The organism is Ruegeria sp. CG4 (genome assembly GCF_056537185.1).
The window spans coordinates 111004-158752 of record NZ_JBQFRB010000011.1 but is presented as its reverse complement, the minus strand read 5'-3'; the positions used below and the strand labels follow the sequence as shown (position 1 = coordinate 158752).

At 60.5% G+C, this 47749-nt stretch carries 51 protein-coding genes (1 of these 51 cut by a window edge); 28 read left to right on the top strand and 23 right to left on the bottom strand.

All coding sequences use genetic code 11. The features are described from left to right. Positions 1-192, top strand: a 192-nt coding sequence (locus tag ACR0J2_RS21815) for a hypothetical protein (RefSeq protein WP_480813832.1), incomplete at its 5' end; no start/stop codon positions are given. Positions 193-206: 14 nt separating this feature from the next. On the opposite strand, the gene ACR0J2_RS21810 is transcribed toward ACR0J2_RS21815, so the two are convergent. After that, the gene (locus tag ACR0J2_RS21810) at positions 207-1409 is read right to left on the bottom strand and encodes a Zn-dependent hydrolase (protein ID WP_480813831.1); all 1203 of its coding nucleotides are present in this window, start codon (positions 1407-1409) and stop codon (positions 207-209) included. Between the two features lie 155 nt (positions 1410-1564). Between ACR0J2_RS21810 and ACR0J2_RS21805 the strand changes: the two genes are divergently transcribed. Genes ACR0J2_RS21805 through ACR0J2_RS21790 form a run of 4 tightly spaced genes read left to right on the top strand, consistent with a single transcriptional unit; the run spans position 1565 to position 5065 of the window. Further along, complete coding sequence (locus tag ACR0J2_RS21805) at positions 1565-2215, top strand: histidine phosphatase family protein (RefSeq protein ID WP_321249747.1); 651 nt, start codon at positions 1565-1567, stop codon at positions 2213-2215. 19 nt (positions 2216-2234) lie between these two features. Beyond that, positions 2235-2849: a glutathione S-transferase family protein gene (locus ACR0J2_RS21800; RefSeq protein ID WP_480813830.1), complete on the top strand. Its 615-nt coding sequence runs from the start codon at positions 2235-2237 to the stop codon at positions 2847-2849. 14 nt (positions 2850-2863) lie between these two features. Further along, positions 2864-3919: a saccharopine dehydrogenase gene (locus ACR0J2_RS21795; RefSeq protein ID WP_480813829.1), complete on the top strand. Its 1056-nt coding sequence runs from the start codon at positions 2864-2866 to the stop codon at positions 3917-3919. 3 nt (positions 3920-3922) lie between these two features. Beyond that, a complete protein-coding gene (locus ACR0J2_RS21790) occupies positions 3923-5065 on the top strand; it encodes a saccharopine dehydrogenase family protein (protein ID WP_480813828.1) in 1143 nt (380 codons plus the stop codon). A gap of 68 nt (positions 5066-5133) precedes the next feature. On the opposite strand, the gene ACR0J2_RS21785 is transcribed toward ACR0J2_RS21790, so the two are convergent. The 4 genes from ACR0J2_RS21785 to ACR0J2_RS21770 form a co-directional block, all read right to left on the bottom strand. Beyond that, complete coding sequence (locus ACR0J2_RS21785; protein WP_170613123.1) at positions 5134-5334, bottom strand: DUF1127 domain-containing protein; 201 nt, start codon at positions 5332-5334, stop codon at positions 5134-5136. Positions 5335-5388: 54 nt separating this feature from the next. Beyond that, on the bottom strand, positions 5389-5622 hold the full coding sequence (locus ACR0J2_RS21780; RefSeq protein WP_170613121.1) for a YjiS-like domain-containing protein: 234 nt from the start codon (positions 5620-5622) through the stop codon (positions 5389-5391). 177 nt (positions 5623-5799) lie between these two features. Next, positions 5800-6117, bottom strand: a complete 318-nt coding sequence (locus tag ACR0J2_RS21775) for a DUF3775 domain-containing protein (RefSeq protein ID WP_170613119.1) — start codon at positions 6115-6117, stop codon at positions 5800-5802. A 99-nt stretch (positions 6118-6216) separates the two neighbouring features. Further along, positions 6217-6987, bottom strand: a complete 771-nt coding sequence (locus ACR0J2_RS21770) for a DUF1365 domain-containing protein (RefSeq protein WP_480813827.1) — start codon at positions 6985-6987, stop codon at positions 6217-6219. Positions 6988-7136: 149 nt separating this feature from the next. On the opposite strand from ACR0J2_RS21770, the gene ACR0J2_RS21765 reads away from it, so the two are divergent. Then, positions 7137-7793 carry a sigma-70 family RNA polymerase sigma factor gene (locus ACR0J2_RS21765; RefSeq protein ID WP_480813826.1) on the top strand — a complete coding sequence of 219 codons (657 nt, stop codon included), beginning with the start codon at positions 7137-7139 and terminating at the stop codon, positions 7791-7793. Positions 7794-7800: 7 nt separating this feature from the next. Beyond that, on the top strand, positions 7801-8451 hold the full coding sequence (locus ACR0J2_RS21760) for a ChrR family anti-sigma-E factor (RefSeq protein WP_480813825.1): 651 nt from the start codon (positions 7801-7803) through the stop codon (positions 8449-8451). Between the two features lie 9 nt (positions 8452-8460). On the opposite strand, the gene ACR0J2_RS21755 is transcribed toward ACR0J2_RS21760, so the two are convergent. The 6 genes from ACR0J2_RS21755 to ACR0J2_RS21730 form a co-directional block, all read right to left on the bottom strand. Continuing rightward, positions 8461-9690, bottom strand: a complete 1230-nt coding sequence (locus ACR0J2_RS21755; protein WP_480491123.1) for a DNA recombination protein RmuC — start codon at positions 9688-9690, stop codon at positions 8461-8463. Positions 9691-9742: 52 nt separating this feature from the next. After that, on the bottom strand, positions 9743-11608 hold the full coding sequence (gene mutL, locus ACR0J2_RS21750; RefSeq protein WP_480813824.1) for a DNA mismatch repair endonuclease MutL: 1866 nt from the start codon (positions 11606-11608) through the stop codon (positions 9743-9745). 280 nt (positions 11609-11888) lie between these two features. Further along, positions 11889-12818, bottom strand: a complete 930-nt coding sequence (locus ACR0J2_RS21745) for a metal ABC transporter permease (RefSeq protein WP_480813823.1) — start codon at positions 12816-12818, stop codon at positions 11889-11891. Next, positions 12815-14020 carry a metal ABC transporter permease gene (locus ACR0J2_RS21740; RefSeq protein WP_480813822.1) on the bottom strand — a complete coding sequence of 402 codons (1206 nt, stop codon included), beginning with the start codon at positions 14018-14020 and terminating at the stop codon, positions 12815-12817. Before ACR0J2_RS21740 ends, ACR0J2_RS21745 begins: the two co-directional genes overlap by 4 nt. A gap of 3 nt (positions 14021-14023) precedes the next feature. Further along, positions 14024-14827, bottom strand: coding sequence for a metal ABC transporter ATP-binding protein (locus tag ACR0J2_RS21735; RefSeq protein WP_480813821.1), 804 nt, complete (start codon positions 14825-14827; stop codon positions 14024-14026). A gap of 4 nt (positions 14828-14831) precedes the next feature. Next, entirely contained in the window at positions 14832-15785 is a 954-nt protein-coding gene (locus ACR0J2_RS21730) for a metal ABC transporter solute-binding protein, Zn/Mn family (RefSeq protein WP_480813820.1), read from the bottom strand. 199 nt (positions 15786-15984) lie between these two features. Here ACR0J2_RS21730 and deoC point away from each other — a divergent pair, with 199 nt between their 5' ends. From deoC to ACR0J2_RS21715, 3 genes are read left to right on the top strand one after another with little or no spacing between them, the layout of a single operon-like run. After that, the gene (gene deoC / locus ACR0J2_RS21725; protein WP_170680287.1) at positions 15985-16983 is read left to right on the top strand and encodes a deoxyribose-phosphate aldolase; all 999 of its coding nucleotides are present in this window, start codon (positions 15985-15987) and stop codon (positions 16981-16983) included. Between the two features lie 48 nt (positions 16984-17031). After that, the gene (locus ACR0J2_RS21720) at positions 17032-19365 is read left to right on the top strand and encodes an aldehyde dehydrogenase family protein (protein WP_480813819.1); all 2334 of its coding nucleotides are present in this window, start codon (positions 17032-17034) and stop codon (positions 19363-19365) included. A 25-nt stretch (positions 19366-19390) separates the two neighbouring features. Then, on the top strand, positions 19391-20200 hold the full coding sequence (locus tag ACR0J2_RS21715) for an SDR family oxidoreductase (protein ID WP_480813818.1): 810 nt from the start codon (positions 19391-19393) through the stop codon (positions 20198-20200). 21 nt (positions 20201-20221) lie between these two features. On the opposite strand, the gene ACR0J2_RS21710 is transcribed toward ACR0J2_RS21715, so the two are convergent. The 7 genes from ACR0J2_RS21710 to ACR0J2_RS21680 all read right to left on the bottom strand — a co-directional run bounded on the left by ACR0J2_RS21710 (position 20222) and on the right by ACR0J2_RS21680 (position 28694). Then, positions 20222-21532 carry a M16 family metallopeptidase gene (locus ACR0J2_RS21710; protein ID WP_480813817.1) on the bottom strand — a complete coding sequence of 437 codons (1311 nt, stop codon included), beginning with the start codon at positions 21530-21532 and terminating at the stop codon, positions 20222-20224. After that, entirely contained in the window at positions 21529-22869 is a 1341-nt protein-coding gene (locus ACR0J2_RS21705) for a M16 family metallopeptidase (RefSeq protein WP_480813816.1), read from the bottom strand. The genes ACR0J2_RS21710 and ACR0J2_RS21705 overlap by 4 nt, the downstream gene beginning before the upstream one ends. A gap of 81 nt (positions 22870-22950) precedes the next feature. Then, entirely contained in the window at positions 22951-23469 is a 519-nt protein-coding gene (locus ACR0J2_RS21700) for a DUF3035 domain-containing protein (RefSeq protein WP_170613092.1), read from the bottom strand. 50 nt (positions 23470-23519) lie between these two features. Beyond that, positions 23520-23996, bottom strand: a complete 477-nt coding sequence (lspA, locus tag ACR0J2_RS21695) for a signal peptidase II (RefSeq protein WP_170806991.1) — start codon at positions 23994-23996, stop codon at positions 23520-23522. Further along, on the bottom strand, positions 23996-25585 hold the full coding sequence (gene purH, locus ACR0J2_RS21690; protein ID WP_170806992.1) for a bifunctional phosphoribosylaminoimidazolecarboxamide formyltransferase/IMP cyclohydrolase: 1590 nt from the start codon (positions 25583-25585) through the stop codon (positions 23996-23998). The genes lspA and purH overlap by 1 nt, the downstream gene beginning before the upstream one ends. A 22-nt stretch (positions 25586-25607) precedes the next feature. After that, positions 25608-27347 (bottom strand): heparinase II/III family protein, encoded by a 1740-nt coding sequence (locus ACR0J2_RS21685; protein ID WP_480813815.1) that lies wholly within the window; start codon positions 27345-27347, stop codon positions 25608-25610. A 90-nt stretch (positions 27348-27437) separates the two neighbouring features. Further along, complete coding sequence (locus ACR0J2_RS21680) at positions 27438-28694, bottom strand: transcription antitermination factor NusB (protein ID WP_170806994.1); 1257 nt, start codon at positions 28692-28694, stop codon at positions 27438-27440. 89 nt (positions 28695-28783) lie between these two features. Here ACR0J2_RS21680 and ACR0J2_RS21675 point away from each other — a divergent pair, with 89 nt between their 5' ends. Further along, positions 28784-28966 carry a DUF1674 domain-containing protein gene (locus ACR0J2_RS21675; RefSeq protein ID WP_480813836.1) on the top strand — a complete coding sequence of 61 codons (183 nt, stop codon included), beginning with the start codon at positions 28784-28786 and terminating at the stop codon, positions 28964-28966. A 4-nt stretch (positions 28967-28970) separates the two neighbouring features. Here the strand turns inward: ACR0J2_RS21675 and ACR0J2_RS21670 are convergent, their stop codons facing one another. Continuing rightward, a complete protein-coding gene (locus ACR0J2_RS21670; protein WP_480813814.1) occupies positions 28971-29825 on the bottom strand; it encodes a LysR family transcriptional regulator in 855 nt (284 codons plus the stop codon). 98 nt (positions 29826-29923) lie between these two features. Here ACR0J2_RS21670 and tmpA point away from each other — a divergent pair, with 98 nt between their 5' ends. The 3 genes from tmpA to ACR0J2_RS21655 are packed head-to-tail and all read left to right on the top strand — an operon-like array spanning position 29924 to position 32312. Continuing rightward, positions 29924-31060 (top strand): 2-trimethylaminoethylphosphonate dioxygenase, encoded by a 1137-nt coding sequence (tmpA, locus tag ACR0J2_RS21665; RefSeq protein WP_480813813.1) that lies wholly within the window; start codon positions 29924-29926, stop codon positions 31058-31060. Beyond that, positions 31057-31647 carry a (R)-1-hydroxy-2-trimethylaminoethylphosphonate oxygenase gene (gene tmpB / locus ACR0J2_RS21660; RefSeq protein WP_480813812.1) on the top strand — a complete coding sequence of 197 codons (591 nt, stop codon included), beginning with the start codon at positions 31057-31059 and terminating at the stop codon, positions 31645-31647. The genes tmpA and tmpB overlap by 4 nt, the downstream gene beginning before the upstream one ends. Next, positions 31644-32312 (top strand): ureidoglycolate lyase, encoded by a 669-nt coding sequence (locus ACR0J2_RS21655; RefSeq protein WP_480813811.1) that lies wholly within the window; start codon positions 31644-31646, stop codon positions 32310-32312. Before tmpB ends, ACR0J2_RS21655 begins: the two co-directional genes overlap by 4 nt. Here the strand turns inward: ACR0J2_RS21655 and ACR0J2_RS21650 are convergent. Further along, positions 32299-32982 carry a DUF2306 domain-containing protein gene (locus ACR0J2_RS21650; RefSeq protein WP_480813810.1) on the bottom strand — a complete coding sequence of 228 codons (684 nt, stop codon included), beginning with the start codon at positions 32980-32982 and terminating at the stop codon, positions 32299-32301. The genes ACR0J2_RS21655 and ACR0J2_RS21650 overlap by 14 nt on opposite strands. Positions 32983-33020: 38 nt before the next feature. Next, a complete protein-coding gene (gene dapB / locus ACR0J2_RS21645; protein WP_170679858.1) occupies positions 33021-33830 on the bottom strand; it encodes a 4-hydroxy-tetrahydrodipicolinate reductase in 810 nt (269 codons plus the stop codon). 103 nt (positions 33831-33933) lie between these two features. Here dapB and rbfA point away from each other — a divergent pair, with 103 nt between their 5' ends. The 10 genes from rbfA to pnp all read left to right on the top strand — a co-directional run bounded on the left by rbfA (position 33934) and on the right by pnp (position 42306). Further along, positions 33934-34329, top strand: coding sequence for a 30S ribosome-binding factor RbfA (rbfA, locus tag ACR0J2_RS21640; protein ID WP_170613070.1), 396 nt, complete (start codon positions 33934-33936; stop codon positions 34327-34329). Beyond that, positions 34326-35069 carry a phosphodiester glycosidase family protein gene (locus ACR0J2_RS21635; protein ID WP_480813809.1) on the top strand — a complete coding sequence of 248 codons (744 nt, stop codon included), beginning with the start codon at positions 34326-34328 and terminating at the stop codon, positions 35067-35069. Before rbfA ends, ACR0J2_RS21635 begins: the two co-directional genes overlap by 4 nt. Positions 35070-35123: 54 nt before the next feature. Beyond that, positions 35124-36032 carry a tRNA pseudouridine(55) synthase TruB gene (truB, locus tag ACR0J2_RS21630; protein ID WP_170807001.1) on the top strand — a complete coding sequence of 303 codons (909 nt, stop codon included), beginning with the start codon at positions 35124-35126 and terminating at the stop codon, positions 36030-36032. Between the two features lie 46 nt (positions 36033-36078). Continuing rightward, positions 36079-36843, top strand: a complete 765-nt coding sequence (locus tag ACR0J2_RS21625; RefSeq protein WP_170679862.1) for a DNA repair protein RecN — start codon at positions 36079-36081, stop codon at positions 36841-36843. A gap of 43 nt (positions 36844-36886) precedes the next feature. After that, positions 36887-37390 (top strand): DUF1643 domain-containing protein, encoded by a 504-nt coding sequence (locus ACR0J2_RS21620; RefSeq protein ID WP_170613062.1) that lies wholly within the window; start codon positions 36887-36889, stop codon positions 37388-37390. 84 nt (positions 37391-37474) lie between these two features. Next, positions 37475-38497, top strand: coding sequence for a calcium-binding protein (locus tag ACR0J2_RS21615; RefSeq protein WP_480813808.1), 1023 nt, complete (start codon positions 37475-37477; stop codon positions 38495-38497). 144 nt (positions 38498-38641) lie between these two features. Then, the gene (gene rpsO / locus ACR0J2_RS21610) at positions 38642-38911 is read left to right on the top strand and encodes a 30S ribosomal protein S15 (RefSeq protein WP_170613058.1); all 270 of its coding nucleotides are present in this window, start codon (positions 38642-38644) and stop codon (positions 38909-38911) included. 163 nt (positions 38912-39074) lie between these two features. Then, on the top strand, positions 39075-39320 hold the full coding sequence (locus ACR0J2_RS21605; RefSeq protein ID WP_480813807.1) for a hypothetical protein: 246 nt from the start codon (positions 39075-39077) through the stop codon (positions 39318-39320). Positions 39321-39427: 107 nt separating this feature from the next. Then, positions 39428-39955: a hypothetical protein gene (locus tag ACR0J2_RS21600; protein ID WP_480813806.1), complete on the top strand. Its 528-nt coding sequence runs from the start codon at positions 39428-39430 to the stop codon at positions 39953-39955. A 200-nt stretch (positions 39956-40155) separates the two neighbouring features. Continuing rightward, complete coding sequence (pnp, locus tag ACR0J2_RS21595) at positions 40156-42306, top strand: polyribonucleotide nucleotidyltransferase (RefSeq protein ID WP_480813805.1); 2151 nt, start codon at positions 40156-40158, stop codon at positions 42304-42306. 52 nt (positions 42307-42358) lie between these two features. On the opposite strand, the gene ACR0J2_RS21590 is transcribed toward pnp, so the two are convergent. Then, positions 42359-43243: a LysR family transcriptional regulator gene (locus ACR0J2_RS21590; RefSeq protein WP_480813804.1), complete on the bottom strand. Its 885-nt coding sequence runs from the start codon at positions 43241-43243 to the stop codon at positions 42359-42361. Between the two features lie 133 nt (positions 43244-43376). On the opposite strand from ACR0J2_RS21590, the gene ACR0J2_RS21585 reads away from it, so the two are divergent. The 3 genes from ACR0J2_RS21585 (at position 43377) to ACR0J2_RS21575 (ending at position 46389) form a co-directional block, all read left to right on the top strand. Next, positions 43377-44684: an aminotransferase class I/II-fold pyridoxal phosphate-dependent enzyme gene (locus ACR0J2_RS21585; RefSeq protein ID WP_480813803.1), complete on the top strand. Its 1308-nt coding sequence runs from the start codon at positions 43377-43379 to the stop codon at positions 44682-44684. 222 nt (positions 44685-44906) lie between these two features. Further along, positions 44907-45596: an outer membrane protein gene (locus ACR0J2_RS21580; protein WP_480813802.1), complete on the top strand. Its 690-nt coding sequence runs from the start codon at positions 44907-44909 to the stop codon at positions 45594-45596. 58 nt (positions 45597-45654) lie between these two features. Next, a complete protein-coding gene (locus ACR0J2_RS21575) occupies positions 45655-46389 on the top strand; it encodes a glycosyltransferase family 25 protein (RefSeq protein ID WP_480813801.1) in 735 nt (244 codons plus the stop codon). An 81-nt stretch (positions 46390-46470) separates the two neighbouring features. Here the strand turns inward: ACR0J2_RS21575 and ACR0J2_RS21570 are convergent, their stop codons facing one another. Beyond that, positions 46471-47121 (bottom strand): peroxiredoxin, encoded by a 651-nt coding sequence (locus ACR0J2_RS21570; protein WP_170613045.1) that lies wholly within the window; start codon positions 47119-47121, stop codon positions 46471-46473. A 202-nt stretch (positions 47122-47323) separates the two neighbouring features. Between ACR0J2_RS21570 and ACR0J2_RS21565 the strand changes: the two genes are divergently transcribed. Next, positions 47324-47749: the 5' end (the start) of an aldehyde dehydrogenase family protein gene (locus ACR0J2_RS21565; RefSeq protein ID WP_170619085.1), read on the top strand. It continues 1014 nt past the right edge of the window; only the first 426 of its 1440 coding nucleotides appear in the window; the start codon lies at positions 47324-47326; the stop codon falls past the right edge of the window.

The window sequence follows — 47749 nt, the reverse complement described above, 5'->3', positions numbered from 1 at the left end:
CAACTTCTCCTTCAACTCGCAGCCACTCGTGCTCTTCAGAATAATACGTCGACATTCCTGTTCTCTCCTGACTTCAACGCTTGTAGTTTTGCAAAACAAACGGCAACGACACAATCTCAGATGGCTGAGGCGCAAACGTTGTTTTTGGCAGCAGTTGTATACCAGGATATACAACCAGCAATTCCCCTTTAGGAAACTTTTCTCCGTCAGGCAACGGATTTGCCCGAAGGCAGCGCGTTGACTGCATGTTCAAGAACATGCAGCCCCGCGATCAGATCATGTTCGGACGTATCTTCTGAGAAGTCATGACTAATCCCGTTGATCGACGGCACGAACAGCATAGCAACCGGCATCAGGCGGGACACATTGGTTGCATCATGCAACGCGCCGGACGGCATGGAGCGCCAGCGGGATGGGGCAATTCTTTCCGCCCCCTGTTCCAGCGCCGCGCGGAGTTCCCGATCCATCGCCACGGGCTCCAGCCCCAGCAACGGCCCGTAGGTCACCGACATGTTCATCCGATCGGCGACCTCTTGCGCGGTCGTGCGGATGATCTGCTCCAGCCGCTCCAGCCGGTCAGATGTACCGTCGCGCCATTGCATCGAAAAACGCGCAAGCCCCGGCACGATGGACGAGGCGTTGGGATGCAGATCGACATGGCCAATCGTCCAGACCGTTTCGGGCGCAACCACATTCCGGAACCGGTCGTTGATCAGCGAATTGAACAGGGACACTGCCTGAAACGCATCCCGACGCAGATGCATCGGTGTAGTGCCCGCATGATTCTGCTGTCCCTCAAAGGTGATTTTCATGTCGCGGATGCCAACGATGTCGGTCACGACACCGATCTGATCCCCGCTGGTGTCCAGCGCGGGCCCCTGTTCGATATGCATCTCGAGAAACCCGGTGAACCGACCGGGATCGACGAAGTCCTGAGCCAGACCACTCATCAAGGCACGGGCCTCGGAAAATGCCGTGCCTTCATGATCGGTGAGAGCATCCGCTGCGGACAAAGGCAGCGTTCCCGACCACACGGCAGACCCGGTGGTCACGCCAAACCGCCCTTCTTCATCCTGAAAGCTGACGACCGAAATCGCGCGATCCGTTGCGCGCGCCACTTCAAGTGCCGCGATGACGCCCAGCGCACCATCCAGCCAACCACCTTCTGGCTGGCTGTCGGAATGCGACCCCATCAGCAGCGACGGACCGGCGGCCAACCCAAACAGGTTTCCGACCGGATCGAAATGCGGGCGCAGTCCGGCGTCTTCCATCCGACCGGCCAGCCAGCGGCGCGCCGCGATATCCGCGTCGGAATAGGCGGGCCTTACCACGCCCTTCCCAACACCCGCCGCCCCAAATGAACGCAATTTGTGCAGATCGGCCAGAAACCGGTTTTCATCGACAGCCATGATTGCCCCCTTTGTGCCGATCAACCTTATGGGCTGCGCCTTGACCTGCAAGTCTTCCGCTGCATCGGATCCGCGATTTTTCACTCCGGGCGGGTGCAACACCTCTGGCCCCGGCAATGAAGCTGTCTTAAGACATGACGCCAAGAGGAACCACCATGTCACATATTACACTGGTTCGTCACGGACAGGCCAACACCTCTGCGCGTGATGAAAAAGACTATGACAAGCTCAGCGAGCTGGGCCATCAGCAGGCGCGGTGGCTTGGGGGGTACCTCAAGGATACGCATACGCATCACACGCGGGCGTATTGTGGCACCCTGACCCGGCATGTGGAGACCGCTGCCAGTATGGGTCTCCTCAACCCGGTGCGCGACGCGCGGCTGAACGAGATTGAATATTTCACAATCGCAAAGCTGTTCGAGGAACAGCATGGCGTGGCCGTTCCGACGGACCGGGAAGGTTTTGTCGAACACCTGCCCCGAACCTTTGCGGCCTGGGCAAGCGGCGATATCCGCAACACACCAGAGACCTTCGCTGAATTCGAAGCCCGGGTTTCGGCGGCATTGCGGGATATCGGAACCGAGGGCGGCCCGGCCATCGTTGTCACCTCGGGCGGACTGATTTCCATGGTCGTGCGGCAGGCGATGGGGCTGGACATACCTTCCATGGCTCGCGTGGCTCTTGCCATCATGAACACGTCCATGCATCGTCTGCATCCGATCGGCCCGCAGCTCAGTACGGTTCTGTTCAATGCCGTGCCACATCTGGAAGCGCCCGACCGGCAGTTTGCCCAGACCCATCTGTAAGGAAACCGGAGGCCATCTGATGCAACTCTACTACGCGCCCCGCACGATATCGGTCGCCGTCGCCATCGCGCTGGAAGAAGCGGGCCTGGAATACGAGGCCATACGACTGGATTTTGCAGAAGCCGAGCAGACCAAACCGGCCTACAAGCAGATCAACCCCAAAGAACGCGTGCCGGCATTGGCCGTTGACGGCGGCATTCTGACCGAAACAGGCGCGCTGCTGGACTACATCGCGGCCAAAGCGCCCGAAGCCGGGCTGGTGCCTGACGACCCGGTCATGGCGGCCCGTATGCGCGAGGTGATGTACTATCTGGCCTCAACCATGCATGTGAACCACGCGCACAAGCTGCGCGGGCCGCGTTGGGCAGACAAGAAAGCCAGCTGGAAGGATATGAAAGACAAGGTACCGCAGACGATGACCGCGTCCTGCGACTATATCTCGTCGAACGGTCTGCGCGGACCGTTTGTGCTGGGCGAGGCATTCTCGGTGGCTGATGCATATCTTTTTGTCGTCTGCAGCTGGCTTGAGGGCGACGGCGTGGACGTCTCGGCCTTTCCCAAGATTGTCGCCTTCCGCGAGGCGATGGAAGCACGCGCATCGGTTCAGGCGGTGCGCGCCGCCGGAATGCTCTGACAAAAGGACAACGAATGACACATCTCTGGGTCCGGGCAGAACAGCGCCCGAACGAAGAACGGGTCGGCCTGACCCCCGAAGGCGCCGCCGCGCTGCTTGCCGAAGGCATCCGCGTGACGGTCGAGGAAAGCCATGTCCGCGCCATCCCGATCGACGGCTACAAGGACGCCGGGTGTGAGATCGCAGCCGAGAATTCATGGCCCGACGCCCCGCGGGACGCGATCATCTTCGGCCTCAAGGAACTGCCCGAGGATGGCACGCCCCTGCCGCATCGACACATCATGTTCGGCCACGCCTTTAAGGGCCAGCATTCTGGTCGCGCGCTGCTGGAGCGGTTCAAGACCGGTGGCGGCACGCTTTATGACCTGGAATATCTGGTCGACGAAAACGACCGCCGGGTTGCGGCTTTCGGGTACTGGGCCGGGTACGCAGGCGCGGCGGTGACGCTGAAGACGTGGGCCGCACAGCAGCGCAATGAGGTATGTCCGCCCGTGGGTGTCTATCCCAGCAAAGATGCGCTGAACGCGGAGCTTCTGGCCGAACTGGACGCGACCGGCACCGACCGCCCCCGCGCCATTGTCATCGGTGCCTTGGGCCGTGTCGGAACGGGCGCGGCTGATCTGTGCGAAGCCATGGGCGTTACAGTCACCAAATGGGACATGGCCGAAACCGGCAGCGGCGGACCCTTTCCGGAAATTCTCGACCATGACCTGTTCCTGAACTGCATCTTCGCCCGCCCCGGTACGCCCGTCTTCGTCCCGCGTGAGGCATTGTCCGCAACTCGCAAGCTGACCGCCATCGGTGACGTGGCTTGCGACCCGGACAGCGACTACAACCCGGTTCCGGTCTATGACCGGGCCACCACCTGGGACGCCCCCGCCCTGCGCGTAGCAAGTGATCCGGTGATGGATGTAATGGCCATCGACAACCTGCCGTCGATGCTGCCGGTTGAAAGTTCCGAAGACTACGCGGCGCAACTGCTGCCCTCTCTGCTGACCCTGACCGATCTGGAAAGTGGTGTCTGGGGCCGGGCAGAAGCAACTTACAAAACACATATCGAAGGGATCTGAGCGATGACGATTCACTGGTGTGGCACCGGCCTATCGGCCATTCCCGGCCTGCGCCGCCTGTTCGAGGGCGGGCACAAGATCACTGTCTGGAACCGGACCATCGAAAAAGCCAAAGCCGAGGTCGGAGACCTGACGGATGACATCCGCGCCTTCGACATCGACGCAATTGGTGCGGTACTGGAAAAGGGCGACGTGATCGTCTCCATGCTGCCGGGCGACTGGCATGTGCCGCTGGCGGAGCTGGCGATTTCGAAAGGGGCAAATTTTGTCTCGTCGTCTTATATCGCGCCCGAAATGCGCGCGCTGGACGACAAGGCGCGCGAGGCCGGCGTGGCGCTGGTCAACGAGGTCGGACTGGACCCGGGTATCGACCACCTGATGGCACATGCACTGGTCGATGAGTACCGCGCCTCGGACGCGTTCGATCCGCAGAACCACCTGAGCTTCATCTCGTATTGCGGCGGTATCCCGAAGAACCCCAACCCGTTCCGGTACAAGTTCAGTTGGTCGCCGTTGGGTGTGCTCAAGGCGCTGCGCTCGCCCTCGAAATCGATCCGCGATTACGCCCCGCTGGATGTCGCACGCCCATGGGATGCGATCAGCAGCTATATCGCGCCGCTTCCAGCGCCGGAAAGCTTTGAGGTTTACCCGAACCGTGACTCGATCCCGTTCATGGCGCAGTATCACTTCGAGGATCACTGGCCGGTCAAAGAGTTTGTGCGCGGCACTCTGCGTCTGAAAGGCTGGGCGGATGCCTGGTCGGACGTGTTCCGCGAAATCGAAACCCTGACCGGACCGGACGGCGATGCGCGGCTGAAAGAGATGTCCGATCAGTTCTGGGAAGAAAACGCCTATGACGACGGCGAACCCGACCGCGTGGTTCTGTGCGTCGGCCTGAAGGCCGAAAAAGACGGGGCCGAGGTCTGGCACAAAACCTACGTCATGGACGCCTGGGGCGATGAACGCGGCACTGCCATGGCCCGTCTGGTATCGATTCCGGTCTCACTGGCCGTCGAAGCCGTCCTGAACCGCGCCATTCCCGCTGGCGTTCATGCGGCGCCCAGCGATCCCAAGCTGGTGGCGGCGTGGATGGGCGAAATCGACACGCTGGCGCAGCATTTGCAGATTGTGGATCACACAAGCTGAGCTTTTTCTCAGCGCGCAAGAAAACAGCCGCATCGGCGTGACGATGCGGCTGTTCCGGCATCCCGCTTTCAGATGTAAAGCTGGATCGTTTCATCAAGGTCAGACCGATTGATTCCAAGCTCGGACAGCTGGTTATCGGACAGACGGTTCAGTTCCTGAGCGGCCCGCACAATATCGGACCGAACAGCACGGATTTGCATGGCCCGGTCAAAAAGCAGCAATGCGCTGGCAATGGGGCGCTCCTGGTGTACTCCAATAGTATCTAACATCGTTTTGTTCCTTGAATTGCAGACAAAGATCGATCCGTGTCGGGACGAACCAGCTTAGCGACGCAGTTCCACCGGGGACTGACCATAGACGCTTTGATAGGCGGATCGTGCGATCCGATGGCGCGGAATGCCGATGTCGTCCAATTGTCGGTCAGTCATTTTTTCCAGCGTTTGCATCGACTCAGCGACCTGCCGGCGACGCGCAAACTCATCCCTGAGCGCGCGGCATTCTGAACTCAGACCGGCAAAGAAGCTACGCTGCGGTCTGGCTGTGTGTACATGTGCCATCGCCTTCTCCTTCTCATCCGAACAACGTTTCTGGTCACAGTTCTGATAAAGGAGCGGAGTGTTAACGATGCCAAAACACCGGATTAATCCGAATTAATGTTCGGCTTGCGGGTATTCGAAATCCAAAGTTAGGATCAGACGGCTCTGGCCCTGTTCGATGGTTCAGGCATATGGAGCCTACATCAGGTCATTCTCGACATCCTCGGCCGAAATCCCCAGCGCATCCAGCCCGTTTTCCAGGTGATCCGACAGGTGCGGCGTGCCGATCAGGTAGTCGGCACAGGGGGTCGAGGCCTCGGATTTTGCGGTTGCGATGGCTTCGGCCAGATCTTCGGCGAAAAAGCTCTCGCGGCCGATCCACATGATCGCCACCAGCTCGGCCTGCTCGTCTTCGCTCATGCGGTCGACGAAAGCGCGCAGCTCTGCTTCGGCACGCCCCAGTTCGCGCCCCATCATTGCCACCTGGGCAACCTTTCTGGCCGAAATTTCCAGCATGTCCCATCTCCTTATGTTCGCGGGTTTCAGGCTATCACAATCACGACGCAACGGCCGCGTCTTTGATCTTACGCAAACGTCGCCTGGTCTGAGGGAATCTTACATGCGGGGGCGCGACACCGGCTGATCTGGCACCGGTGCGGTTCGAAAGGGTCGGAACGTGGCCTTCTTGGTCCACAGCTTCAAAGCCTGCCACAGGATCAGGGCAAATCCCCGGCGCGCCCCAAAGGGGCGACGGACAAGCGCCGTCAGGATGGAGCGGTTGGTTAACGGTGCCCGCAACCCGGTCAGGGTTGCCACCAATCCGCCATCCTTCCGGGAATAGTCGATCATGACGCCAACTCGGTCCGGTCGGAAGTCAAACCGGAAGCTGTACGTCCCTTCGATCTTCTGAAACGGAGAAACATGCATCTTCTTATCCGTCACTATTCGATCTTCGGGCCGGATCGGCGACAGGTCGGGATTATGACAAAGATAGCTGTGCCGCGTGCCATAGGTATTGGTCACTTCGGCGATCACCGCAAACAGTTGCGCGTCCGTGTCAAGGCAAAGCCAGAAGCTGACCGGGTTGAACACGTGCCCTAGTACGCGCGGTTGCGTCAGCAGGAAGATTCGAGACGGCGAGGGCAAGCCCATCTCCTCAAGCCTGCTGCGCAGCCAGTTCACGCCCTGCCCTTCACCTGGGCTGCCACCATGATCGCGGTCGCGCCAGTTCATCAGGTTGGCACGCCGAAACGAGAACAGATATGGTGTTTTCGGCAGGTTTTCGGGGTCGAACAGAATGAAATCGACCGAATACCGAAACGCGTTCTCAATCGCACCTTTCCGGCTGTGATAGGTGTGTCCCGCGATATGGTCGATTTTGTTCATGCGGCTACGGGTTCCTGTCAGTCTGCCAATAATACAGTGTCTGCAAACTTAATGCGCTGATTTCAGTTTTGTTACGGCCAGATAGGCAAATCGGATCAAAAAATGCTGGGCTAAATGATCCGGCTTTGGCGCTGCCACGTAATGTGGTTATGTTTACCGAGATCGACACCGCGACGCTCGACGATCCTGCGCCCCCAAGTGGCGCGGGCCAGCCTTGGGTCGCAAAGAAACGCATCAAGGGTAAACAATTGAACGGAACGCAAAAGAAGTGCGGTGTCAGGTCCGAATGGGTTGATCACGTCAAGCGCATCCGTGACACGCAGGATCAGGCGGCTTTTGCCGAGCTGTTCCGGCATTTTGCACCACGTATCAAGGCGTTCCTGATCAAGTCCGGTGCCGATGGCGCCACCGCTGAAGAATGCGCGCAGGAGGTGATGGCAACGTTGTGGCACAAGGCGCATCTGTTCGATCCGACCCGCGCCACTGTGGCAACCTGGGTGTTCACGATTGCAAGGAACAAGCGGATCGACATCCTGCGAAAACAACGCCGCCCCGAACCCGAGGATCTGGGCTGGGGACCCGAAGCCGAACCAGATCAAACCGAGGTTGTTGCCCTGCAACAGGAAACCGACCAATTGCGGATTGCGATGAAGGCTCTGCCCGAAGCGCAGCGCCAACTGATCGAAAAAGCGTATTTCGGCGATCTGAGTCACCGCGAAATCGCGTCGGAAACCGGATTGCCGCTGGGAACAATCAAATCACGAATTAGACTGGCGCTGGATCGCCTGCGCCATGCGATGAACTGAGAAAACGATGACAGAAGCAATTAAACATCACCTGACCGACGACCTGCTGATGGCCTATGCAGCAGGTACGCTGCCCGAAGCATTCGATCTGATGGTCGCGACACATTTGTCACTGTGCGACCGCTGCCGGGCTGCGGCTGAAAGCTACAACATCATTGGTGGTGAGCTTTTGCAGGATCAGGCCGAGATGCCCGCAATGGGCGAGGATTCGCTGGCGGCGACCATGGCCTTGATTTCCCAGGGCGCGTCGACGCCCAAGCCCGCACGGCCAGCCTGTTCCGTTCTGCCCGCGCCCTTGCAGGATTACGTCGGTGGCGATGTGAACGCGATCCGCTGGAGGCCGATTGGCATGGGCGTCAAGCAAGCGATTCTGCCGACGACACGCGAGTCAACGGCCCGGTTGCTGTTTATCCCTGCAGGGTCTGCCGTACCGGATCACAGCCACCATGGAACAGAACTGACCATGGTGTTGCAGGGCGCGTTTTCGGATGAGGTCGACCACTTTGCGCGTGGTGATGTCGAAATCGCCGATCAGGACCTGCATCACATGCCGGTGGCCGACATCTCGGCCGACTGCATCTGTCTGGCGGTGACGGACGCGCCCCTGAAATTCACCAAACTGATGCCGCGCCTGTTCCAGCCATTCCTGCGGATCTGACCCGCGCGATCAGGCCTCGGTTTTGCCCAAGGGCACCACGTTGGCGTGATCGTCCGGGGACAGTTCCTCAAAATCGAAATTGTCCAGCCGTTGTGCCCGACGTCCCGCCTTTTCGGCGCTAATCTTGATGTCCGAGATATCTTTGGCGGCCTGCCCGAAATGCCGGTCCAGATTGGCCACGCGATCGCCCAGCCTTTCGACATCCTTGTGCAGCATGCCCAACTCCCGGCGGATCGCGCCAGCCTGTTCGCGCATCCGGGCGTCCTTGAGGATCGCGCGCATCGTGTTCAGCGTTGCCATGCAGGTCGTGGGTGAAACGATCCAGACACGTGCCGCGAACCCTTCGCGGACCACTTCGGGCAGGCGCGCGTGCAATTCGGCATAGATGGCTTCGGACGGAACAAACATAAGCGCACCGTCGGCTGTTTCACCGTCCAGAATGTACTTCTCGGAAATAGTCCTGATGTGCACCTTAACCGCCGCACCAAAGGCCTTCAGGCATCTGTCCACTTCGACTCGTGTCTGAGCAGCGGCCAGCGCTTCGAAATCTTCCAGCGGAAACTTTGCGTCGATCACGATGGGGCCGGGCGGGTTGGGCAGGTGGATCAGGCAATCCGCCCGTTTGCCATTCGAAAGGGTGGCCTGCAACGAATAGCTGTCGGTCGGCAGCGCCTTGGACACGATGTCGTTCAGCTGGATTTCCCCGAACATCCCGCGCCGCTGTTTGTTGGAAAGAATATCCTGCAAGGACAGCACATCCCCTGACAACTTGGTGATGTTGTCCTGCGCTTTGTCGATGGCGGCCAGCCTTTCCTGCAATTGGGTCAGCGAGGTCGCGGTCTGTTTCGACGACCCGTGCAGCGATTCCTTCATCCGTTCCTGCATCTCGGCCAGGGCGCGGGCCGATTTCATCGCGTTGTCCGCCAGCCGGTCGTTCATCTGCTGCTGGACCGAAGACAGGCGCGCCTCGACCGTCTGGATCACCTGAACCTGCGCATTGGCCTGCGTGTCCGACACGTGCTGCAGCCCGCCACGCAGCTGCTCCTGCCCTTGCCCCAACTGCTGCACATGCTGGCCCAGATGCGCCATCTGCCGCGCCAGCGGTTCCGCCATCCGGGCTGAGCGGTTGGCCGCCCGCAGCGACAGGAACAACAGCAGCAAGATCAGCGCAACCACTCCACCCACGATCAGAATCAATGGGTCGTTCAACGCGTATTGGGTACCTGCAATCTCGATCATGCTGCCTCGGATGTTCTTGTTTTATTCCCCTTAGCCTGTCTTGGGCGCAGGATCAACTGCGCCCGAACAGGCGTTCGATATCGCTCAGCTTCAATTCGACATAGGTGGGTCGACCGTGGTTGCACTGGCCGGAATGTGGAGTGGCCTCCATCTCGCGCAGCAGAGCATTCATTTCTTCGGCCCGCATCCGACGGCCTGACCGGACGGAACCATGGCAGGCCACCCGGCTGAGGATCGCCTCGATCCGCGCCTGTACCTTCTGGCTTTCGCCCTGATCGGTCAGCTCATCCAGGATATCCAGGATCATCGCCCTGGCATCGACCTCACCAAGAATGGCCGGGGTTTCGCGAACGGCGATTGCACCGCCTCCAAAGGGTTCGATGGTCAGGCCAAGGCGGGACAGATCTTCGGCCACCGCCATCAGACGCGAACAATCCCCTTCGGACATTTCAACGATTTCGGGGATCAGCAAGGCCTGCGCGGCAACGCCATTTGCGGCCATCTGGTTTTTCAGCTTTTCATAGACCAGCCGTTCATGCGCTGCGTGCTGATCAACGATCACCATGCCATCGGCGGTCTGGGCAATGATGTAATTCTCATGCACCTGCCCGCGCGCCGCACCCAGCGGCAGGTCCTGTGCAGGCGGTTCTTCCACCATCGCAATCGCAGACGCCAAAGGCGTCGCGTCAACGATGCTGCCGCTGTAGTCGTTTGCCAGTTCGGCAAAGCCCGGAGCCTGCGCCCGGTAGGCTGCCTGACGCGCGGCTGGTGAAGGCCGGTCCATCTGGTAGACCCGCGCCGGCGCCGGTTGCGCAGGTTCCGGCCGCATCGCACCCAAAGTGGCATTGGCCACGGTCGAGGACGCCCGGTGCCCGGCATCAGCCAGCGCATGACGCAAGGCGGACACGATCAACCCGCGCGCCAGACCCGGGTCGCGGAACCGCACTTCGGATTTGGCGGGATGGACGTTCACATCCACCAGCGCCGGATCACAATCGATGAACAGGGCTGCTGCCGGATGGCGGTCTCGGCTGAGGAAATCGAAATAGGCTGCCCGCAACGCGCCGGTCAGCATCTTGTCGCGAACGGGTCGCCCGTTCACGAACAGGTACTGCGCCACCGCTGCCCCCCGGGAATAGGTCGGCAACGCGGCGTAACCGTAAAGCCGGATGCCCTCGCGCGTGGCATCGATCTGCAACGCGTTCTCGGCAAACTCGCGCCCGATCACGCGGGCCAGACGGGCGTGCAGGGCGTCAAACAGATCGCCGTTCTCGCGGTCGGCGCGGAAGGTCACGCGCCCCTCTCCCCCGCCCGAGACGTCGCGCAGGACGAAAGTGATCGAGGGCTCGGCCATGGCCAGACGTTTGACCGTGTCGTTGATCGCCTGTGCCTCGGCCCGGTCGGTGCGCATGAACTTCAGGCGCGCGGGTGTGGCAAAGAACAAGTCGCGCAATTCGACCACGGTGCCTGCGCGCAGAGCCGCCGGCTTAACCGGCTCTATCTTCCCGCCCGACACATGGACCTGTGCCGCATCCGCCCCTGGCACGCGGCTTGTGATGGTCAGGCGGCCAACGGCACCTAACGACGGCAGCGCCTCACCCCGGAAGCCGAAGGTGTGGATGTTCAGCAGATCCGTCCCATCGATCTTTGACGTCGCATGGCGGGACAAGGCCAGCGGCAAATCCTCGGGCGCGATGCCACAGCCATCGTCTGTGACTCGAATCAGCGTCTTGCCGCCATCGGCGATATCTATGGCGATCCGCGTCGCCCCCGCATCAATGGCGTTTTCGACCAGTTCCTTAACCGCCGAGGCAGGGCGCTCCACCACTTCACCCGCAGCGATACGATTAATCGCCGCGTCGTCAAGTTGACGGATTTTGGGGCGATTTTCGCCGATATTGGGGTAAGCCTGCGCCATACCACCAGACCTAGCACAATCACGAGCGATTCTGCCACCGATTTGAAACCTGTATTTCGGGAGACGAGGGGGCGTTCGAACAATTGCATCGCGCCGGTCTGATAGCGGCGTCATGATCACAATTGCCCGAACGTTCTTTGGTGAGTGGTGGTCGTTCGAAGTTCAATTGACCCGTCCCTAGCACGGGACCTGATGAATTTCGCGTTAACTTTGAATGCGCATTCACTTGGGCAGGTTTTGGCCGAGACGTTACGTCAACGGTTGGCGGGAAAGCGCCGCTTCAGGCAGCCGCAGGCGCTCCGGCACGGGTCCGGCACGGGCCGAATACGGCGGCCAACGCCAGTATCAGACCCGACATGGTCGCAATCATCCCTGCCGCGCTGACCGCATCCGCACCGCCCAGCCACAGTGGCCCGTACCCGGCCAGTATGTAGCCGGAAATGGCGGACAGTACGGCGAAGAGAACACTCCATGCGATCTGGGTTTCCAGCCGGTTCGTCATCATCCGGGCCGCGGCAGGCGGGCAGATGAACATCGCGATCACGATGATTGACCCTACTGCGTCAAACGCCGCAACCGCTGCGACCGCCGCCACGATCACAAGCGCCATTCCCAGCGCACCCGTTCGGATGCCCATCGTGCGCGCGAACCCTTCGTCGAAGGTCGAGATCTTGAGCGGTCGCCAGAACAGCCAGGTGAACAGAACCACACCGGCCAGCGTCAGGGCGATGCGCGGCAGTTCCGGCGGCAGGCCCGCCAGCGCCGTAGCGTCCAGCAGCGAGGCCCAGCCCGTGGCGTCCAGCCAGATCAGGCTTTCCAGGTTGCCGTAAAGCGCATGCTCGACGTCCAGATGCACGGTCGAGGTGTCGGTCTGTTCCAGCAACAGCACACCGGCGGCGAACATGGTGGTGAAAACCACGCCCATCGCTGCGCCGGGTTCAATCTGACCTAGACGCCGTATTGCCTCGATCATCACCACGGCGACAACCGCAGCACCCGCTGCGCCCAGCATCATCGGCCAAGTCGAAATCGCTCCGGTCAGCAGAAAGGCAACAACGATGCCGGGCAGCACGACATGGCTGATGGCATCCCCTATCAGCGCCTGCTTGCGCAGCACAAGAAAGTTGCCGGGCAGGGCGCATGCAATCGCCGCAAACGTTCCGATCAGCAATGGCGTCAGGGACAGCGGGACGAATTCTTCACCGCTCATGGCATGACCTCCTGCGGGCCACCGATGCGGTGGTCGATTTCAGTGATCTGATCGCGGGTCAGAACAGATTCGATGTCGCGCAACCCGTCATAAAGTGCCGCCGTTGCCTCGTGCGCCTGATCGGCGCGCACAATCTCCCACCTTTTTTCATCGCGCAGGGCTTTGGCGGCGCGCGCCTTGCCCGCCTCAGTCGCCACGCCATCGGCCCGCACAAGGCCGGCCCGGCGCAGCAACCGCAAGGTCAACGGCTCGTATATCTTCTGCCCCTGCGCCATTGCCAGCAAACCCTGACGGATATGAACGCGACGCTGGAACCTCAGGTGGCGCAAAATCGCGGCCAGAACGCCGCGGACCGGCGCAAAAAGCAGCGACAGGGCAAAAAAGCCAAAGCTGACCAGCACGATGATTGGCCCCGTCGGCAGATTGGGGGCCGAGGCTGAAATCCCAGCCCCCAGATACCCAGCCATCCCACCGGTCAACCCGGCCAGCAGGACGACGCGGTCCGACCGGTCGGACCAGAACCGCGCAGTCACGGGCGGGATGATCAGCAGGGCGACGATCAGGATCAGCCCAACGATTTTCAGGCCCACAACCGTGACGGCCATGACCAGCCCCATCATGGCCAGATCGACCCGGTGCACCGGCACGCCTCGGGCGGCCGCGTATTCCGGGTCAAAGGCCACCATCATCATGGGGCGGCGTATGATCATCACCAGCAGCAGCGTAACCGCCCCGCCCATGGCGATGATCAGTGCGTCAGCCCAAAGCATCCCTGCGGTCGAGCCCAGCAGGAACCCCTCCAACCCGGCCTGACGGCCTACACCCATGGTCTGGATCACGGTCAGCAGCACGATCCCCATCCCGAAGAACACGGACAGGACGGCGCCAATGGCGGCATCCTCGGCCAGACGGGTGTGCCAGGTCAGCCAGTTCATGCACAGCAGACCCACCCAGGCAGACACAGCCGACCCCGCCAGCAGGCCAATCAGGTTGCGCCCGTCGCCGCCCAGCGCAACCAGCACCATGAAGGCCAGGCACACGCCCGGAAGGGTCGCGTGGCTGATCGCATCGCTTACCAACGCGCGTTTGCGCAGAAACAAGAAGGTTCCAGCCACACCAGCGGACACGCCCAGCAAGCTGGCACCGATGGCGACCAGCGTGGCGTTATAGCCAAGCTGCAGGGTCAGGGCGTCCCAAAGCATGATTTACCCCAGCGCACGCGAAATCTGGTCGATCTGGGCGGTTGCCAGACGACCTCCATAGGCGGATTGCAGGGTTTCGGCCGTAAAGGCCTGCGCCACGGGGCCTTCGGCAACCTTACGGGTGTTGATCAGGAAGACATGGTCGAAATAGTCGGTGACGGTGGCCAGATCATGATGCACGACCACGACAGTCTTGCCGGCTTCTTTCAGTGATTTCAGAACCGCGATGATGGCTTTTTCGGTAGCTGCGTCGACACCGGCAAAGGGTTCGTCCAGAAGATACAGATCGGCATCCTGCGCCAGCGCGCGGGCCAGAAACACACGTTGCTGCTGCCCGCCGGACAACTGGCCGATCTGACGATCGGCGAAATCGCGCATCCCGACGCGGTGCAGGCAGTCCATCGCCCGCGACATATGCCGCGCACGTACGCGGCCCAGCAGCCCAAGTTCGCGCGACAGCCCCATCAGCACCACATCAATCACGCGGGTCGGAAAATCCCAATCCACGCTGGCGCGCTGCGGTACATAAGCAATACGAGCGCGCTGTTTCTCAAGCGGCTGACCGTAGACCGTGACTTGCCCCGACAAAGGCGACACGATCCCCAGAGCTGCCTTGAGAAGGGTCGACTTACCAGCGCCGTTTGGCCCGATAATCGCCGTCATCGCCCCCGGTTGGACCGTCATGTCCACCGAAAACACCGCCGGTTTCTGACCATAGGAAACGGTCAGTCCGCGAATGGCCAGCGGGCTGTTTCCGGCGCTTTGGTCGGTCACTGAAACACCCTGATTTGCGGCCAGTTCAAGCATTGCCTCAGAACCCCGCCGACAATTTGCCGTTCATGCCGCGTGCAGGCACATCGGCCCCAAGCGCCCCGGCAATAACCGTAACGTTGTGATCCAGCATGCCGATATAGGTACCCTCATACGTGCCCGGTTCGCCCATGGCATCTGAATACAGCTCGCCACCAACGCCCACTTCATGTCCCTTGGAAGCGGCGCCTTCGATCAATGCACGCATCGAGCGGTCGGAGACCGAGCTTTCCACGAAAACTGCGTTCAACTGCTTCTCGACCAGCGCATCCACCAGCTCTCCGATCCGGTTCAGACCGGCCTCGGACTGGGTCGAGATGCCTTGTATTCCCATCACTTCATAGCCGTACTCAGCCCCGAAATAGCCAAAAGCATCATGCGCCGTGACCAGCACGCGGTTGTTTTCCGGGACAGACGCGAGGGCCTGACCGGCATAAGCTTCGAGCTGTTCGATTTCGGCCAGATGCGCCTGAGCGTTGGCGGCGAAGATGTCCGCCGCTTCGGGGCGCGCTTCGGTCAGCGCTTTCCGCACTTCGACCACAACATCGCGCCACAGGGCCGGGCTCATCCACACATGCGGGTCGTATTTGTCGGCATAATCGTCATGCGCACGCAGCTTGGCTTTGTCGACTCCTTCGGCAACGGCAACGACGGTGCGCTTGCGGCCAAGGTCATGAAAGAAATCTTCCATCTGCGCTTCAAGGTACAGACCGTGCCATAGAATAAGGTCGGCGCGGGTCATCGCAACGATGTCGCTGCGAGTCTGGCGATATGCATGCGGGTCGACGCCGGGGCCCATGAGGCCCTTAACCTCGACCTGATCACCCCCGACCTGACGGGCGGCATCGGCAATCATGCCGGTAGTGGCGACCACCTTCAGCGGCGCTTCGGCCAAGGCGGACAAAGGCAGAATGGCGACCACGGCCAGTACTGCAAGAAAGCTGCGACGAATCATATTCAGCCCCAAAATGGCATCCTCTTGAGAATGAATATGCGAACCATTCGCAACTAAGTCAATGCTATTGCGAATTACTCGCAAGAAAACGCCTGTTTTTGTCCAAATGGTCAAAAAATTTGTGCTGAGAGCAGCCGAACACCTTCCCTTTCACCTCGTCCCGTGCGATTTTGGCGCAAACCTCCCAAAGGACGTGATGATGGATACGCAGAGCTCAGAAAGCCCCGTGCGCACCGCGCATCTGCCGCAAGTTACAGAACCCAGAAACCCCGGCATGGAACTGGACATGGACTGGGTGCGCGCCGTTCAGGCCAACACCTCGGCGATCGAGCGCCGCGCGGCGACGCTGCCCGGCCGCCGTTCAGTCAAAAAGGAATATCAGGCGGCCTGGCTGCTCAAGGCGATTACCATGATCGACCTGACGACCCTGTCCGGCGACGACACCGTCGGCCGCGTGCGTCGCCTGTGCGCCAAAGCCCGGCAGCCTGTGGCGCCTTCGGTTCTGCAAGCGCTGGATATGCCGCCGATCACCACAGGGGCGGTTTGTGTCTATCACGACATGATCGAAACTGCCGTGGACGCGCTGAAAGGAACGGGCATTCCGGTTGCGGCTGTCTCGACTGGTTTTCCGGCGGGTTTGTCACCCTTCCACCTGCGCGTGGCCGAGATTGAAGAAAGCGTGAAGGCTGGTGCCGAAGAGATCGACATCGTGATCTCGCGCCGTCACGTGCTGTCGGGCGACTGGCAGGCGCTGTACGAGGAAATGAAGGCCTTCCGCGTGGCTTGTGGCGATGCACATGTCAAAGCAATCCTTGCAACCGGAGAACTGGGCAGCCTGCGCAATGTCGCGCGCGCCTCGCTGGTCTGCATGATGGCCGGGGCGGACTTCATCAAGACCTCGACCGGGAAAGAAAGCGTCAACGCCACTTTACCCGTGTCGCTGGTGATGATCCGCGCGATCCGTGACTACTATGACCGCACCGGCTATCGGGTTGGCTACAAGCCTGCGGGCGGAATTTCGAAGGCCAAAGATGCGCTGGTGTACCTGTCGCTGATCAAGGATGAGCTGGGGGACCGCTGGCTGGAACCCGATCTGTTTCGCTTTGGCGCGTCATCGTTGCTGGGCGATATCGAACGGCAGTTGGAACACTATGTCACCGGGGCCTACTCGGCTGGTTACAGACATTCTATGGGCTGAGCCCCGTTTTGAAGTCTGGACAGTGAGTATTTGGGAAAAGATGAAGTCATGACAGTCAAAGAGATATTCGAAACCATGGACTATGGCCCCGCCCCCGAAAGCGCTGCCGAGGCGCTGGCCTGGCTGGTCGATCAGGGCGACAAGTTCGGTCACTATATCGATGGCGCCTTCACCAAGCCCGGCAAGGGCTTTGACAGCCGCAATCCAGCCACCGGAGAAGTGCTGGCCAGGCTGACGCAGGCCAAACAGGCAGACGTGGACGCCGCTGTTGCTGCCGCACGCGCGGCGCAGCCGAAATGGGAGAAACTGGGTGGCGCTGGACGTGCGCGGTATCTCTATGCCATTGCACGGCTTTTGCAGAAACATTCGCGCCTGTTTGCGGTTCTGGAGAGCCTGGACAACGGAAAGCCGATCCGCGAGTCGCGCGATATCGATATCCCTCTGGCGCAGCGGCATTTCTATTACCACGCGGGCATGGCGCAGCTGATGGAGAGCGAATTGCCCGGTGCCGAGGCGTTGGGGGTTTGCGGCCAGATCATTCCGTGGAACTTTCCCCTGCTGATGCTGGCGTGGAAAATCGCTCCGGCGCTGGCGATGGGGAATACGGTGGTTCTGAAGCCAGCCGAATACACCTCGCTGACTGCGCTGCTATTTGCCGATATCTGCTCGCAGGCGGGCCTGCCTAAAGGGGTGGTCAACATTGTAACCGGTGATGGTGCAGTGGGCGAGATGATCGTGGCGTCGGAAGTTGACAAGATCGCCTTTACCGGCTCGACCGTCGTTGGCCGCCGGATCCGGGAAGCGACAGCTGGATCGGGCAAGGAACTGACGTTGGAACTGGGCGGAAAGTCCGCCTACATCGTGTTTGACGACGCCGATATCGACAGCGCCATCGAAGGTCTGGTTGACGCGATCTGGTTCAATCAGGGTCAGGTCTGCTGTGCGGGATCGCGCCTTTTGGTGCAGGAAGGCATTGCCGACCGCTTCCACGACAAGCTGCGCGCACGCATGGACGGTTTGCGCGTCGGCAATCCGCTGGACAAATGCATCGACGTGGGAGCCGTTGTGGACCCGGTTCAGTTGCAAACCATCAAGGGCATGGTCGAAAGCAACACGGCTGGTCATGTGCATCAGGCCGCTTGCGAGCTGCCCGCGAACGGCTGCTACTATCCTCCGACGCTGATCTCGGGGCTGGAGACGTCCGATCCGCTGATGCAGGAAGAGATCTTTGGTCCCGTGCTGGTGTCCTCGACCTTCCGCACGCCGGAAGAGGCGGTCGAACTGGCCAACAACACCCGCTACGGGCTGGCCGCGACTGTGTGGACCGAGAATGTGAACCTCGCGCTGGACATCGCTCCCAAGCTGGTCGCGGGTGTGGTCTGGGTGAATGCCACCAACCTGTTCGACGCCGCCGCAGGCTTTGGCGGCGTGCGCGAAAGCGGCTTTGGCCGTGAAGGCGGCTGGGAAGGTCTGGCGGCCTATACCAAACCCAAGGGCAAGGCCAAGCCACTGGCGAAGGTCGAAGCAACGACGGGCGAAGGCGCACCGGTCGACCCCATCGACCGCACCGCCAAGATGTATGTCGGCGGCAAGCAGGCGCGGCCCGATGGGGGTTATTCGAAACCGGTCTGGGGCAAATCCGGCCTGCTGGGTCATGTCGGCCTTGCCAACCGCAAAGACGTTCGCAATGCGGTTGAAGCTGCAGCGGGGGCCAAAGGCTGGTCAAAGACCACCGGCCATCTGCGCGCGCAAATCCTGTATTATATCGGTGAGAACCTCTCGGCCCGTGCTGATGAGTTCGCCGCTCGTATCGACGCCATGACCGGAAAGAAGGACGGCGCCAAAGAGGTTGAATCATCAATCCAGCGCCTGTTCACTGCCGCTGCCTGGGCCGACAAGTATGACGGTCAGGTGCACGGCGTTCCGATCCGCGGCGTGGCGATTGCCATGAAGGAACCCGTTGGCGTGATCGGTGCGCTCTGTGCGGATGAGACACCTTTGCTGGGTCTGGTCTCTGTAATGGCTCCGGCGATTGCGATGGGCAACCGCACGGTTCTGCTGGCCTCGGAGCCTTATCCTTTGGCGGCAACCGATTTCTACCAGATCCTCGAAACCTCGGACGTGCCCGCTGGTGTGGTCAACATCCTGACCGGCAGCCACGCGGAACTAGCGAAACCGCTGGCCTCGCATCTGAACGTCGATGCGGTCTGGTCGTTCTCTTCCACCGACCTGTCGAAAGAGATCGAGGTGGTCTCGGCCGGGAACCTGAAACGGACCTGGGTCAATAACGCGACGGCATTTGACTGGAGCATGGACCATTCCCGCCGCTTCCTGCAGGCTGCCACGGAAGTGAAGAACATCTGGGTGCCTTACGGCGAGTAGGGCTCCCGCATCTCGGGAGGCCTACATGGACTTTTCAGGAAAGACCGTCATCGTCATCGGCGGAACCAGCGGTATCAACCGGGGCATTGCCGAGGCCTTTGCGGCCTCGGGTGCCAAACTGGCCGTTGCCAGCCGGTCGCAGGAGAAGGTCGATGATACGGTTGCCGCACTGAAAGCTGCGGGCGCACAGGATGCCGTCGGTGCGGCGTTTGACGTGCGTGACCCTGAGGCTGTGGCTGAGGGCCTCAAGCAATTCCACGGGGCATTTGGAGATTTCGACGTTCTGGTGTCGGGCGCGGCGGGCAATTTCCCCGCCTTGGCGGCCGAGATGTCGGTCAATGCGTTCAAGACCGTGATCGATATTGATCTGATGGGCACGATCCACGTGATGAAGGGGGCCTATCCTTACCTCAAGCGCCCCGGGGCCAGCATCATCAACATCTCGGCCCCGCAATCCTATCTGCCTTACGAAGGTCAGGCGCATGTCTGCGCCGCCAAGGCGGGCGTCGATCAGATCACCCGCACATTGTCGATGGAATGGGGTGTCGAAGGCATCCGCGTGAACTCGGTCGTGCCCGGATTCATCGAAGGCACAGAAGGGGCCAGACGTCTGGCCCCCACCGAAAACGCCCACGAAGAGCTTCGCAAGGACGTGCCCTTGGGCCGCTGGGGACAGCCGAAGGATGTGGCCAATGCCTGTCTGTTCCTCGGCTCTGACCTGGCCAGCTATATCAGCGGCACGGTTCTGGCCGTTGACGGAGCACTTTACCAGCGTGGGTCGGGTAAGTTCGGACGGATGATGGGTGAGATGTTGCGGAGTATGAAAAAGGGTTGAGCTTCGCTCAGCCCCTGATCATCAGTTTGTCGTTTCCAGACCGACCGGCTTGCCCACGACGGTAAAGTGCAGGCCTTCCGGGTCCAGCAGTTCGGATGCCACTCGGTTCACATCCTCAAGCGTCACGGCATTCACCTTATCGTTGCGGGTGGCGATATAGTCGATGGGCAGGCCTTCCATCTGCATCCCGACCATGATCCCGGCAATCTGGCCGTTGCCGTCAAAGCGCAGCGGATAGGCACCGGTCAGGTAGGTCTTGGCATCACCCAGTTCCTTCTGAGTCACGCCTTCGGACGCGGCGTGCGCCCATTCATCGCGGATCACCTCGACCGCTTCTGCGATCCTGTCATTGGCCGATGACACCGACCCCAGATAGACGGAGGCCAGATCTTTGGGCACCAGATAGGTTCCGACACCGTAGGTCAGGCCCCGCTTTTCGCGTACTTCCTGCATCAGGCGGCTTTCGAACCCGCCGCCACCCAGAATGTGGTTCAGAATAAAGGCGGGAAAGAAATCCGGATCGTCACGGTCGATCCCCTTCTGGGCAAACAGGGCGACCGATTGCGGGGTGTCGAAATCCACGACGCTGATGCCGCCCGTGATTGAGACCTGCGCCTTGTCCGGGATCGGTTTGCCGGTTTCGGGCAGATCGGCCAGCAGCTTGTCCAGCAGCGCACCCAGTTCTTCTGCCGATATGTCGCCGACGGCCCCGACATACAGCCGGTCCCGGGCAAAGACGTTGTCGTAGGCCGCGACGATGTCGTCGCGCGTCAGGGCGGAAACGCTTTCGATCGTTCCTTTGCCCTCGGACCCGTAGGGATGGTCCCCATAGGCCATACGGGCAAAGCTGCGGCCAGCTATGTCGTTGGGATCGGTCTCATCCGACCGCAAACCGGACAGTACCTGAGCGCGAACCCGGTCAATCGCGTCCTGATCGAAGCGGGGCTCATGAATCGTGGTGCGCAGCAGATCGATCACTTCATCCCGATTTTCGGTCAGAAACCGTGCCGAAATCGAAACCGTGTCGTCGCTGGCGTTGTACGTGAACGAGGCCGCAAGCGATTCCAGTTCTCGCGCGTAGGACCGCGCATCCATGTCGCCCGCGCCTTCCTCAATCAGGCCGCTCATCAGATAGACCGCGCCACGCTTGTCCGGATCATCCAGCGAGGTACCGCCGCGAAACCGCAACTCCAACGCGGTGAAAGGGATCGACGGGTCCTCGACCAGCCAGGCCTTGATGCCGCCGGGCGAGGTGACTTCCTGGATCTCGATCTCGGCCCATGCGGGCATCGCAATGACCAAGGCGATCAGGGTTGCGAATATCCGTTTCATTGCGTCACCTCATCGTCACGCATCAGCCATCCGGTGACAGACGCTTCGGGCTGCAGCACTTCGCGGGCGGCCGCGATGATCTCTTCTCCGGTCACGGCCTGAAGAATGTCGGGCCAGGCCTGCACATCCTCGACCGTCAGACCGGTGGTCAGCGCGCGGCCATAGCGGTTGCCGATCCCGTCGACATTGTCGCGGGCATAGGTTTGGGCGGCACGCAGCTGCATCTTGATCCGGTCCAGATCCTCTGCGTTCACACCTTCGGCAATGAAGTCCGCAACCGCCTGATCCATCGCATCCTCAGCCTCTTGCAGCGAGACGCCCTCGGCCGGGACGACCACCATATCGAAGGTCGTGTCATCCAGCGATACGCCCCGATAGAACGCGCCTGCATAGACGGCCATCTGCTTCTCGAACTGCAGTTTTTCATTGAGGTACGAGGTGGTGCCGCCGCCCAGCAATTCGGCCAGCAAATACAGCGCTGCGGCCTTTTCCTGAGCACCTGCGTCACGTTCCGGCGCCAGATAACTGCGCTGCAGGTAGGGCTGCGCCACGCGCGGATCCTTGAAGGTCAGGCGTCGTTCGGCGGTTTGCGGCGGCTCCTGTGAGCGGACCCGTTCAGGCAGGTCCGGGTTGGCGGGGATCACGCCATAGTATTTTTCGGCCAGAACGCGGACCTCCTCCGGGTCGACGTCACCCGTGACCACCAAAATCGCGTTGTTGGGCGAATAGTGTATCCGATAGAAGGAAAGCGCATCGTCCAGATCCAACTCCTCCATCTCGTGCTTCCAGCCGATGATCGGCACACCATACCGGTGATTGAGATACTGCGCCGCGCTCATCTGCTCGCCGAAGAGGGCACGAGGGTTGTTTTCGGTGCGCTGGTTGCGTTCCTCCAGGATCACATCGCGTTCGGTTTCGATATCGGCTTCGGTCAGGCGGATGTTGCGCATCCGGTCCGATTCCATCTGCATCATCAGTTCCAGCCGGTCAGCGGCGACGCGCTGGAAATAGGCGGTGTAATCATACGACGTGAACGCGTTGTCATTGCCGCCATTGGCCGCCACGGTGGCCGAGAACTCTCCGGCCTCAAGCGTGTCGGTGGCCTTGAACAGAAGGTGTTCCAGGAAATGCGCCACGCCGGACGCGCCGATGGGCTCGTCCGCCGAACCGGCCCGATACCAGACCATATGCTGTACGACTGGGGCGCGATGATCCTCGACCACCACGACATCCATGCCGTTATCCAGTGTAAAAGTCGTGACTGCCTCCTGCCCGTCTTCGGCCAGAAGCGGGGTCGCGGTCATCAGGGCGGCAAACAACGCCAGTGCCCGAACCATGCGGCATCCTCCGTTTGGTTTATGCGTTTCAAACTACGGTGGCGCCGCGTGGGTTCAAGGGCGATGACGGAAAGTTAAGAATTATTCATCGGCAGGCGGGGCCGAGGGAGTCTCAATCCCTGCCGCGCGGGCTGCTTCGTTTTGCGCATTCGCGTTAATCGCCTGCCGCTCGTAAACCTGCTCATAGCGGTCAACCGGGAACAGTTTCAGACCTGTCCAGCGGCCACGGCGCTTGCGGAAATCCGCATCTTCCTGCGCGACGACCTGCCGCGTATTGGCCGGAACGCCATAACGGCTGGAGGCGGTGACCAGTGCCGCATCTGAAGACGGAATGCTGGTATTCGAGTTCAGTGCCGCCGCACTGCCCCCCAGCGCCACCACGGCATCCGCCTTGGGCGTCGGATCAACCAGATTGCCGCCGCCCGGTGTGGGGGCCGGCAGGAAGCTGTAATCTTTAGGCGCCGTCAGCGGCTTGACCGGCAGCACCGAAAACTCGTCGGGACCCGGTCCGGGTGGCTGAAGATCGCGCAGACCACGTTTGGAACAGCCCGCCACGGCAACGGCAAGTGTCAGTGCAAGTATGGCAAGCGGCATCCGCATTTGTGTCTCCAGCCTGTTTGAGGCGCTTTTATCGCATATCGTCCGGCGCGTCACGAGGGCTTTTTGCCGTCAAACAGAACAAGTCCCAGCGCTCCGGCAAAAATGAACACATCGGCCAGATTGAAGACAAACGGGTTATCGATGCCACAACAGGACATGTTCAGGAAGTCCAGGACATAGCCATAGAGAACCCGGTCCACCACATTTCCAAGCGCCCCGCCGATCAGCAAGCCGCCGCAAATCCGCATCAGCTTCGACGGCGTCGTCCGCATCAACCAGATCAGAACGGCGGTGCAGATCACGACCGATATGCCAATCAGAAACCAGCGGGCTGCGTCCGTGTTCCCCTGAAACAGGCCAAAGTTAATCCCGCGATTCTCGCCGTACTTGAACACAAGCAGCGGCGGCAACACGTCGACACCCCCGGGCCTTTCGGCCACGCGCATCACGTGAACGACCAGATATTTACTGATCTGGTCGATCAACAGCGCCGCCAGCGCGGCCCAGAGCAGCAGGCGATAACGCATCAGTGACGGAAATGGCGCATGCCGGTGAAGACCATTGCAAGGCCTGCCTCGTCCGCCGCAGCGATCACCTCGTCATCGCGCATCGAGCCGCCCGGCTGGATCACGCAGGTCGCGCCGGCTTCGGCGGCCTCCATCAGCCCGTCAGGGAAGGGGAAGAACGCATCGGACGCCACGGCCGAGCCAATGGTCAGCGGTTGCGGCAAGCCAAGCGCATCGGCCATGCGTTCGGCCTTCTTGGCGGCAATCATGGCAGAGTCCAAGCGGCTCATCTGGCCCGCGCCCACGCCCACGGTCGCACCGTCTTTGACGTAGACGATGGCGTTGGATTTGACGTGCTTGGCGACTTTCCAGGCAAACAGCAGGTCGCGCATCTGCTCTTCGGTCGGGGCCTTTTTGGTGACAACCTTCAGGTCATCCATTCCGATGAACCCATTGTCCTTGTCCTGCACCAGCAGGCCACCGGCCACCTGTCGCACGGTTTTGCCACCAGTGGTCACATCCGGCAGGCCTTCGGTGGTCAGCAGACGCAGGTTTTTCTTGGCCGCGAAGATCGCCCTGGCCTCGTCCGACGCGCCGGGGGCGATCACGACCTCGGTGAAAATCCCGGTGATTTCCTGCGCAGTCTCGGCGTCCAGCGGCTGGTTCAGTGCCACGATCCCACCAAAGGCCGAAGTCCGGTCGCAGTCGAAGGCTGACCTATACGCTTCCAGCAAGGTCGTGCCTGTGGCTACGCCGCAAGGGTTGGCATGCTTAATGATCGCACAGGCCGCACCTTTTGCCGGATCGAACTCGGCTACCAGTTCAAAAGCCGCGTCCGTGTCGTTGATGTTGTTGTAGCTCAGTTCCTTGCCCTGGTGCTGAACGGCAGTCGCCACACCCGGACGGTTGGTTCCATCAGTGTAGAAAGCCGCCTGCTGATGGCTGTTCTCACCATAGCGCAGGGTCTGTTTCAGCTCACCGGCAAAGGATCGGCGCTTGGGCGCTTCAAGCTGCAATGCGTCGGCCATCCAATTCGAAACTGCGGTGTCGTACGCTGCGGTCCGAGCGTAGGCCTTTTGCGCCAGCCACTGGCGGAACCCGTACGAAGTCTTGCCGTAATTCTCTTCCAACTGATCGAGCAGCGAGGAATAGTCCTCGACATCCACGACCACGTTCACGAAGGCGTGGTTCTTGGAGGCCGCGCGGATCATCGCAGGTCCGCCGATATCGATATTTTCGATACATTCGTCGTAACCAGCACCTTTGGCCACTGTCGCCTCGAACGGGTAGAGGTTCACCACCAGCAGGTCGATTGGACCGATGCCGTGTTCTTCCATCGCAGCAACGTGGGTGTCGTTGTCGCGTAGCGCGAGCAGCCCGCCATGCACCATCGGATGCAGGGTTTTCACACGGCCATCCATCATCTCGGGGAAGCCTGTGATCTCACTGACGTCCTTCACCTCAAGCCCTGCCTCGCGCAGCGCCTTGGCCGTGCCGCCGGTCGACAGCAGCTCGACCCCACGCTCGGCCAGCGCCTTTCCCAGCTCGATCAGCCCGGTCTTGTCGGAAACGGAAAGCAACGCGCGGCGCACGGGGTGAAGGTCGGTCATGGGTCCAAAGGTCCTTTTGGCGTCAGTCAAACTCGGGCTCGTCCCGGTGCAGATCGCGTACGGCATAGGCTGTATCCTGTGCCTTGCTCAGCGTCCACCGGATGCGGGTCGCATACTCCATTGCGCGCCCGGATAGAACGATCTGTTTTGTCGCGCGCGGCTTCAAACGCCCTTTCTCAAGGTAAACGCTTGGCTCGACTGACAATTTTCCCGCGCCATCATGGCGAAAAACCCAGATTTCACCGCTTTTGAGAGCCATCGACACCGCAGCACCCCCCAAATCCAGCGCCGCATCCACGTCGGGGTGCAGGTGAAACCGGATATCAAACGCGATACCCGACAGGCCCGAGGCATCCATTGCCTTGTCAAACTGCCGCTTCGCCTTGTCGGTTGCGGTCAGCAAAATGTCTTCACCCACAAGTTCGCGGCCGTCAAAACGCAGTTCAAAAGTACGGGCGTGGGTCAGACCAAACACTTTTGCGTACCCGTCATGACCAGCCATGAAGCGGGTTCCTTCAAAACCGGCCTCAACCTCGGTCAGGACCTGCGAGGGCGCATCGACCAGCGCTTCGTATTCCGTGCCCGGGGCCGGATCGGTCAGGCGGGCGCTGGAGTATCCGTCCAGGCACAGGGTGGAATGCGAAGGCGTCGCCCGCCCGGCCCGACGCCATTCGAGCCCGAAACTAGCGCCGGACCCGCAATTCACGACCAACGGCCTGCGTCCGGATGTCAACTCAAACGCCAGGGTGGAAGCGTGCGCGTTATAGGATGCAGCCCCTTTGGGCGGCGCGCTGGCATCGATGATCACGCTGGTTCGTGCGGCGTAGAGACGGGCATATCCCATTGACAGCCCGGTTGAATTGTCCGGCTTCACGCCACTTTGCGCCAGTGCCTGATCCAGCCGCCCTTCGAGGCCGCGCCCCCCACCATGAAACCGGGCCAGCGCGCCGTCCGAATGCCGCAGACTGCGCAGGGTCGGTGCAATGCGTCTGATCGCATTCAGCTGAGATCCCGGCGTCCCCCGGCCCAGTTCACTCAGCGCGGCGGATGTCCAGGACAGAAGCGTAAATACCTCAAGCAATTCTTCGGGGTTCCGGGTGCTGATCCCGCCCTGCTTATCCACCTGCCGCTCGCATTCCCGCGACAATGCGCTGAGGGCCGGATCGGCCAGACTCTCCAATCCCTCCAGCGCCAGACCGGCCTGTACCAGACCAGTCAACGCTTCGAACCGGGGCAAGCCAGGCGTCGCGGCGTGCCAGCGTTTGGACAGATACCACGTTTGCTGCGCCAAAGAGCGGAAGAACAGCCTGCTGTGCTGCTCGTCCACGCCGCGCAAAAGGAAAATGGCGTGGTTAATCCAGCGGATGACCCGGCGACCTGTCAGGTCGGGCGCCCAGCCGGGTCCCTGCCCCCGGCCATGTGTCGCGATCCAGCCCCAGACCCAACGCTGGGCTTTTTCCCGCGCGCGCATGTCTCCAACTGCGGCCAGATCGTCCAGCCAGGCAAATCCGTGACGCTCATTGTCAAAACCGGCACTGGGCGCTGCGACATCCCACAGCCCGGTATCCTGCGCCTCGACCAAGTAACCGGCGAACAGCAGGTTCCCGGCCACCAGCTGCCTGCCGCGCGCGAATGAGCCGACAGCGCGGGGTTCGGGCTGGCTGACAAATCCGGTGACGGCCTTCTGCCGCTGGCTGAGGCGCGCGTAGAAACGGTTCTGAAACCGCATCCACCGGTTGGCCATGGTGTCCGACTTCGACATGACGCTTGTTTCTCTGCCCCTTGCGCTCTGCTGGCGCCTGAGACCCAACGATAGACCGGGCGGCGCGTCAAGTCATCGAAAAGCGTGCCTTCAGGCGGATTTGTTCAGGCAGGCGATATAGAACCCGTCCATGCCGCCCCGATCCTCCCAAAAGTCTGGCCGCAGGCGCAACCCGCCTTCCTGGGTGATCCAGTCGGAATCGACACCTTCGATGCCCAGCGCGCCTCGGTCGATCTGCATATCGGGATATTGTTCCAGCGCCTCTTCGACCTGCACCTCGCCTTCATCCGGCAGCAGCGAGCAGGTGCAATAGACCAGCCGCCCGCCCGGTTTCAGAAGAGTCCAGGCATGGGCCAGCATCTGGGCCTGCAATTCGATCAGCCCGCCAAATTCCGAACCATCCTTGGCAAAGGGCAGGTCAGGGTGCCGACGAATGGTGCCCGTGGCGGAACAGGGGGCATCCAGCAGGATGGCATCATACTGACCCTGATGTTCCAACGCGTCGCCGGCGATGACCTTGGCTGACAAACCGGTGCGGGCAAGGTTCTCGCGCACCCGCTCCAGCCGCCCTTCCGAGATGTCCAGCGCAGTGACATCTGCCCCTGCCGCCGCCAGTTGCAACGTCTTGCCGCCGGGGGCGGCACAAAGGTCCAGAATTCGCTCACCCGCTTTTGGCGCCAGCACCCGCACGGGCAAGGCCGCCGCTGCATCCTGTACCCACCACGCGCCCCTGTCATAACCCGGCAGGGTCGATACCTGGCCTGCATCGTGAACGCGCATTGAACCCGTTGGCAAAGCCTCACCGGGTCCGGTCGCGCCGGGCTTCAGCGTGATGTCCAGTGGCGCGCCATTGAAATGAGCCCTCTCCATGCCCGCAACGGCATCGGGACCCCAGGCCATGATCAGCGGTTCCCGCAGCCAATCCGGCAGGCGCGGCACCCGCATTCTCGGCCAGGCATCCGGCCCTTCAGCGGCGACTTTACGCAGCACGGCGTTCACCAAGCCCTTTAGGCGTCCATGCTTGCGCGACCGGCCTACGATCTCGACCATGGAGTTGACGACGCCATGTGCCGCCTCACCGTGGCACAATTCGACCGCGCCAAGGCGCAAGGCGTTTTGGACAGTCAGCGCCGGTGTCCGGTTCAGGTGATTGTCCAGCAGGCGGTCCGCCCGTTCCAACCCGCGCAACGTTTGCAGCGCAAGACGCTGAGCCCTTGCACGGTCCTCGGGTTCAAGACGATCCAGCGCGCCTGCGGCCAGGCATTCCGACAGCAATCGCCCTTCTCCCAAAATCTGATCCAGCAGATAGATCGCGCTGCGCCGCGCCGCTGTTGCGCTGTCAGACATGGATTCGCCTTTCCTGTGACCCAAGCCCGCATTGCCAAGGGCGGACGCGGGCGTATATCAAGCCCATGCACGGAAAGGAACCCGATGTCATGACCGATCAGCGCAAAGACCTGCCGCCTGCTGCCCAGCGCGCGCTGGCCGAAGCCGAAGAACGCCGCAAGAAGGCCGAGACCGAAGCCAAGGGAACGCCAAAGGAACTGGGCGGGCGCGACGGCCCCGACCCCGCCCGCTATGGCGACTGGGAGAAAAAAGGCATCGCCATCGATTTCTGATCGTTCAGCCCCGCAAAGCCTGCAGAAAATCAGCGATCAGAGCCCGCTGTTTGTTCGATTTCGCGCGCTCTTCGGGCCATGTCAGCCAATAGCCATCCTTGGTCGGCAACTCGGGCAGATCCAGCCTGCACAATTGTCCCGCATGTAAATCCGAATGGGCCAGAGGCACCGAACCCAGCGCCACGCCGATCCCCTGCCGAGCTGCGGAAATCGCGTGTTCCATTGAATCGAGACTGATCTTTGACGGCGGCAATTCCGCATTGTCCGTCTTGCGCGCCCAGTCCCGCCATGCCGGTCGTTCCCCACGCAGATCAATCAGCGGCGCGCCCCATTCAACACCCGGCGCGGCCATCGGCACCAGCACCTCACGCGCGATCAGCGCCGCATCGCGCCCGGGCCAGGTTCCGCGGCCGTAGCGGATTTGCAGCCATGTCCGCTCCTCGTCCAGCGATGACCGGCGCGCAACCGAGTCGGTCATCACCCGCACCTTGGGCCGCACCTCCTGAAACCGCGCGACGGCCGGCAGAACCAGTGCGTGGATGTTCGAGGACAGGCCGGCGACACGCAGCTCTCGCGGGGATTTGCCGAACAGGTCCTCCGTATTTCGCTCCAGTGCCTGCAGGCTGTCTTGCACCAGCGGCAGGTAACTTTCGCCTTCAACAGTCAGGGACACGCCGCGCGCTTCGCGCACGAACAATGTTCGGCCCAGCCAGGATTCAAGGTTGCCGATCCGCTGGCTTACCGCCGCCTGCGTCAGGCCAAACTCACGCGCGGCGGCTGAAAACCCGCCAAGACGCCCGGCGGCCTCGAACACGCGCAGCCAATCCAGAGGGGGCAGACCGGCTTTCTTTCTATCCATTAGTTTTTCCGGGCCTCAGCAGTAAGAAGGATTAATTGTATTAATGCCACAAGCACCGTATCTCCTCAACCAAAGCCGCGCTGAACAGGAGATTCCCAATGCTGCGCACCGCCACTTTCACCCCTTCCGTCGTAACTGTCACTTTTGCCGACGCGTCCCAATCGCGCTTTCACGCCATCTGGCTGCGTGACAACGCGCTGGACCCCGACACCCGCGCGCCGGGCAACGGACAACGTCTGATCACCATCGGTGACATTCCCGCAAATGTTTCGGTCAGTGCGGCGGAAATTGTCGGCGGCGATCTGCAGGTCACGTTCCAGCCCGAAGACAAGACCGTTTACTTCCCGGCCGACTGGCTGGCCGACCACGGCTATGATCACGATCACGCCGGTGCTTTCGGGCGAGTCGCGCAGGGCATCACTACCTGGGAACGCGGCATGGAGGCGCCCTCTGGCGAGTGGACTGCGGTTCACGTCAACCCCGGTGCCAAACGGGACTGGCTGGCCGCAGTGGTCGAGTTCGGTTTTGCCAAACTGACCGGCGGTCCCGCCGAACCGGAATCGCTGCTGAAAGTGGCCGATCTGTTCGGTTACGTCCGCGAAACAAACTACGGCCCCTATTTCGAGGTCCGGACCGAGGTGAACCCCACCAACCTTGCCTATACCGGCCTTGGTCTGCAGGCCCATACCGACAATCCCTACCGTGATCCGGTTCCGACGCTGCAGATCCTCTATTGCCTGGAAAACAGTGCCGAAGGCGGTGACTCGATCGTGGTCGATGGCTTCCGGGCCGCTGAAAAGCTGCGGGACCTGAACCCTGAAGGTTTTGCCCTGCTGGCGGGCTATCCGGCAAGGTTCGAGTATAAGGGTTCCGACGGTGTCTGCCTGCGCTCGCGCCGCCCGATGATCGAGCTTTCACCTGACGGAGAACTGATCAGCATCCGCTTTAACAACCGCTCATCCGCGCCGTTTTTGGATGTGCCGTTCGACAAGATGGAAGCCTACTACGCCGCCTATCGGCAGTTCGGTGAAATCATCGACGACCCGGCCATGGGCGTGTCGTTCAAGCTGGAACCGGGCGAAAGCTTTATCGTCGACAACACCCGCGTGCTGCACGCCCGTCTGGGCTATTCCGGTGCCGGATCACGCTGGCTGCAGGGGTGTTATGCCGACAAGGACGGATTGCTGTCCACTCTAGCCGCGATGGAGATGGCACAACCGGAGGCGGCGGAATGAAACCCGATTTCTCGACCTTGAACCGCGACAATATCGTGGCTTTCATCGGTGATATTTTCGAGCGCCGTGGCGGAGAGGAGTATCTCGGCGAGCCCGTCACCATGGCTCAGCACATGTTGCAGGGGGCCACGATTGCCGAGCAGAACGGCCAGACCGAAGAGATCATCGTCGGAGCATTGCTGCACGATATCGGTCATTTCACGTCCGAATTCGGCACCTATCACCCCGACGACACCGAGGATCGCCACCACGAGGACGCTGGTGCCGAGGTGCTGGAGCAGTTTTTCCCGTCGGTCATCACCGACTGCTGCCGGTATCACGTCGCGGCCAAGCGCTATCTCTGCGCCACCAAGCCCGAATACTTCAACCGCCTGTCCGCCGCGTCGGTCCACACGCTGGAACTGCAGGGCGGACCCATGAGTGCCGATGAAGTGGCAGAGTTCGAGGCCAACCCGAACCTGAAAGAGATTATTCAGGTGCGGTATCTGGATGAGGCGGGCAAGCGTGCCGACATGCAAACTCCGGAATTCGCCCATTTCGCACCGATGGTGCAGCGTATGGTCGACAGACATCTGGGGGCATCATGAACGCGCCGGAATACATCTTCGAAGCGAGCTCCAAGCCGTCGCTGCCATGGCATAAGGTTCCGCTAATCCGGGCGACAGAGCAGTCGGTAAAAGGCTACGGCTGTCTGGTCGATGACCCTGATACGTTCGAAATCGAAATCGTCCGCTGGCCGCAACAGGGCTGGCGGCCGATCGATGACGGCACCGGTGACGAAGGTGGCTGGGTCGAGGGCACATTCCATGGGGAATGGAAGGGTGATGTGCTTTATGGTCGAAACGAGGCCGTCAATGGTCACTATGTGCTTGGCTGGTCGACCGATCCGCAGCAAGCGCAACCGGAACAGCAAACCGCGCCGCGCGATCAGGTGTTGTTGTGGCACATGAACTATCATCCGGATGGCGGGCAGATGTTCTGGCCGCTGGATAACAGACCGTTCATCGTGCCTGCCGCGCTGCCCGGCGATAACCTGACCCCCGACAAGGTGGTGGCGTTTTGGTGCGACGGCTCGCGCGGTCTCTATATCCATCCCGGCATCTGGCATGAGGGGATTTTTCCCGTTGAGGACGACCAGCGGTTCCTGGACCGTCAAGGCAAGGTCCACGCCCGGGTCAGCGCTGACATCGGGAAGGAATTCGGTGTCTACCTCGCCTGCCCGCTGCGTGCGGACAAGATCAGGGATCTGTGAGCAACGCCCGCTGATGGTCGTTAAATCGCCCTGAAATCCAAACCTGCACGGCAAGCAGATAGGGAAGAAAGAACGCGAAATTCTGCACCAGATCAAAAGGGCCCGAGAAATCGGGCTCTGACCCAAGCCCGCCGGTCAGCAGGTACCATAGGGTGTAGTGCACACGGTATAACCAAGACCCAAGCGCCAGCCAGAACAGTCGCAATCCCCACGCCCAGTGACCAGCGCGATCACCTGCCATTGCCTTTTGGGCCAGCATCAGAGCCGAAACAAACAGGCACAGGCCATAGAGGAAGAAGCCCACAGACATCACCGGGCCACCAATCGTCCCTCGCAACAGGATATAGGCCATTCCCGCCGCGCCTGTGATCAATGCCAGCGAAATCAGAACAGAACCCAATGCACGGTGAAATCGGTTGAATCCAAGCCGAAGCCTTTTGATCAGTTGCAGCGGCACCAATGCCACCAGCACCGTACCGGCCAGTATGTGCACCATCATCATCGTATTGCCGATGCTCTGACCGTCGGCAAACAAATAGCTGCGCTGGGCTGCATCGTCAGACAGCCCAATACCGATCACGCCAAACCCATGCACCAGAAAAGGCAGCAGTGTCAGATAGAACACCAATAGCAACAGGCCGCTTGCCACACGGGATTTCAGGATACGCATACCCGGACTTTAGCGCCGGCTTGCGACCTGTCTACGGGTCAGAGCCCCAGCACATCCACCATGTCATACTGACCGGGCGCCTTGCCCTGCCCCCACAGCGCCGCCTTCAGCGCACCGCGTGCAAAGATGGCGCGGTCCGAGGCCAGATGGCGCAATACGATGCGTTCGCCGGGGGCTGCGAACAGTACGTCATGCTCGCCGACAACGTCCCCGCCCCGAATGGCGTGGAACCCAATGTCACCGCGCTTGCGCGCGCCGGTAATGCCGTCGCGGCCCCGGTCGGACACATCGGCCAGATTGACGCCCCGTCCTTCGGCGGCCGCCTCGCCCAACATCAGCGCGGTACCTGAAGGTGCATCGACCTTGTGGTGATGATGGCCTTCGATGATCTCGATATCGAAATCCTCATCCAGCGCGGCGGCAACCTTTTTGGTCAGTTGTACCAGCAGGTTGACCCCCAGACTCATGTTACCGGCCCGCACGATAACGGCATGGCGCGCGGCCGGTTCCAGCGCCGCGATCTGTTCTTCGGTCATGCCGGTGGTGCCGATCACGTGCACGCAACGCGCTTGCGCGGCCAGGGCGGCAAATTCCAGCGTCGCCTCGGGTGCGGTGAAATCGATGACGGCCTGCGCCTGCGCGAAAGCCTCGAGCGGGTCATCGGTCACGGCCACGCCCAGCGCCTGCCCACCCATCGCCTCGCCGACATCCTGACCGATCCAGTCGTGGCCGTTACGCTCGACCACACCGACCAGACGGACCTGATCACTGTCCGTGACGGTCTTGATCAGCATCTGCCCCATACGGCCCGAAGCCCCTGTGATGACGATCCCCGGAATATGGGTCATGGCGCTGGTCCTTTCGCGTTGCCTGCCGGATGGTCGGCTCAAAGCCTCCTACCCCGTTCGCGCCCGCTTGGCAAAGCCCCGCTTTGCGCTTAGATCGGGGTTTATGGCAAAGAACAAATTTCACGATGGCCCCGGCCCGTCCCAACGACAGCTACGCGTCGGCGAACTGATCCGCCGCACCCTGTCCGAGGTTCTGGCGCGCGGAGATGTCCACGACCCCGACCTAAACCGCATGTCGATCACCGTAGGCGAGGTGCGCACCTCGCCCGATCTGAAGATTGCCACTGCCTACGTGCTGCCACTGGGCGGCAAGGGGCAGGAGGACGTGATCGCGTTGCTCGCCCGCAACAAGGGTGAGCTGCGGCGCATGGTCGGCAAGAAGGTCGGTCTGAAATTCTCGCCCGATCTGCGGTTCCGGCTGGACGACACGTTCGACCGGCTGGACGACACCCGCCGCATGTTCGATCAGGACGCGGTGCGCCGCGATCTGGACGAGTGATCCGCCCCGCCGTCTCGCTGATCGCGGCCTTCTGGGCCGCGCAAGCCTCTGCGGTGACCTGTGAGAAGCTGACCCATGAGAGCAAGCGGTACACCGTCTGCGAGGTGGATGCCGCGAACGAAGATCTGCGTCTGTTTCTGAACGATGAAAACGGCGAGCTGCTGGGGCACTTCTCTTCCGTCAATGATGCACTGAAACCGGGCGGCAAACGGCTTGCCTTCGCGATGAATGCGGGCATGTATCACGAAGACCGCTCACCTGTCGGTCACTATGTCGAAGACGGCCAGGAACAGATGCGCGTGATCGCCAATCCGGGCCCCGGCAATTTCGGTCTGTTGCCCAATGGCGTGTTCTGCATTCGCGAGGGGCGCGCCGACGTATTCGAGACACTGGATTTCGTCGATCAGGTTCCCGACTGCCGTTTTGCCACACAATCCGGCCCGATGCTGGTCATCAACGGAGAGCTGCATCCGCGCTTCCTGCCCGATTCGACCTCGCTCTATGTGCGCAACGGTGTGGGCACCAGTGCCGACGGCACCCGCGCTGTGTTTGCAATTTCGGATGATTACGTCACTTTCCACGAGTTCGGCGGCCTGTTCCGGGATCTTCTGGGTACGCCCAACGCGCTGTTCTTCGACGGCAATATCTCTCGGATGTATGACCGGGCGAACAAACGGTCCGATGTCGGGTTTTCGCTGGGGCCAATCGTCGGCGTGGTCGAGGATGCGCCAGCAAATTGACAGCAGTGAGGCGATCCGCTAACCCGCGCGCCTCAGCAATCTTCTAGGTGCAGTATGGGACGCAAACGCAAGGGCCGCGATATTTCCGGTTGGCTGGTGGTGGACAAGCCCGCGGGCATGACCTCGACCGCAGTGGTCAACAAGGTGCGTTGGGCGATGGATGCAAAAAAGGCGGGCCATGCAGGTACACTTGACCCTGAAGCGACCGGTGTTCTGGCCGTAGCTCTGGGCGAGGCGACCAAGACCGTTCCCTACATCACCGATGCTTTGAAAGCCTATACTTTCACCGTGCGTCTGGGTCAGGCCACCAACACCGACGATGCCGAAGGCGAGGTGATCGCTGAAAGTCCCGCGCGCCCCTCGGATGACGACATCAAACAGGCACTGGCCCCGTTTCTGGGTGACATCATGCAGGTGCCGCCCAAGTTCTCAGCCGTGAAGATCGACGGCCAGCGCGCCTACAAGCTGGCCCGCGACGGCGAGGATGTGGACCTGTCCGCCCGCCCGTTATGGGTCGAGGAACTGGTACTTGTCGACCGCCCCGACGAAGATCACGTCGTGCTGGAAATGACATGCGGCAAGGGCGGCTACGTCCGTTCGATCGCACGCGATCTGGGCGAGGCACTGGGCTGTCACGGCCACGTCAGAGAGCTACGCCGCATCTGGTCCGGCCCGTTCGAGGCCGAAGACGGACTGAGCATCGAACAGATCGATGAAATGGCCAAGACCGAGGCACTGGACGATTACCTGCACCCGCTGGAGACCGGCCTGTCCGACCTGCCCGAGCTGAAATGCACCCCCGAAGGTGCTACCCGCCTGCGCAATGGCAATCCGGGCATGGTTCTGGCATCGGACGTTGAATACGGCGATGAGGCTTGGGCCTCACTGGATGGCAAGGCTGTGGCCGTGGGCATCTACAAATCCGGCGAATTGCATCCCAGCCGCGTGTTCGTCGATAGCTGAGCGATGTTCCCCCAACTCGGTTTTGTCGCTACGGTCGGATTACCGATTGCAACGATGGGGGTTCACGTTGGAAAACGATGCGGTCTTCCAATACCTGAAGCTGTTTCTTGAAAACATCTCGATCTGGTCGCTGATCGCCCTGGGGCTGGTCATATGGATCATCCGCAAGCCCGAGCGCCTTAAGGCGATCCCACGCTACATTTCGTCCGCAAAGCTTGGCGAGTTCGAAGTTCAGCTTCGTGAAGTCAAACAAAAGCTCGACGAAACAGAGGCGCATGTCGCCGAGTTGGAAGAGGAAAACGCGCGTCTGAACACGTTGTATTCGGCCTTCGACATTCACGCGCCGGTGTCCGAACTGGAAGAAACCCGGCAGTCGCTGAAAGTCCTGGCGGGGAACCTGCCCGATACGGCGCCGATCCATGACGGGTTGAAACCCGGCGCGGACCCTGCAGATGTTTACGTGGCCGCCGAGATTTTGCGGACAAACAGGGACCTGACCTTCTATGACGTTTTGGTTGCCGTCATCGCCCGCATCGCGGCGCACCCAAAACTGGAAGGCCTGCGGTATCATACGGTCTGGACACTGGCTTCGGCGCTGCATCGGATGACATTGGCAGCCGTCAAGCACAGCGACGTGCCCAAAGTCACCAAGGACCAGTTGGGGGCGGCCAGGAACGCGCTCACGCTTCTGCGTGACAATCCGCATGTGCAGCTTGATTGTCCCACAAATCCGAAACAGGGCATACGCGGGCCAGCAGGATATGCCTTGAACTGGGTCGACAAAGGTTTGGACAAATACACCGACCGCTGAGCTTGCGCTTGCGAAAGCCGGCGCAATTGGTCACTAACCCATCATGATCACCCGTTCCCACACCAAAGGCGACGCGCCCTCGACCGCCGTGTATTCCGATTGCGAGAACTATCGCTATAGCCTGACACGCATCTGGGATCCGACGGGGCGCAAGGCGCTGTTCGTCATGCTGAACCCATCGACCGCGACCGAGGTACAGAACGACCCAACGGTGGAACGGTGCGAACGTCGGGCGCGGGCATTGGGGTTCGGCGCATTTCAGGTGACCAACATCTTTGCCTGGCGCGACACCGACCCGCGCAAGATGCGAGCCGCCCCCGATCCGGTCGGACCCGAGAATGACGCGGCCATTCTGGACGGTGTCCAATGGGCCGACCAGGTCATCGCCGCCTGGGGCACCCACGGCGCACATCTTGAGCGTGGCCCTGCCGTTGAAAACCTGCTGCGCGGAACCGGCCAGCCCCTGTTTCATCTTGGGCTGACAAAAGACGGGCATCCCAAGCATCCCCTCTACATCGCCTACTCTCAGCAGCCCCAAGCGTGGTGACAAAAGGTTAACCACACCCTCAGGCTTGCTTTGACCAAACTTCTGAATCCATGGGATATTTCACCAGGCTTTCGGAGGATTTTCATGTTTCTGATCGGTTTGCTTGGACTGGCGGCCGTGGGCGGTGCCGCCTACGCGGTCAGCGATATCTTTTCGTCCGAAGATGAAGAATCAGATAACGACGTCGCACTGGATCAGCCGGATGACGCTGGCCAGGGGGCGTTTCTGGAAATCGACGACAATGTCGATGACCCGGCCCCTCCCGAGGTTGAAGACCTGCCCACCGGAACTGAAGAACCCGAGTTCGAGGGCACTGAAGTCCCCGAAACGGGCGATGACACCGAGACGCAAACAGACGCGTCCGGGGATGATCCGATTGACGTTCAGGACAACAATTTGATCATCGAAGGCAGCCATGAGGACGACATGTTGTTCGGGGACACCGGCAACGACATCGTGTCCGGTGCAGAAGGCGATGACCTGATTCATGGCATGGATGGGGATGATCTTCTGAACGGCGATTGCGGGGATGACGAGCTTTATGGACATGGCGGTTCGGACGAGATGCACGGTGGGCAGGGTGACGACACGCTTATTGGTGGGCAAGGTGATGACATTCTGACCGGCGGGGAAGGCGATGATGTGCTGCAGGGCGGCTATGGCAATGACACGCTAAGCGGCGGGGCCGGTGAAGACGTCGTTTTCGGCGGCGATGGCAATGATCTTATTTCAGGCGACGATGGCGACGCGGAACAATCAGCAGACTTCCTGAACGGTGGCGCAGGGGAAGACACGATTCTGGCGGAAAGCGGCGATATCGTCACTGGCGGACAGGACGCGGATACATTTGTTCTGAGCCCCGAGGACGACGACGATCAGGTCACAGTGATGGATTTTCAGCCAGGGCAGGACAAGTTGCTGATTTCCTGGAATGACGCTGAAGAACCCGATATTCGCCTGGAAACCGACGCCGAAGACGAAAATCTGATCCGGGTGATGGTCAACGGGCAGGATGTGGCGCATCTGCTCGGTGCCCAAGGTATCACGGCAGATGATATCCAATTCATGACCGAAGCAGAACTGGAACAGCTGGGCCTTCCGGACTGAGCCAGGAGATTCCCTTTGCCATTTGCCGCAAATGCGCCTATACGCGCGCATCCGCATCGGAATCGGTGCGGTTTTCTCCATGGGCCTGCGCTGGACGACATCCCGGCCTGCGCCATTCACTCTAACCTTTCAAAGGAGACCCCGATGTCGATCACTGCCGCTGAAAAAACACGCGTCATGAAAGAATTCGCAACCAAAGAGGGCGACACCGGTTCGCCTGAAGTCCAGGTTGCCATCCTGACCTCGCGCATCAACACCCTGACCGAGCACTTCAAGACCCACAAGAAAGACAACCACGGTCGTCGTGGTCTGCTGAAGATGGTTGCTCAGCGCCGTAAGCTGCTGGACTACCTGAAAGGCAAGGAAGAAGCGCGTTACCAGGACCTGATCAAAAAGCTGGGCATCCGCCGCTAATCGCTTTTTGCATTTGTTTCAAACGCCCGCCATTCTGGCGGGCGTTTTTTGTTGTGGCCATCGAACCTCTTTTTTCAGAACTGTCGACCCACGCATTTGACATTGCCAGTGGGTTGAGGTGTGTCTGCCTGCACAACTTAAGGCTATGTCAAAAGCCTGTTTAATGCTCCTATTTCTGAACTCATTCGTGCTGTCGCTCCGCGTCACTCCCCGCATGGTTTTTCCCAGCCTTGCGATCAGCCTCGCCTCAATAGTTGTGTGGATGGTTCTGGATATTTTCACCCTCGGGCTGGCCGGTCATGTCAGCGAGCCGATTACAAGCGCCTTCATCAGCCTGTTCGGGATACGCGCTGCTCTGGCATTGAAGGGGGAAACGCGGCGCACGGATTACAGGGCTTTGGTTCTGTAGTCGGTAATGTACGGATTGTTGTTTGCGGCGGCACTGTGGTGCCTGACCTTCATTGTGAACCTGTCCGCTATCTTGTTTGCCATCTGGCAGGTGGGTGAACCCTTCTCTTGGAGCGCTCTGCAAAATGCAGCCGAAAGCACTCAGGTCGCGTTCGCGCTAATCGCAGTGGGCAGCAAATTAATCATTTTTTTCTCGTATTAGCCGCATTCTACGCGGTCATGGCAGTGCCTATGGCAAGTGCCGCACAATCCGCTGGGCTGCGTGCGCCAGGCCATGCATTTTTTGGCGGGTTCAGGCGCAGCTTTATCTCGCTGTTCTGCGTCTTTTTCGTTTCGATTTTCCTGCAGATTTATTTCGGCATACTCACGGCGGTTTACGCATTACTTCCCATCATTTTGTCCATGTTTTCAATCTTGACCGTCCAGACTTTGCCCGACTTCGACCTTGAGATCATCCTGAGAGGGCTCGTCGCAAGCGGCGCACTGCTGTGGCTGAATGCGTGGCTCTGGTCCGTATCTGCTTTGGCGCTTTTAAAGTCCAAAGACAAAGGTGCACCAAGTGCCACAACCGCGCCGACGGCAGAGCCCGCGCAAGACATCCGCGCGCTGCGCAAATCGCGCGAACGGTCTTTCTAAACGCTTTCGGCACCCTTTCGCTATCGGCATCCGGTTTCCCTTCCCTTCGGGCCAAAACTCATGTAAGCGCGCGGGTATCTGAGACGTTGTGCCCTGACCCCGGCACTCGAATGGAAGATAAAGTGGGGTCGGCGGCAATGGGGCCGCCATGCAAACGGGAGACCCGGAGGGCCGGGAGTGCTCCCTTCTAGGATACGCATATGTTTGATGTAACAAAGAAATCGATTCAGTGGGGCGAGGAGACGCTGACACTGGAAACCGGCAAGGTTGCCCGTCAGGCCGACGGCACCGTGATTGCCACGCTGGGTGAAACCAGCGTCATGGCCAACGTGACCTTTGCCAAGCAACAAAAGCCCGGTCAGGACTTTTTCCCGCTGACCGTGCACTACCAAGAGAAATACTATGCCGCCGGTAAAGTTCCGGGTGGCTTCTTCAAGCGCGAGGCGCGCCCGACCGAGAAAGAGACGCTGACCGCGCGTCTGATCGACCGTCCGATCCGTCCGTTGTTCGTTGACGGCTTCAAGAACGAAGTTCTGGTGATGTGCACCGTGCTGAGCCACGATCTGGTCAACGATCCCGACATCGTTGCGATGATCGCTGCTTCTGCGGCTCTGACCATTTCCGGCGCACCGTTCATGGGCCCGATCGCCGGTGCTCGTGTTGGTTTTGTGGATGGCGAATATGTCCTGAACCCGACCGTGGACGACATGCAGGACCTGCGCCTGAACTCCGAACAGCGTCTGGACCTGGTTGTCGCTGGCACCAAGAACGCCGTGATGATGGTGGAATCCGAAGCGTACGAATTGTCCGAGGCAGAAATGCTGGGCGCCGTGAACTTCGCGCACGAACAGATCCAGCCGGTTCTGGACCTGATCATCGATCTGGCCGAAGAAACCGCGAAAGAGCCGTTCGATTTCCAAGCGCCCGACTACTCGGACCTGTACGCTGCCGTTGCCGCAGCCGGTGAAGAGCAGATGCGCGCCGCCTTCGCGATCACCGACAAGCAAGAGCGTACCGCCGCTGTTGCCGCTGCCCGTGAAGCGATCAAGGAAGCGCTGACCGAGGAACAGCTGGAAGACGCGAACCTGGGTTCCGCGATGAAAAAGCTGGAAGCCGGCATCCTGCGCGGCGACGTTGTCAAAGGCGGCAAGCGCATCGACGGTCGTTCGACCACCGATGTCCGCGCCATCGAAGCCGAAACCTCGCTGCTGCCGCGTACGCACGGTTCTGCCCTGTTCACCCGTGGTGAAACGCAGGCGCTGGCCGTGACCACGCTGGGCACTGGCGACGATGAGCAGTTCATCGACGCGCTGCACGGCAACTTCAAATCGAACTTCCTGCTGCACTACAACTTCCCTCCGTATTCGGTTGGTGAAGTTGGCCGCGTTGGTTCGCCCGGTCGTCGTGAGATCGGCCACGGCAAGCTGGCATGGCGTGCGCTGCAGGCGGTTCTGCCTGCGCCGACCGACTTCCCTTACACCATCCGCGTGGTGTCGGAGATCACTGAATCCAACGGCTCGTCCTCGATGGCCTCTGTCTGCGGCGGTTCGCTGTCGATGATGGATGCAGGCGTTCCGCTGAAAGCGCCGGTTGCCGGTGTGGCCATGGGTCTGATCCTGGAAGATGACGGCTCCTATGCCGTTCTGACCGACATTCTGGGTGACGAAGACCACTTGGGCGACATGGATTTCAAGGTTGCGGGTACCGCAAACGGCATCACCTCGCTGCAGATGGACATCAAGGTCGCAGGCATCACGCCGCAGATCATGGAAACCGCTCTGGCACAGGCCAAGGACGGCCGGATGCACATTCTGGGCGAGATGGGCAAAGCCCTGTCCGAGACCAACGAATTCTCGGTCCACGCCCCGCGCATCGAGACCATGAACATCCCGACCGACAAGATCCGCGAAGTGATCGGCTCGGGCGGCAAGGTCATCCGCGAGATCGTCGAGGTTTCGGGTGCCAAGGTCGACATCAACGACGATGGCGTCATCAAGATTGCCTCGCCCGATGGTGAATCGATCAAGAAGGCCTATGACATGATCTATTCGATCGTGGCCGAGCCGGAAGAAGGTCAGGTCTATACCGGTAAGGTGGTCAAGATCGTCGACTTCGGTGCCTTCGTGAACTTCTTTGGCAAGCGCGACGGCCTGGTGCACGTGTCCCAGATCGAAAATCGCCGCCTGAACCATCCGTCGGATGTTCTGAAGGAAGGTCAGGAAGTGAAGGTCAAGCTGCTGGGCTTTGACGATCGTGGCAAGGTTCGCCTGTCGATGAAAGTCGTCGATCAGGAAACCGGTGAAGAGATCGTCCCCGAGAAGAAAGAAAAGAAAGAGGAAAGCGCAGAGTAATCTGCCCCTTATTCAGAAATACAGAAGACCCCGGCTTTGGCCGGGGTCTTTTTTATGGGCTTTGGTTTTCAGGTCGGGTTTCCGGCGACTGCACGCTCTGTTTCAGCAGGTCGGCGATTTCATCGACCTCTGGCCTGCGCCGGGTCCTGTGCGGGCGGTTCAGGACCAGTGAGAGGCCGCTCTCGCATCTTTCGGGAAATAACGGGCAGAGCAATCCAGTGTGCAGCGCCTGTTCGATCAGGCAGGCATGGCCCATCAAGACCCCCGCCCCGGATTTGGCTTCCTCGACAGCCAGACTGTACAGGGAATAGCGCGGTCCTTTTTGCGGATCAGCCAGCGCCCGCCCGGATTTATCCGACCAAATCGCCCAATCGTCCTGCCATGTCTGATCGTGCAACAATGGAAGGGTGCCCAGATCGCGACCCTTTGCGACGTCTTCGGCCAATGCCGGAGTGCAGACGGGAAAGGTGATATCCCTGGCCAGGACCACCTGCTCGGCGCTGCCATCGGGGATGGCGAAGAATACGGACAGGTCGAAAAACTCGCGCGTCAGGTTGGGCGGTGATTCCAGCGCGGTGACCGAGAAATTGATATCAGGATAGATTTTCCGGATCCGCCCAAGCCGGGCGGGCAGCCAAAGCTGCGCGACCGACGGCAGAGCGGCGATATGGATATCCGCATTGGGTTGCTGGTTCCTCAGGCTTTGCGTCGCGGATGCAAGCGCGTCAAAGGCCTCGGTAAATTCGCGGCTCAGACTGCGGGCAGCCGGGGTCAACTGTACGCCCTGCGCATTCCGGCGGAACAATGTCACCCCTGCCCAGCCCTCCAACGCCTTGATATGCTGGGAAATCGCACCGGGCGTGACGTTCAGTTCATCCGCAGCGGCGACAAAACTGCCGTGACGCGCCGCGGCCTCGAAGGCGCGCAGGGCGTTCATGGGTGGCCCCTTGGGGCGGCGTGGTGAAACGGGCAAATTCCTAGCCTTAGCTTTTCTACGCCAAGAAATAGCAAATCTGATTTGCGCTGTCATTCGAAGTGATCAATCTTGGCCGCAAATGGAGGACACGGATATGACAATCGAACAACGGGCCTGGGTCCCTGCGGCATGCGAGACACTTGTGCAGGATATCGCGGCCAGGACGGCACAGGCGTCCTCGGCAGATCTGCTGGGGCGGATTGACCAGCTTGTGGCACGAAACCGTGACATCCACGAGAAAGAGTGCTTCAACCTCAACCCTGCCACAAACGTAATGAACCCGAAGGCCGAGGCATTGCTGGCCTCGGGCATCGGCTCGCGCCCTTCGCTGGGCTATCCCGGCGACAAGTACGAGATGGGCCTGGAAGCCATTGAAGAGATCGAGGTGATCGCGGCCGAGCTGTGTGCCGAGATTTTCGATGCGAAATATGCCGAAATCCGGGTACCTTCTGGGGCGATTGCGAATCTTTACGGCTTTATGGCCACCTGCAAACCGGGCGACACGATCATCGCACCACCCGCGTCAATTGGCGGGCATGTCACCCATCACCTGGCCGGCTGTGCCGGGCTGTTCGGCCTGCGAACCATCGAAGCGCCGGTCAATCCCGATGGGTATACGGTCGATCTGGACCAGTTGCGGCAGATCGCGCTGACGGAACGGCCTCGCCTGATCACGATTGGCGGCAGCCTGAATCTGTTTGAACATCCGGTCGCCGAAATCCGTGCCATCGCTGATGAAATCGATGCCAGGGTCATGTTCGATGCCGCGCATCAATGTGGGATCATTGCCGGAAAGGCTTGGCGCAACCCGCTGGCCGAAGGCGCGCATTTCATGACCATGAGCACCTACAAAAGCCTGGGCGGACCTGCAGGGGGACTGATCGTCAGCAATGACGCCGAGATTGCGCAGGCGCTGGATCGCATCGCCTTTCCCGGCATGACGGCAAATTTCGACGCGGCCAAATCGGCGGCCCTGGCTGTGACGATGCTGGACTGGCGCGATTTTGGTGCCGAATACGCGGCGGCGATGATTGCGATGGCCAAAGCGCTGGCCGAAGCGTTGAATGCCAAAGGGGTTCCGGTTTTTGCGGGTGCCGGGGGCTTTACCGCCTCGCATCAGTTCGCCGTGCTGGCGGAGCCCTTTGGCGGCGGGCAAGCGGCCTCAAAAACACTGCGGCATGCGGGTTTCCTGGCCTGTGGCATCGGGTTGCCCGTTAACGCTGTCGCCGGCGATCTGAACGGCCTGCGCATCGGAACACCGGAACTGGTCCGGTGGGGCATGACTGCGGCCGACGCCGAACAGCTGGCCACGCAGATTGCAGACGGTTTGGCAAAAAAGGATATAGCGGGGCAAGTTTCAGACTGGCGGCAAAGCTTTTCGACCCTGCATTTCATGCACTAAGACGATGCGGGCGCGTGAGCCGCAATCTCATGCGCCTGCGGTTGTTTTCCTCATACATTAGAGCGGCTTGCACCATTGCCAATAGGGCCGATGCCGCCGGCGAAATTATTCACTCACGCCGTTCAAATCCACCGTGACCCGAGTTGATCGGGAACCGGCTTTCGTTTGTTCCGATCCGCCCCACATGTGCCCCGTGCATCTTACGGAACAAAGGACATGACCATGATCACCCGTTTCATCCTCGCCTCTGCCGCATTGGGCCTGGGCGTTTCCGCCGCTGGCGCGCAAAGCCTGACCGAGGGCGCTTATATTCAGGGCTTCGCCGGCTACAGCCGGTTACAGGACAGCGATTTTTCGGGCTCGATCGGTGGCGCGAACCAATCAGTTGATACCGATTTCGACGCGGGCTATGGGCTTGGCGTGGCAATCGGGACGGAAGTTCCGCAATGGTCCAACGACAGGATCGGAGCCCGGATCGAGTTGGAATTGTCCTATCGCGAAAATGATGTGGACGGGGTGAACTTCACTGGCAACGGACCGGCGACCGAGGGCAATATCTCGGGCGATGTCACTCAGACCTCGCTGTTTGCAAACATCCTGTTCGACATCAAACAAGGCGGACCGCTGACACCCTATTTCGGTTTTGGTCTGGGTGCGACCTATTCAGATCTGGACTTCGCCTATGGTCCGGGGGTTGAGCTGAACGACAGCGGCACCGATTTTGCCGCACAACTGATTGCCGGGGCGGCGTATGACATCAATGACAACACCGCCTTCATCGTCGATGCCCGCTATTCGCGCGCCTTTGATGTTTCGTCCGATCGTTTGGCGCCAAACGGCGCGCTGACCGGGTCTGTCGAGGACGATCTGGATACGTTCAGCATAAATCTCGGCCTGCGCTACAAGTTCTGACGCGGTACGGGAAAGTGTTTCCCTCCGGTTTCGCTTTCCCCCCGTGCCCGCGTGATCTATGCACGGGGGCATGCGATCCTTTGTCATTCATATGTCCTCAAGCACAGCGCGCCGCGCCAATGCCGATCAGTTGTGCCAAGACCTTCCCAATGCCGAATTGTTCGAGGCCGTGAACGGTCGCGACCCGGACCAGATCGCGCATGTCAGACTGCATCCCGGCAACCTGCACCGCCCCCATTATCCGTTTCCCCTGCGCTCCGCTGAAATCGGCGTCTTCGAAAGCCACAGGCGGATCTGGAAAAAGATGGTCGATGAACAGATCGAACTGGCCATCATCACCGAGGATGATCTGCGCATAGATCCCCCCCGCATGGCCCAAGCACTGGACATGCTGGACTCTCTTGCGACACCCGAGCAATACATCCGCATCCCTGTGAAACAGCGCGAAGTACCGGTGCAGACCCTGGCCGAGAAGAACGGTTTGAAACTGATCCTGCCGAAAGTCATCGGTCTGCAATGCGTGTGCCAGATGGTTGGCCGGCGCGCCGCAGAACGGTTGCTGGCCGCAACCAACGAAATCGACCGCCCCGTGGACACGTTTCAGCAGATGCACTGGCTGACCGGCCAGCCGATCCACGCCCTGCTGGGCAGCGGCAACCGTGAAGTGGCGCGGGAAATCGGCGGCTCCACCATTCAGACAAAACCACCGCTCAGCGACAAGCTGACCCGCGAATTCAAGCGCGCTGCTTACCGGGCGAAGCTACACCTGCACCCACAAAGACCACTGCCGTAATCAGATAGAAATTACCTTCGGGAGAAATCGCGCCCCGAGGGGCGCGATGGGGGGGCAGCCCCCCCTGGACCCAAGCAGCCGTTACGACGGCGCCTTGGTCTTGCGCAGATATGGGAAGATCGTCTCGAACTCGCCAAACTTCGCTTTGGCGTCTTCATTCGACACGGTGGGCGGGATAATCACATCCTCACCCGGAACCCAGTTTGCCGGGGTCGCTACGCCCTTCGCGCTCATCTGCAACCCGTCCAGCGCGCGCAGGATCTCGGCAAAGTTGCGGCCGACAGTCATCGGATAGGTCATGGACAGCTTCAGCTGCTTGTCCGGCCCGATGATAAAGACCGACCGCACCGTGGCGCTGTCGGCAGGTGTGCGGCCATCGGGCAGGTAGGCTTCGGCAGGCAGCATGTCAAAGGCCTTGGATACCGCCAGACCGTCATCGGCGATAATCGGGAAACCGGGGTTGGCATTGCCATAGGCCTCGATGTCCTTTTTCCATTTCTTGTGATCTTCCACACCGTCGACGGACACGCCGATCACTTTGGTGTTACGCGCAGCCCATTCATCGTTCAGCTGCGCCACAGCCGAGAATTCGGTGGTGCAGACCGGGGTAAAATCCTTGGGGTGCGAAAACAGGATGGCCCAGCTGTCGCCGATCCAATCGTGGAACTGAACAGTGCCCTGATCCGTTTCTGCAGTGAAATTCGGGACGGTATCGTTGATGCGCAAACCCATGGGACATCTCCTTTCCTGTGAAAAAACCGAGTCGGTTGCCGTAAACCTAAACACTTTCCGCAATTGTTAAACCATATGCAGGGCAAAGCAGTCAGCAATTCGCAGAAATAATTTGATCAAATTATCTCTTGCCCGTATTTGGCGGCAATGACAGAGTGACGCCGAGCCCGAAGCCGGGGCAACAGGATCAGGAGGACAGGCCATGATCGAGAAACGCAATTTCTACATCAACGGACAGTGGGTCGCGCCGTCAGCGCCCCAGGATTTCAACGTCATCAACCCCTCGACCGAGGAACCATGCGCGGTGATTTCACTGGGCTCCCAGGCGGATACCGACGCTGCAGTTGCTGCTGCCAAGGCCGCTCTGCCGGGTTGGATGGCGACACCGGTGGCGCAGCGGATCGCAATGGTGGAAAAACTTGCAGATATCTACCAGACCCGCAGCGAAGATCTGGCGCAGGCAATGTCGCTTGAGATGGGTGCGCCCATCGACATGGCGCGCACCCAGCAATCGGGTGCAGGTATCTGGCACCTGAAGAACTTCATCCGGGCCGCCAAAGCCTTTGAGTTCGAGCGTCCGCTGGGCGACCACGCCCCAAATGACCGAATCATCTACGAGGCCGTCGGC

Coding starts and splice junctions, on each gene's coding strand:
- ACR0J2_RS21810 (WP_480813831.1), bottom strand. CDS start 1,409: ATGGCTGTCGATGAAAACCGGTTTCTGGCCGATCTGCACAAATTGCGT.
- ACR0J2_RS21805 (WP_321249747.1), top strand. CDS start 1,565: ATGTCACATATTACACTGGTTCGTCACGGACAGGCCAACACCTCTGCG.
- ACR0J2_RS21800 (WP_480813830.1), top strand. CDS start 2,235: ATGCAACTCTACTACGCGCCCCGCACGATATCGGTCGCCGTCGCCATC.
- ACR0J2_RS21795 (WP_480813829.1), top strand. CDS start 2,864: ATGACACATCTCTGGGTCCGGGCAGAACAGCGCCCGAACGAAGAACGG.
- ACR0J2_RS21790 (WP_480813828.1), top strand. CDS start 3,923: ATGACGATTCACTGGTGTGGCACCGGCCTATCGGCCATTCCCGGCCTG.
- ACR0J2_RS21785 (WP_170613123.1), bottom strand. CDS start 5,334: ATGTTAGATACTATTGGAGTACACCAGGAGCGCCCCATTGCCAGCGCA.
- ACR0J2_RS21780 (WP_170613121.1), bottom strand. CDS start 5,622: ATGGCACATGTACACACAGCCAGACCGCAGCGTAGCTTCTTTGCCGGT.
- ACR0J2_RS21775 (WP_170613119.1), bottom strand. CDS start 6,117: ATGCTGGAAATTTCGGCCAGAAAGGTTGCCCAGGTGGCAATGATGGGG.
- ACR0J2_RS21770 (WP_480813827.1), bottom strand. CDS start 6,987: ATGAACAAAATCGACCATATCGCGGGACACACCTATCACAGCCGGAAA.
- ACR0J2_RS21765 (WP_480813826.1), top strand. CDS start 7,137: ATGTTTACCGAGATCGACACCGCGACGCTCGACGATCCTGCGCCCCCA.
- ACR0J2_RS21760 (WP_480813825.1), top strand. CDS start 7,801: ATGACAGAAGCAATTAAACATCACCTGACCGACGACCTGCTGATGGCC.
- ACR0J2_RS21755 (WP_480491123.1), bottom strand. CDS start 9,690: ATGATCGAGATTGCAGGTACCCAATACGCGTTGAACGACCCATTGATT.
- mutL (WP_480813824.1), bottom strand. CDS start 11,608: ATGGCGCAGGCTTACCCCAATATCGGCGAAAATCGCCCCAAAATCCGT.
- ACR0J2_RS21745 (WP_480813823.1), bottom strand. CDS start 12,818: ATGAGCGGTGAAGAATTCGTCCCGCTGTCCCTGACGCCATTGCTGATC.
- ACR0J2_RS21740 (WP_480813822.1), bottom strand. CDS start 14,020: ATGCTTTGGGACGCCCTGACCCTGCAGCTTGGCTATAACGCCACGCTG.
- ACR0J2_RS21735 (WP_480813821.1), bottom strand. CDS start 14,827: ATGCTTGAACTGGCCGCAAATCAGGGTGTTTCAGTGACCGACCAAAGC.
- ACR0J2_RS21730 (WP_480813820.1), bottom strand. CDS start 15,785: ATGATTCGTCGCAGCTTTCTTGCAGTACTGGCCGTGGTCGCCATTCTG.
- deoC (WP_170680287.1), top strand. CDS start 15,985: ATGGATACGCAGAGCTCAGAAAGCCCCGTGCGCACCGCGCATCTGCCG.
- ACR0J2_RS21720 (WP_480813819.1), top strand. CDS start 17,032: ATGACAGTCAAAGAGATATTCGAAACCATGGACTATGGCCCCGCCCCC.
- ACR0J2_RS21715 (WP_480813818.1), top strand. CDS start 19,391: ATGGACTTTTCAGGAAAGACCGTCATCGTCATCGGCGGAACCAGCGGT.
- ACR0J2_RS21710 (WP_480813817.1), bottom strand. CDS start 21,532: ATGAAACGGATATTCGCAACCCTGATCGCCTTGGTCATTGCGATGCCC.
- ACR0J2_RS21705 (WP_480813816.1), bottom strand. CDS start 22,869: ATGGTTCGGGCACTGGCGTTGTTTGCCGCCCTGATGACCGCGACCCCG.
- ACR0J2_RS21700 (WP_170613092.1), bottom strand. CDS start 23,469: ATGCGGATGCCGCTTGCCATACTTGCACTGACACTTGCCGTTGCCGTG.
- lspA (WP_170806991.1), bottom strand. CDS start 23,996: ATGCGTTATCGCCTGCTGCTCTGGGCCGCGCTGGCGGCGCTGTTGATC.
- purH (WP_170806992.1), bottom strand. CDS start 25,585: ATGACCGACCTTCACCCCGTGCGCCGCGCGTTGCTTTCCGTTTCCGAC.
- ACR0J2_RS21685 (WP_480813815.1), bottom strand. CDS start 27,347: ATGTCGAAGTCGGACACCATGGCCAACCGGTGGATGCGGTTTCAGAAC.
- ACR0J2_RS21680 (WP_170806994.1), bottom strand. CDS start 28,694: ATGTCTGACAGCGCAACAGCGGCGCGGCGCAGCGCGATCTATCTGCTG.
- ACR0J2_RS21675 (WP_480813836.1), top strand. CDS start 28,784: ATGACCGATCAGCGCAAAGACCTGCCGCCTGCTGCCCAGCGCGCGCTG.
- ACR0J2_RS21670 (WP_480813814.1), bottom strand. CDS start 29,825: ATGGATAGAAAGAAAGCCGGTCTGCCCCCTCTGGATTGGCTGCGCGTG.
- tmpA (WP_480813813.1), top strand. CDS start 29,924: ATGCTGCGCACCGCCACTTTCACCCCTTCCGTCGTAACTGTCACTTTT.
- tmpB (WP_480813812.1), top strand. CDS start 31,057: ATGAAACCCGATTTCTCGACCTTGAACCGCGACAATATCGTGGCTTTC.
- ACR0J2_RS21655 (WP_480813811.1), top strand. CDS start 31,644: ATGAACGCGCCGGAATACATCTTCGAAGCGAGCTCCAAGCCGTCGCTG.
- ACR0J2_RS21650 (WP_480813810.1), bottom strand. CDS start 32,982: ATGCGTATCCTGAAATCCCGTGTGGCAAGCGGCCTGTTGCTATTGGTG.
- dapB (WP_170679858.1), bottom strand. CDS start 33,830: ATGACCCATATTCCGGGGATCGTCATCACAGGGGCTTCGGGCCGTATG.
- rbfA (WP_170613070.1), top strand. CDS start 33,934: ATGGCAAAGAACAAATTTCACGATGGCCCCGGCCCGTCCCAACGACAG.
- truB (WP_170807001.1), top strand. CDS start 35,124: ATGGGACGCAAACGCAAGGGCCGCGATATTTCCGGTTGGCTGGTGGTG.
- ACR0J2_RS21620 (WP_170613062.1), top strand. CDS start 36,887: ATGATCACCCGTTCCCACACCAAAGGCGACGCGCCCTCGACCGCCGTG.
- ACR0J2_RS21615 (WP_480813808.1), top strand. CDS start 37,475: ATGTTTCTGATCGGTTTGCTTGGACTGGCGGCCGTGGGCGGTGCCGCC.
- rpsO (WP_170613058.1), top strand. CDS start 38,642: ATGTCGATCACTGCCGCTGAAAAAACACGCGTCATGAAAGAATTCGCA.
- ACR0J2_RS21605 (WP_480813807.1), top strand. CDS start 39,075: ATGCTCCTATTTCTGAACTCATTCGTGCTGTCGCTCCGCGTCACTCCC.
- pnp (WP_480813805.1), top strand. CDS start 40,156: ATGTTTGATGTAACAAAGAAATCGATTCAGTGGGGCGAGGAGACGCTG.
- ACR0J2_RS21590 (WP_480813804.1), bottom strand. CDS start 43,243: ATGAACGCCCTGCGCGCCTTCGAGGCCGCGGCGCGTCACGGCAGTTTT.
- ACR0J2_RS21585 (WP_480813803.1), top strand. CDS start 43,377: ATGACAATCGAACAACGGGCCTGGGTCCCTGCGGCATGCGAGACACTT.
- ACR0J2_RS21580 (WP_480813802.1), top strand. CDS start 44,907: ATGATCACCCGTTTCATCCTCGCCTCTGCCGCATTGGGCCTGGGCGTT.
- ACR0J2_RS21575 (WP_480813801.1), top strand. CDS start 45,655: ATGCACGGGGGCATGCGATCCTTTGTCATTCATATGTCCTCAAGCACA.
- ACR0J2_RS21570 (WP_170613045.1), bottom strand. CDS start 47,121: ATGGGTTTGCGCATCAACGATACCGTCCCGAATTTCACTGCAGAAACG.